This is a genomic window from Streptomyces sp. NPDC093984 (assembly GCF_044764595.1).
In the GTDB taxonomy this organism is placed as follows: domain Bacteria; phylum Actinomycetota; class Actinomycetes; order Streptomycetales; family Streptomycetaceae; genus Streptomyces; species Streptomyces cynarae.
In genome coordinates this window covers 1-57,142 of sequence record NZ_JBIWIM010000016.1, presented here as the reverse complement: position 1 = coordinate 57,142, position 57,142 = coordinate 1, and the positions used below count along the sequence as shown (strand labels likewise).

The window sequence follows — 57,142 nt, the reverse complement described above, 5'->3', positions numbered from 1 at the left end:
CAAAGGAGCCTTCAGCCGTGCGCATCTCCCGCAGAATCCTCGCCACCGCTGCCACCGCCGCGGTCCTCCTGCCCCTGAGCGCCTGTGGCTCCGGGAGCGGCGACAGTTCGTCGAGCGACTCCTCGGGGAAGGTCCAGGGCGACATCTCCTTCCAGACCTGGAACCTGCGCGCCAACTTCAAGTCCTACTTCGAGGGCCTGATCGCCGACTTCGAGAAGAAGTACCCGGGCACCCACGTGAAGTGGATCGATCAGCCCGCCGAGGGCTACGCCGACAAGATCAGCGCGGATGCGGCCGCCGGGACCCTGCCCGACGTCGTCAACGTGTCCCCGGACCTGGCGGCCCCGCTCGCCAAGGCAGGCCTCGCACTCGACCTCGACAAGGACAAGGCGGCCGCGAAGTACCAGAACGAGTACCTCCCCGGCGCCTGGGCCAGCAGTCGGATGCCGGGTCTGGAGGGGACGTACGCGTTCCCCTGGTACCTCAACACCGGGCCGCTCTTCTACAACAAGGCCCTGTTCAAGGAGGCCGGTCTGAACCCGGACCAGCCGCCGAGGACGTACACCGAGCTGTTCCAGGACGGCCTGCGGATCGCGCAGAAGACGCACGGCAAGGTCGCCACGCTCGCCAACGTGCCCACCATCGAGGACTTCGGCCGCTACGGCGTCGAGCTGATGAACAAGCAGGGCACCGCCTTCGCCTTCAACGACGCCAAGGGTGTCGAACTGCTCACCAAGTACAAGCAGTTGTTCGACGCCAAGGCGCTCGACCCGCAGGCCCTGACCGCCACTCCGGAGTCGTCCGGCCAGAAGTTCCTCACCGGCGCCGTCGCCATGAACCCCGGCAGCGCCCTGGACCTGCACAACTTCAAGACGCAGGCACCGACCCTGTACAAGAACATCGGTATCACCGACCAGATCACCAACACCGGTCACGTCAACATGTACGTGATGGGTCTGCTGGTGAACTCCAGGTCCAAGGAGAAGCCCGCCGCGGTCGCCTTCGCGCACTTCATCACCGACGCACAGAACCAGATGTCGTTCGCGAAGAAGGTGGCCATCTTCCCGAGCACCGCCGGTTCCCTGGAAGACCCGTACTTCACCAAGGAGGACGGCACCGACGAGACCCGCGTCCGGGTCGCCGCGGCCAAGTCGCTCAAGACGGCCGTCAACTACACGCCCGTGCTGTTCAGCGACCAGATGAAGACCGCGCTGCGCAACGAGGTCGCCAAGGCGCTGCAGGGCAAGCAGAGCCCGAAGGCGGCGCTCGACAACGCTGTCAAGGCGTGCGACCAGCTGCTGCAGCAGGGCTGAGTCACCATGGCCGGTTCCACTGCTCCCTCCGGCTCCCGGGTGCGGCGTCAGCTGCCCACCAGTCCGTGGCTGTTCGCAGCGCCCGGGTTTCTCGTCGCCGGCGCGTTCGTCCTCTATCCGTTCCTCTCCACGGTGGTCGACGCCTTCACCGACCGGCGCACCCTGATACCCGGCCGGTTCGTGGGCCTCGCCAACTTCCGCGAGCTGCTCCACGACGACGTGTTCTGGGTCGGCCTGCGCAACAGCACGCTCTACGTCCTCGGGGTCGTCCCCGCGCTCGTGGTCCTGCCGCTGCTACTGGCCCTGCTGGTACAGAAGAACATCCCCGGCATCGCGTTCTTCCGGTCCGCCTTCTACACCCCGGTCGTCGCCTCGATCGTCGTGGTGGGTCTGATCTGGGTGTGGCTGCTGGACGAACGCGGCCTGGTGAACTCGCTGCTGGAGACGCTCGGTGCCGGTCCGGTCGGCTTCCTCAGCGACCAGTGGCTGCTCCTGGTGAGCGCCATGGCCGTCACCGTGTGGAAGGGTCTCGGCTACTACATGATCATCTATCTGGCCGCACTGGCCAACGTGCCGCGCGAACTGCACGAGGCGGCCGCGGTCGACGGCGCGGGCGCGGTCCGCCGCTTCCTCACCGTGACCGTGCCCGCAGTCCGCTCCACCATGGTCCTGGTCGCGGCCCTGTCCTCGGTCGCCGCGTTCAAGGTGTTCTCCGAGGTGTACCTGATGGCCGGCCCCAGCGGCGGTCCGGCCGGCGAGGACACGACCCTGGTCATGCTCGTCCAGCGCACCGGCACCGGTCTGACCGGCCGCGTCGGCTACGCCTCCGCGATCTCCCTGGTCGTCTTCGTCGTCACCGTGGTGCTGATGCTGCTGGTGCTGCGCGCCGACCGGAAGGACGAGGCATGAGCGTGATCGAGAAGGCGCGGCCCGCCCGTCGCCCGGCCCCGGCGCGTGAGTCCAGGTCCCCACTCACCGACGAGCACGGCCGCCGCGTTCGGGCGTGGGAACTCGTCGTGCGCTACGTCCTGCTGCTCATCGTGCTGGCGCTGACCATCGGCCCGTTCCTGTGGCAGCTGTCGACGTCGCTGAAAGGCCCGACGGAGGACATCTACAGCTCGCCGCCGTCGTTCCTGCCCGCCCATCCCACCCTGCACAACTACGCGCGGGTCGCCGACACCATCCCCGTGTGGGACTACGCCCTGAACTCGCTGAAGGTGGCCGCCGCCAACGTCGTCACCAACTGCGTCGGCTCCGCCCTGGCGGGCTACGCCCTGGCCCGGCTGCGCTACCGGGGGCGCCGCGTGGCCACCCTCGTCTTCGTCCTGGCCATGCTGGTGCCCGCGGAGAGCATCATCATCGCCCAGTTCACCACCATGCGGGACCTGGGCCTGAACAACACGCTCATCGGCGTGGTGCTGCCCGGGTGCGTCGCCGCGATGAACGTGCTGCTGATGCGCAACGCCTTCCTCAACCTCCCGTTCGAGATCGAGGAGGCGGCGTACGTCGACGGCGCCAACGTCTGGCAGCGGTTCGTGCGCATCGCGCTGCCCTCGGTCAGGGGCACCCTCGCCGTCGTCGCGATCTTCGCCTTCATGGGTGCCTGGGACGACTTCCTGTGGCCGCTCATCGTGCTCAGCGACCCGTCCAAGTTCACCCTCACCATCGGCCTCAACTACCTGCACGGCACCTTCGCCAACGACCAGCGCCTGGTCGCCGCGGGCACGGTCATCGCCGTCGCTCCGCTCATCGTCCTCTTCGCCTGCCTCCAGCGGTACTTCTTCCGGGGGGTCGGCGAGGGTGCGGTGAAGGGCTGAAGACCTGGGTACAGCACCCGAGCCGAAACCCCCCACCACCACACTAGGAACTCCGCATGCCTTCTGCCGTGCGCTTCGGCGTCAACTACACACCGAGCGAAGGGTGGTTCCACCACTGGCTCGACTTCGACCTGGACTCCGTACGCGCCGACCTCGACTCGATCGCCGCGCTGGGCCTGGACCACATCCGGGTCTTCCCGCTGTGGCCGTACTTCCAGCCCAACCGCACCCTGATCCGGCCGCGCGCCGTCGAACAACTCGTGGCGCTCGCCGACGCGGCGGCCGAACGCGGCCTCGATGTGAATGTGGACGGCCTGCAGGGCCACCTGTCCAGCTTCGACTTCCTGCCGGCCTGGACGCGGACCTGGCACCGGCGAAACCTCTTCACAGACCCTGAGGTGATCGACGGCCAGGCCGCCTACCTGCGCACCCTCGCCGCCGCCCTCGCCGACCGGCCCAACTTCATCGGCATGACCCTCGGCAACGAGATCAACCAGTTCTCCGCCGGTCCCCATCCCGACCCCGACCGGGCCACCCCCGAACAGATCGACGCCTGGCTGCGGCGCATGCTCGCCGCCTGCGAGGAGGGCGCGCCGGGCCGGCTGCACCTGCACGCCGAGTACGACGCCACCTGGTACCAGCACGACATGCCGTTCACCCCGGCCCAGGCCGCCCGGCACGGCGTCGTCACGGCGGTCCATTCATGGGTGTTCAACGGCACCGCCCAGCGACACGGCCGCGCCTCCGTGCCGAGCGAACACCACGCCGCCTACCTCGTCGAGCTCAGCAAGGCCTGGGCCGACGACCCGCGCCGACCGGTCTGGCTCCAGGAGGTCGGCGCGCCCGCCCCGCTGGTCCCCGCCGAGCACGCCGCCGCCTTCGCCGAGGCGACCCTCACCCACGTCCTGGACTGCCCCGGCCTGTGGGGCGTCACCTGGTGGTGCTCCCACGACGTCTCCCGCGGCCTCGCCGACTTCCCGGAGCTCGAGTACACCCTCGGACTGCTCAGCAACGACCGGCAGCCGAAGGACATCGCGCACGTCCTGGCCCGCGCCGCCCGCGACACCGCCCACGCCCCGGCGCCGCGGACCACCGCCCTCGTCGTGCCCGCCGATCCGGCGCTGCGCCCGGCGCTCGCCCCCGGCGGCCACGTCTTCGACGCCTTCTTCCGGCTGACCGCCGACGGCGCCCGCCCCACCACCGTGCTCGACACCCGTGCCGACGACACGGACCATCTCGGCGCGCGCGGCATCACCGAGGTCGTCAGCGCCGATCAGGTGCTCCCCGCACCGCAGGCGAGCCGTCTCACGTGACACTCCTCCCCTGCCCGACCCGCCACAGACACTTGGCAAGACCACCCGCGATCCCTTATGGAGCAGGAGCACCCCATGCATGACGACCGCAGCTTGGTCGAAGCCCGGCTCAAGCGCGTCCTCGACGAGCGGATCCGCCCCGCCGTGTACCCCGAGTCCGTACCGCTCGAGGTGGCGGTGTGGCACGCGCCCGGCGAGCCCGTGCCGGTCGCGGAGGGACTCGCGGCCGAACCCGAGCCGATCGAGGTGGGCGCCCGGTGGGGTGCCCCGTGGGGCACCAGCTGGTTCCGGGTCACCGGGACCGTGCCCGAGGCGTGGGCCGGGAGGACCGTCGAGGCACTGCTGGACCTCGGCTTCGACGAGAACATGCCCGGCTTCCAGTGCGAGGGCCTGGTCTACCGGCCCGACGGCACCCCGGTGAAGGGCCTCAACCCGCGCAACCAGTGGGTGCGCATCGGCGCGCCCGTCGCGGGCGGCGAGGAGGTGCGGCTGCACATCGAGGCCGCCTCCAACCCGGTCATCCTCGACTACCACCCCTTCCTGCCCACCCGGCTCGGCGACAAGGACACAGCCGGAAGCGAGCCGCAGTACACGCTGACCCGCATGGACCTCGCCGTATTCGACGAGACGGTGTGGCAGCTGGTGATCGACCTGGAGGTGCTCGGCGAGCTGATGGCCGAGCTGCCGGTGGACTCCGCGCGCCGCTGGGAGATCCTGCGCGCGGTGGAGAGGGCGCTCGACGCCGTCGACCTGCAGGACGTGAACGGCACGGCGGAGCGGGCGTGTGCCTGCCTGACGGATGTCCTGGCCTCCCCCGCCGTGCCGTCCGCGCACCGCATCAGTGCCGTCGGGCACGCGCACATCGACTCGGCCTGGCTGTGGCCGCTGCGCGAGACGGTGCGCAAGGTGGCCCGTACGACGTCCAACATGACCGCGCTGATCGAGGACCAGCCGGAGTTCGTCTTCGCCATGTCGCAGGCGCAGCAGTGGGCGTGGGTGAAGGAGCACCGGCCCGAGGTGTGGGCGCGGGTGAAGAAGGCCGTGGCGGACGGGAGGTTCGTGCCGGCCGGCGGGATGTGGGTGGAGTCGGACACCAACATGCCCGGCTCGGAGGCGATGGCACGGCAGTTCGTGCACGGCAAGCGGTTCTTCCTCGACGAGTTCGGCATCGAGAACGACGAGGCGTGGCTGCCGGACACCTTCGGCTTCGCCGCCGGTCTGCCGCAGATCATCAAGGCGGCGGGCTCCAAGTGGCTGCTGACGCAGAAGATCTCCTGGTCGCAGACGAACAAGTTCCCGCACCACACCTTCCGCTGGGAGGGCATCGACGGCACACGGATCTTCACGCACTTCCCGCCCGTCGACACCTACAACTGCTCCATGAAGGGCAGCGAGATCGCCCACGCGGCCCGCAACTTCAAGGACAAGGGGGTCGCCCGGCACTCCCTCGCCCCGACCGGCTGGGGCGACGGAGGCGGCGGCACGACGCGTGAGATGGTCGCCAAGGCGGCGCGGCTGCGTGACCTCGAGGGTTCGGCCACGGTGGTGTGGGAGACGCCGGAGGAGTTCTTCGAGAAGGCCGAGGCGGAGTACCCCGAACCGCCCGTCTGGGTCGGCGAGCTGTATCTGGAGCTGCACCGCGCCACGCTGACGAGTCAGGCCAAGACCAAGCAGGGCAACCGGCGCAGCGAGCACCTCCTGCGGGAGGCGGAACTGTGGGCGGCCACCGCCGCCGTGCGGGTCGGATTCCCCTACCCGTACGAGGACCTGGACCGCATCTGGAAGACGGTGCTGCTCCACCAGTTCCACGACATCCTCCCCGGCTCGTCCATCGCCTGGGTGCATCGTGAGGCGCGGGCGACGTACGAGCGGATCGGCGCGGAGCTGAACGGGATCATCGAGGCGGCGCAGCGCGCCCTGGCCGGTGCGGGAACGACCGAGCTGCTCTTCAACTCCGCGCCGCACGAGCGCGCGGGCGTGCCGGCAGGGGGTGCCGGGACACCGGCCGTCGCGGGCGGCACGGCGCTCACCCCGCGGGACGGCGGCGGGTTCGTGCTGGACAACGGCGTGCTGCGGATCGAGGTCGACGCCCGGGGCCTCGTCGTGTCCGCGTACGACATCGAGGCCGACCGGGAGACGATCGCCCCCGGCAGCGCCGCGAACCTGCTCCAGCTCCACCCCGACTTCCCGAACATGTGGGACGCCTGGGACGTCGACGAGTTCTACCGCAACACGGTCACCGACCTGACCGAGGCCGACGAGGTGGCGCCCGGCGAGGACGGCGTCTCGGTGCGGATCGTCCGGTCCTTCGGTGACTCCCGCGTCACCCAGGTGCTGACGCTGCCGCCGGGCGAGCGGAGGCTGGTCCTCGACACCGAGGTCGACTGGCACGAGACGGAGAAGTTCCTCAAGCTGGCCTTCCCGCTCGACGTGCACGCCGAACGGTACGCGTCCGAGACGCAGTTCGGGCACTTCTTCCGGCCCACCCACACCAACACCTCGTGGGAGGCCGCCAAGTTCGAGGCGTGCAACCACCGCTTCGTGTACCTGGAGGAGCCCGGCTGGGGTGCCGCGGTCGTCAACGACTCCACCTACGGCCATGACGTGACCCGCACCGTCCGCACCGACGGCGACCGCGGGACGACCACCACGGTCCGCGTCTCGCTCCTGCGCGCCCCGCGCTTCCCGGACCCGGAGACCGACCAGGGCGTCCACCGCTTCCGGCATGCGCTGGTGCCGGGCGCCACGATCGGGGACGCGGTGCGCGAAGGCTGGCGTCTGAACCTGCCGGAGCGGCACGTCACCGGCTCCGGCCAGGTCGCCCCGCTGGTGACGGTCGGTCAGGAGGCCGTCGTGGTCACCGCGGTCAAGCTGGCCGACGACGGCAGCGGCGACGTGGTGGTCCGCTTCCACGAGGCCCACGGCGGCCGGTCCCGCGCGACGCTGACGGCAGGCTTCGAGGTCGCGGGCGTCACGGTCACCGACCTGCTGGAGCGTCCGTTGGACGACGACACGGCGCCGGCGGTCGAGGGTGAGCGGATCACCATGCGGCTGCGTCCGTTCCAGCTGGTCACCCTGCGGCTGAGGAGGGCCTGATCACGCCGGGGGGCTCCCCCGACCCGGCCGACTGCGGCCGGTGCACCGGTGCCGTGCGGCACCGGTGCACCGGAGTGTCGGGCCCTGTCACAGCACCTGGCGGAGCCCAGGACTGCGCACTTGAAAAGGAAAGGTGAGCGCCGGCCGATGCGACACTGGTCACCGTGCGCACCCTCGGGATCACGCACCGGTGCTGCCCGCCTCGCCACAAACAGAAGCGGTCATAAAAACTGCGAAAACGGGCGTAATCGGGCGGTAAACGGTATAAAGTGGGCATCGCCTAGCGAAGACGCGCACCCAGCACACCCCACCGCCGACAGCCTCGATGCCAGGAGAGCCGCATGACCCACGGAGCGAAAGCTCCCGACCCCAACCCCCGCGCCGACGCCGCTTCCGCCCTCGGCTGCGAAGTGTGCAACGGCTGGGGCAGCGTGATCACCCACTGGGGCCGCCACGAACTGTGCTCCACCTGCCAGCCACACGCCGACCGAGAGGACGACGACACCAGCACCGCATCCCAGGCCACATAAGACGCCGATCACCCCGCGGCGGGAGCACCGTCAACGCCTTGACCACGACCAGCAGCCGGCCGGACCCGCCGCCGTCACCGACCCGTTGCGTGGCGTCGCATGCGACGTGGGCGAGTCGATTCGGAAGTTGCCCGAGTTACCGGTGTGAAGATGCGTTGCGGCTCCAGATCGCCGTTTGACGTCAGTCGCATCTGCAACTGTCCGGCGGAGTCGAGAACGCACACAGCCCGTCGGCCGCGGGGTTCCCCCGTTCGCTATGGCCACGGTCCCCAGGAAACTGCCAGCAGACGGCGGAAGCGGTCAAACACGGATCCACGTACCAGGGGTTGACATCGGGCGCCGCGCAACCCAGCCTTTGGCAACGTTGTCATTCCTGCTGCGGCGGGCGCGGAGTCGCTCCGGCCTGCACCGCTTTTTGATGGGACGTCACGCTCATGACAGATCAGTCGGATCCGTCGCGCCATCCGTCGCGACGGGCCATCGTCACCACGGGTACCACCCTGCTGGCCGGATTCGGCCTCAGCTCCGTGCTTCCAGTGGCGACTGCCGTCGCCGCACCCGACAGCGCGCCGGTCGACTCCGCCGCCACCCCCGGTGAGCTGGCGCTCCACCGGCCGGTCTCGGTCTCTTCGACTGCCTACGCCGCCACCCCCGGCTCCTTCGTGGTCGACCGCCTCTCCGCCCCCGGTGTCCGGGGCAGCGGCTGGCGTGCCGAGGGCGGTGATCCACAGTGGATAGCCGTCGACCTGCAGGCGAACTGCGAGGTCACGCAGGTTCGCCTGACCTTCGAGGCGGACGCGTCCGACCCGGTGTACACGCCGCCCACCACCGGCAATGTGCACAGCGGCACCACTGGCAAGGAGATCCAGTCGAGCTTCTCCCTGGTCTTCGTGGTCGAGACGTCCGTGGACCACAAGTCCTGGACCACGGTGTACAGCACCACGGCGGGAACCGGTGGCGTCGTGGACATCCAGCTTCCGCGCCCGGTGTCGGCGCGATGGGTGCGCATGACCTCTCAGAAGCGCTCCAGTCCGCTGCCCCTCGGCCTCAACGGCTTCGAGGTGTACGGCACCGCCGAAGGCCACCGGCCCTCGGTCACCGGTTGGACGGACTGGGGCATCCGGCACGGCGAGGCACCGGGGCTCGCGATCACCGACGACGGGACCGTGCCCGTGGAGTCGGGCTGGCGGCTCACCATGGACGACTGGGCCGGCGCGGACGGTGCCGGTCTGTCGAAGACGTCCGTCGACACCAGCACCTGGCTGCCCGCGACCGTTCCCGGCACGGTGCTGGGCTCACTCGTGGAGCAGGGCAAGCTGCCCGACCCGGTGGCGGGACTGAACAACCTGCGCGTCCCGGAGGCGTTGTCGCGCCACTCATGGTGGTACAAACGGGACTTCGAGCTGCCGCGCGGCCTGCGCACCGGCGCCGGCCGGCACATCTGGCTGGAGTTCGACGGCGTCAACCACAAGGCCGATGTGTGGCTCAACGGCAAGCAGGTGGGCGACCTGACGTACCCGTTCGCCCGTGCCGCCTTCGACGTCACCCGGCAGCTCACCGAAAGCGGCGAGAACGCGCTCGCGGTGAAGATCACGCCGATGCCGGTCCCCGGCAGCCCCGGTGACAAGGGTCCGCTGGGCGAGTCCTGGGTAGACGCCGGTGCGCAGCAGATGAACCTCAACTCCCCGACGTACCTTGCGTCCTCGGGCTGGGACTGGATGCCGGCTGTGCGCGACCGCGCGGCGGGCATCTGGAACCACGTCCGGCTGAGATCGACCGGGCACGTCGTCATCGGCGACCCACGCGTGGACACCGTGCTGCCCGCGCTGCCGGATATATCGGTGGCCGAGCTGACCATCGTCGTTCCTGTACGCAACGCGGACACCGCCGACCACCAGGCGACGGTCACGGCTGCCTTCGACGGGGTGCGGGTGTCGAGGACCGTCACCGTGAAGGCAGGCGAAAGCTTGGACGTCGTCTTCACCCCGGACGCCTTCCGGCAGTTGAGGCTGCGCGACCCCCAACTCTGGTGGCCGAACGGTCTGGGCGAGGCCAACCTGCACGACCTCACGCTCACCGCCTCGACGGGCGGTCAGGAGAGCGACCGGCGCACCACCCGCTTCGGCATCCGCCAGTTCGGCTACGAGTACGAGGTGCCGCTCGCGTTCACCGCGTCCGGCGACGCCTACACGCAGACCGTGGCCTTCGACCGGCAGCAGGCCCAGCACGTCCGCATCAGGTGCCTGACCCGGGCCACGTCCTGGGGCTGCTCCCTGTGGACCCTGTCCGTCAAGGACAGCACCCGGCCGGGCACCGACCTCGCGCTGCACGCCCACGCCGACGCATCGAGCACCGATCAGGACAGCAACGGCGCGGCCAATGCCACCGACGGTGACGCCGGGACCCGGTGGTCCTCGGCCTACGAGGACGACCAGTGGATCAGCGTCGACCTCGGCTCCGTCCAGTCCTTCGACCGGGTCGACCTCACCTGGGAGCAGGCGTACGCGAAGACCTTCACCATCCAGGTCTCCTCGAACGGCTCGGACTGGACCGACGTGAAGTCCGTGGACAACGGGGCGGTGCCGCTGCCGTTCAACAACGGCAACGCCAGCCTGCAGGTCGAGGACTTCGACCAGCAGACCGCACGCTACGTGCGCCTCAGCTGCGGGCTCCGCAATACCAGTTGGGGCAACTCGCTGTGGTCGTTCGGTGTCGTCGACCGCAGTGCCCCGGGCACCGACCTCGCCCTGCACCGGACGGCCACCGCCTCCACGGAGGAGTCCGACCACCCGGCGTCGCACGCCACCGACGGAGACCCGAACACCCGCTGGTCATCCGCCTACGAGGACCACCAGTGGATCCAGGTGGACCTCGGCTCCTCGCGGACGTTCGACCGCGTCGCCGTCGTCTGGGAGACCGCGTACCCGAAGTCGTACACGATCCAGGTGTCCGACGACGGCGAGCAGTGGACCGACGTCAAGTCCGTGTCGAACACGCCCGACCCGCTGAAGATCAGCGTCAACGGCGTGCGCGTGCTGGCTCGCGGCGGCAACTGGGGCTGGGACGAACTGCTGCGCCGGATGCCGGCAGAGCGCATGGACGCGGCGGTGCGCATGCACCGCGACATGAACTTCACCATGATCCGCAACTGGGTCGGCAGCAGCGACCGGGAGGAGTTCTTCGCCGCCTGCGACCGGCACGGCATTCTGGTGTGGAACGACTTCCCCAACGCGTGGGGCATGGACCCGCCGGACCACGAGGCGTTCAACTCGCTCGCCCGTGACACCGTGCTGCGCTACCGCATCCACCCCTGCGTGGTGGTCTGGTGCGGAGCGAACGAGGGCAACCCACCGGCCGCCATCGACAAGGGGATGCGCGAGGCGGTGGAGCAGCAGGTGCCCGGCCTGCTCTACCAGAACAACTCGGCGGGCGGCATCGTCACGGGCGGCGGCCCCTACGGCTGGGTGGAGCCGGAGAAGTACTTCGACCCGATGACGTACGGCAGCCGTGACTTCGGCTTCCACACCGAGATCGGCATGCCCGTCGTCTCCACCGCGGCGAGCACCCGCAACATGACGGGCGACGAGCCGGAGTGGCCCATACGGGGCGCGTGGTACTACCACGACTGGAGCGAGCACGGGAACCAGGCGCCGCAGAACTACAAGGCGGCCATCGAGACCCGCCTGGGCGAGTCCGGCGACCTGGACGACTTCGCCCGCAAGGCGCAGTTCGTCAACTACGAGAACACCCGCGCCATGTTCGAGGCGTGGAACGCGAACCTGTGGGACAACGCCTCCGGTCTGATGCTGTGGATGTCCCACCCGGCCTGGCACAGCACGGTCTGGCAGACGTACGACTACGACTTCGACGTCAACGGCACCTACTTCGGCGCCCGTTCGGCCTGCGAGCCGCTGCATGTGCAGGCCGATCCGGTGAAGTGGCAGGTCATCGCGGTGAACCACACCTCGGCCGACCTGCGCGGCGCCACCGTCACCGCCCGGCTCCACGACCTGTCCGGCCGGGAGCTCGGCAAGAGCAGGACGGCCCGGGTGGACGTGGAACGGGCCGCCACCGCTGAGGTGTTCACCGCCGGGTGGACGGACGACCTTCCGGACCTGCACCTGCTGCGGCTGACGCTGGCGGACTCCCGGGGCAGGGAGCTGTCACGGAACACCTACTGGCGCTACCGCGAGGCCGCCGCCCTGCGGGCTCTGAACAAGGTGAGGCAGGTGAGGCTGACAGGCGCGATCACCGGGGTGTCGGCCGGGAAGCCCTCCAGTGACCGCCAGGAGCTGACGGCGGTGATCCGCAACCAGGGCTCGGCGGTGGCCGCCATGGTCCGGCTCTCGCTGCTGGAGGACCCGCACGGCCGCCGGGTGCTGCCGACGCTGTACAGCGACAACTACCTGTGGCTGCTGCCCGGCGAGTCCCGGACGGTCCGCCTGTCCTGGCCGACGGGAGCCTGCTCGACACGGCGCCCGGTGCTGACGGCGGAGGCGTACAACAGCCCGGTCGTGACGCTGCGCGGCTGAGACACTCCGTGCCCCCGGCCGCCGCCCGGGTCCGGGGGCACGGAGTCACCCGCCGGGCGGCGGCTGCCCCGTCGTCCGACTGGGGTGGCGCGTTGGTGGTCGACCAGCCCCAGTGGGCGCCGGAGCGACTGCTTGCGCTGTGCGGGTCAGCGGTCCGGATCGGGTCGTCCCAGTTCGTAGGGGGCCAGGACATCAGCGATCGTGTGGTTGCGCGGTGTGGGGATCCCGAACTCGCGGCCCAGGGTGACGACACTGCCACTGAGCCAGGGCAGTTCCAGACGGTTCCCCTGCATCAGATCGTTGTGCATCGAGGACGTCATCGCGGCCGGCAGTGTGTCACAGAACGCCAGCCGCTCGTCGGCGAACGTGGGATCGATCCTCACCCCGGCGGCACGGCCCACCTGCACCGCCTCCGCCATCACATCGCGCAGCAGTTCCCGGCAGTGAGCGTCGGAGCGGATCACCCCTATGGGCTGACGTACGGCGGTGGTCGTCGCCGAGAGCCCCACCAGGAAGACGAATTTTTCCCAGACGACCCGTTCGATGTCCGAGCTGAGTTCTGCCTCGATGCCGGAGGAGACGCACGCGTCGAGGAAGTCGCGGGCGCGAGGGGTGTCCATGTCGTCGTAGGGGCCGAACACCACCTTTTGCATGGCGCCGCGGTGGGAGACGATGCCCGGCTCCTCGATGACGGCGGAGATGTAGCAGGCGCCGCCCCACACTGCCTGCGTCGGCAGGTGCCGGCGCAGGACTGCGTCTTTGCGGACTCCGTTCTGCAGGGAGATGACGCGGGTCCCTTCGTCCACGACATCGCCCAGCTGGGCCGCGACATCCTCGGTGTCCCACAGTTTCACGGCGACGAGCACCACATCGGCGGGTTCCAGTTCCGCGATGGTGCCAACCACCGACGTCCCCGGAACCTTGAGGTCGCCCAGCGGGCTGCGTACCAGCAGTCCCCGTTCCCGTATGGCCTCCAGATGACGGCCCCGGGCGACGAAGGTGACCTCGTGGCCCGCTGCGGCAAGCCGGGCGCCGAAGTAGCCCCCGACACCGCCTGCCCCCACTACGGCTATGCGCATGACGTGTTCCTTTCCGCTACGGGACATGACGTGGAACGGACTGGGCTCCCGTCCCCGGCAGGACTGCTCACTGCTCGCCGACCGGCGCGGCCGCGCCTCTTGTCGTCGGCCTTTCGCGGGTTTCCGGAGCGTGTGCCCGGGCTGTGACCGGATCAGCGCGGCGACCGCACCGGCTGCACAGAGGAAGAGGACAGCGTGCGGCAGCCTGCCCCGCACGGCGGTCACAAGGGATCGGACCCACCGATCCCGGGTGCCGCGGGCAGTCGGAGCCTGCTGCAGCGCGAAGGCCATGGTCACCATGGACTCCGAGACCGCTCCCTCGCGCGGTGGACCGGAAAAAGCGGGGAGCGGGGCGACGCGTATCCACGGTTCCCCCTTAGTAACCTTTTGCAGGGTTACTATAGCCGCATGGTCGAAGGAGCACAGGACGGCCGACGCACCCGGGTCACGGCACAACTCCGCGAACTGCGCTTCGACGCCGGATCCCTGTCGTTGAACCTCATCGCCACCGTCGGGCGCCGCCCGATCACGCCGGTCGAACGGATGGGCGACATCGACCGGCTCAGGGCCTGGTGCGAGGGGGTGCGGCTCGCCGTTCACCCGGACGAAGACTTGGCGGGGCTGCTCAAGGCCCTCCACGAACTGCGGGCCTGCGCGTACGACGTCACGGTCGGATACCTCCACCGCCGAGCCCCCCGGGAGGAGTCGGTGCGGCTCCTGAACCGACTGGCCCGGGTACACCCGCCGGCCCCCCGGCTCGAGGTGGACGCCGATGGCCTTTCCGCCGCAGCGAGCAGTCCCGGGCTGTCGGCTCCCGAACTGCTCTCGCTGATCGCCCGAGACCTGATCACGCTGCTCTCGGATCCGATGCGACGACAGAGGCTGCGCGAGTGCGACTCCCAGATATGCAGGATGATCTATCTCGACGCCGCGCAGGGAAGACCCCGGAAATGGTGTTCGATGCAGCGCTGCGGCAACAGCACCAAGGCGGCCAGGCACCGCCGCCACCGCGAGGAGGCCGGTGACCTCCCCGTGCCCTGATCAGCCGTCACGATGGCACGGCGGAGTTCGACGAGCACGTCGAGACGATCGGTCTGTCCGGACAGGCGAGAACTGCGATGCCGGGTACTCCCGGAACATCGCCACGTCCATCGGCTCGACCGTCAGGTCCCACGGGTCCTGAGCCGCCCAGTGCGTCATCCGGACGTGGACAATGCCGTCGGCGTACGCACATGCCCGTCGAGCCCGACCGGACCGCGGTTCCACGGGGACCCTTCGACCGCAGTGCCCCCTACGGGCAGGCCGACGACACCCTCCGAGCCTTGGAGCGCTGAGCGATGACCAGCAGCCCCCACGATTCCCCCTCCGCCTCCGGTCCCGCCCCGGACTCCCTCCGGAATGCCGCTCCGGACAACGGTCCTGCCCTCACCAGGGAGGAGTTCGACACCCTCTTCGACACCGTGCGCGCCTGGGGCCGTTGGTCCCCGGAGGACGCCGACCGCGGCGCGTGGAACCGGGTCACCCCGGAGCACGCCCGGCGGGCCACGGGCCTCGTGCGCACCGGTACCACCGTCGCGATGGCGCTGCCGTGGAACACGGTGCCGGGCCCGGACAACGGCAGGCCGGCCCTGCACTACATGTCCGACCTGGGGGACGTCGAGGCCCCCGAGCCGTCCTGCCACAAGGACTTCATCGCCACCGACTACCACGGCAAGGGCGTCAGCCACCTCGACGCGCTCTCCCACATCGCCTACCGCGGGCAGCTCTACGACGGGCACACCGCCCGGGAGGTCGTCGGCGCCGCCGGCGCCCGCTTCGGGTCGGTCTCGGCCCTCGGCCCCTTGGTCACCAAGGGAGTCCTGCTGGACCTGCCCGCCGTACTCGGCATCGACTGGCTGGAGCCGGGCACGGCTGTCCACGCCGCGGACGTACGCGCCGCCGAGAAGGCCCTCGGGGTGACCATCGGCGACGGGGACGCGGTCCTGCTGCGCTCCGGTCACTTCCGCCGCCGCGCCGAACTCGGCGCCTGGAACCCCGACGCCGCCAGCGCCGGACTCCACGTCGACGCGATGCCCCTGCTGGCCCAACGCGGGATCGCCCTGCTCGGCGGCGACGGCGACAGCGACGTGCGGCCCTCGCCCGTCGAGGGGCTGCACTCCCCCGTTCACGCCCTGGCCATCACCGCCATGGGCGTCCCCCTGCTGGACAACCTCGATCTCGAGGCGCTCTCCGCCGCCTGCGCGCAGGCCGGCCGCTACGAGTTCCTTTTGGTCGTGGCCCCCCTGAACATCCCCGGCGGCACCGGTTCACCCGTCACCCCGGTGGCGGTGCTGTGATGGCCGCGGACCGCTTCACCGGCGGAGTCGGCCGCGACTTCCTCGACGCGGAAGGCCGCAACGTCCGGGGGGACATCCGGCTCGGCGAGCCGGCCGCGGCACCCGGCGTCGCGTGGCGCTGTCTGCCGCACACCACCGACGAACTCCTCGCCGCCGACGTCGACGGTCTCGACGCCGTCCTGCTCGCCGGGCGCCGCCCCGTCGCCATAGCGGCACTCACCCCGTTGCCGGCCGTTTCATCTGGCTAGTTTTTCTGCAAGGTGCGGGTGACACCCGCGATGACGGCGGTCGTCAGCACCCAGCCGAAGGCGATCAGCAGGTAGGCCAGCCACTGGAGACCGGCGTTCGACCAGTACCAGGCCGTGCGCTGGCCCAGGCCGCCGATGGGGATCAAGAGGTCGAGCGTGTAGACGAGGGGCTGGAAGGGGGCGCCCTGTCCTCGTTGGACCGGGTTGGGGGTGTGAGCGCCGAAGGACAGGGTGCCCAGCAAGGTCAGCGCGAGGAGCCAGACGCCGGCCAGCCAGGGGCGGTAGCCGTAGCCGACGGTCACGTCGAGCAGGTGCCCCCACACGCGAGTGGCCGGGGGCAGAGTTTCACGCCGGTGGCGCTGTTTGGCCAGGAGTACGCGGCGGGCGTCGTCGTCGTGGCCGGCCTTCCGGTACCAGCTCGCCAACTGCTCATAGGGCTGGGGGTTGTAGCCCGGGCTGCGTCGTATCCATGCCACACGGTGGGCGACAGAGTTCCGCCGCCCCACTGCCTCGCGCCGCTCGCCTGCCTCGTCGACCTTGACGGAGCCGTAGACGAAGCCGTCCAACTCCACCACGTCCGGCCAGCTGTGGTCGCTGTCGTGGAGGTGGGACACCTGCGCACCCCGCAGGTCCACGGTGCCGGACGGTTGCCGGGCGAGGGTGAAGTCGAAGTCGACGGCCTGCATCAGCATGGCGACCAATGACGGGCCGTGGCCGTCGGGCGGCCCGTTGAGGACGGCTCCTTCGAAGGTCAGGTTGCCCGAGATCCGGGCACCCCGCAGCCGCACGGTCCCGTTCGCGGTGAACCCGTCGGAGAAGTCGAGCGTCGAGGCCACGGCGTTGTCCAGGGCGAGCACCACCCCGCGCCGGCCGGGGTGTTCCAGTAGTGCGCCTCGCATGTGGAGTCCACCGGGCAGATGTGCGCCCATGAGGCGGACTTCACCGTGCGCGACGAATCCGTCCTGGCAGTAGACGCCGCCCTCCGCGACCAGTCCACCAGCGGACACCGACCATTCCTCGGGTGCGGTGATCTCGGCGCCGTTGAGGTTCACGACACCGCGCACGGCGGCGTTGATGAGCGACAAGGCGGTGACCCTGCGGTGGAAGGGCGAGGCGGAACCTCGTTCCAGGCGAGAGCGCCGCAGGTCGAGGCGCCCCTCGATACGGATCAAGCCAGCTTCCACGCCCGGCACTCGGCTGCCGACGATCGCAATCGACTGGGTCGACGCTCCGGAGAGGTCCACGCCCTCCTCGAACCAGCAGTCCTCGAGCCAGAGCGCGTGAGCGATCTGCGCGCCGGCCAGGTCGAGGTGCCCGGATATCCGCGCCCCGGCGAGCCTCAGACACGCGACGGCGCCCGGTGGCGCGGTGTTCGCACCCAGCAGCAGCGCCGTGATCACGGCAGCCCGCACCGTCCGCCCGGGGCCCCACTGCCCGCCCTCGGCGACACGGTCTTCCTCGGGCACGCCCGTGCGCAGGTCCACGCGGCGTCCCTCGGGGAACGCGTCCCACAGCTCACGCTCTGGCGAAGTCAACTCGTCGTATGAGAGCACTCGTGCAGAGTAGTGATCTTCCTTCCCGCCCGCCTTGCCTCCACCGCACGCGGATCCGAGGGTGGCCCCATGGCCGGGAGCAGCCGGCTGATCGGTGCTGCGGTCGCGCCCGGGCGACCGCAGCACCGATCAGGAACGGCCGTGCGGAACGCGCCCTGCGGCCGACCACGGCCGCCTAGGTGTCTGCCAGGAACCGCGGCACGCCCGGTCCTCATACGCTCATGACACGACAGGCGGACACCACCGGGAGGACTCCGTCCGCCCGGTCCCGTCTCCCGCGTCCACTTCCACGAGCTTCTCGAAGAAGAACTCGTGCTTGAGAAACGACACGTCGTACTCGTGTCCCGGATAGGGCGGGATCAACTGGGCGGCCTGGAACAACCGCCAGCCGTCCTCCAGGGCATGCACCCCGGACTTGTACGGCGGTTCGTCGCCGTCCCCGGTCGTCGGCGAGGTCCGTGCCGTGCCGTCGTACCGCGACCAGCCCACGGTCTCGGAGTCCAGAGCGGAGGTGGCCAGGTAGAGCACCAGGACCTGCTGACGCGTGCTCACGCGGCCTCCCTCTGAGGGCGGTTGGAGACCCGGGTCACCCAGTGCGCCAGGTCGAAGGAATCGTCCCCGGTGAGTGCGCGCCACAGCAGGACGCGGTTGTAGAACTCCAGGCGTGCGGTGGCGTGCTCGTACCAGGGGAAGTGGGCGCTGAGGTTCTCGGCGACACGCGGGTCGTCGAGGTCGGAGGTGTCCCACAGGCGCCGCTGCCGCACCGTCGGATTGAAACGGATCTTGAACATGTAGCGCTCCACGTCGCTGTCGTTGCGCCGCCCACCGTGCCAGAGTCCGTGGTGCAAAAACACCACAGTGCCGGCCGAACAGACGAGCCTGGACTGACCGCGCAGGTTCTGGTAGCGGCCGGTGTCCGACTCGTTCGTCCGCCGCAGATGACTGCCGGGCACGCTGAGGGTGCCGCCCATGTCGGGCGTCACGTCCTGCGGGTAGTACATCAGCTGGACGTCGAAGGCGTCCGTGCGTACATCGATGATCGCGTCTCCGTGGAGCGGCTGAGCCCGCCCCTCGTGGGGCTCGCGCACGTGCACGGCGTGGTGGTCGACGCTCGGCCCCGGACCGACGAGGGAGTGCAACGCGCCTGCCACAGCGGGGAGTTCGATCAGGCGCCGGACGAACGATCCGTCCGGATAGGCGTCCTGAACGCTGCTGCCGTAGGGCACATCGGGGATGCCGTCGCGCAGGACCTCGAGCCCCTCCTCGTTCATGTCCGGGGGTACGACGGCGTCGAGGCGCAACGAGCCGTGCGCGACGAAGCGGGCCATCTCGACCGAGCTCAGCAATGGGATGTCTGCCATGCGGCCACCGTAGGGAGCAAGCGCCGCTCGGCGCGTGGGCGCGGTTCACCACTACTGGTAGTTTTTCACCATGCTCGAGACGGAGCTCCAGCTCGGTGAACCGCCCGTCGTGGCGAACGCCGGCGTCGGCGTCCACGGTGTCGTGAGCCGTACCGACGTCTTCCGGCTCCCTGAGCTGTGGCAGCTGCACCTGTACCAGTACGACGCCGAACTCGACGTCGACGGCACCCCGTACGTCATCCGACCCGGTCGCGTGAGTCTCGTACCGCCCGGGGTCACGGTTCGCTACCGCTATCAGGGCCGCTCCGAGCATCTTTACGCACACCTGCGCATCGTGGCCGCCGGACCGTCCCGCACCGTGCCCGTCGTCCAGGACGCCGGCCCCGAACTACCCGTCCTCGACTCCCTGTTGCGGAAGGCGGTCACCGCCCTGCCCCGCGATCCGCAGCGCACCAGAGCCGAGATCTGGACCGCGCTGTGGCGCATCGCCCACCTGGCTCCGACCGCCGAGCGGCCCGGCCCGCACCCCGCGGTCAGCACGGCCATCGCCTACATCGAGTCGCACCTGGCCACGCCGCTCACCGTGCCGGATGTCGCACGGGCCGCGGGGGTCTCGCACAACCACCTGACACGGCTGTTCCGCGCCGCGATCGGCGACACGGTCGTCGGCTACATCCGCAACCGGAGACTCGACCGCGCCCATCACCTGCTGCGCGCCTCGACGCTCTCCATCTCCGCGGTCGCCGCCTCCGTCGGCATCCCCGACCTCCAAGCGTTCAACAAGGCGTGCCGACGCGAGCTCGGCGCCTCTCCGCGTGCCCTACGAGGGTTCGACGCCTGACGTTCGCCCCGGCACCGGCGGGCGGCCCGCGCGGGCGGCGCGGTGGCAGCGGGAGGGAACCTGGCGGATCTCTGTCGCGCCGCTTCGAACCAGCTCAGGGAATGGCTGCAGCGTCTGATGACCGGGTGATGCGGTGGTGCTGGATCAAGGAGAGGGCCACGCTGAGTGCCGCGACGCACCCGGCGAGCAGCACCGCCCACGAGCCCGCGAAGGTGCAGGCGAGGATCGCGACCGCGGTCAGCGGCAGGACAGCCTGCTGCCGCAGTGTCGGCTTGTAGTGGCGTGCGTGCAGGAGCCAGGTGAAGAAGACGAATCCGGCCGTCGGGACGGTGACCGAGGCGGCGGCGCTGGTGGCGCCGACGTGGGCCTGGCCGGTCACCTGCTCGATCACCACTTCGAGTCCGGCGCCGATGGCGGCGGCCGTGGAGAAGACCAGGTAGTGCCCGTATCCCCACAGGAATGCACGTCTGCCCGTCCGCAGGTGCTCGTGGATGGGCACGACGAAGTAGATCCAGTAGGCGGCGAACACGATCAGCAGGCCCCCCGCGGCGATCGGAAGCAGCTGCGTCGAACCGCCCCTGTCCAGAGCCCCCTGCACGGCCACCGTCGCGGCGGCGACCGTCTCGCCCAGGACGATCAGGGTGAACAGTCCGTAGCGCTCGGCGATGTGGTGCGGGTGCCAGGGAGTGGGCCTGTGACGCTCGGCCACCACGGGCACGGCGAGCTCAGCGGCCGCGAGGAGAACGAACACCCACACCTTCACGTCCGTGTGCGGCAGGAACCCGAACGCCACCCAGCCGATCTGCACGAGGACGACGCCGGCGGCGTACCGCAGGGCGGTGATTCGGGCGTCGCCCCGCTCACTGCGGGCCGCTCTGACCCACTGAGTCGTCATGGCCAGCCGCATCACCACGTAGCCGATCACGACGATGGAGTAGTCCGTGCGGTCGAAGGCGCGCGGCACCCCGGCAGCCAGGATGAGGACGCCCGCGATCTGCACCAACGTGGTGAGCCGGTAGGGCACGTCGTCCGTGTCGTACGCGGAGGCGAACCAGGTGAAGTTCATCCAGGCCCACCAGACGGCAAAGAAGATCATTGCGTAGCCGGCCACACCCTGCCCGGCATGACCCGCCGCCACGGCGTGCACCAGCCTGCCACCGGCCTGCGCGACGGCCACCACGAAACAGAGGTCGAACAGGAGCTCCAGCGGTGTCGCGACGCGGTGCGCTTCCGTCGGGTCCCGCCGGACCATCGTCCGCAGCAAAGGCCCGGCCGAAACCCTGCCGCCCGGCGGGCCGCCGGCGCGCTCACTCACCGCCCGTGCTCCTTCCCGTTCTCGTGCAGCAGTCAGCCGGCAACTTCGGATCCTCCCCCACCGCCGGGCGTCGACAGCCGTGCGTGCGGCCGGTCGGACACGCCGTTGCCGGGTGGCATGGGCCGCCGGTCCGCTCAGGAGGGCCCTACCGGTGCTCGGGGTTTTCGTAGTCGCGGCGGCAGCCCGCGTCCCAGGCCGTGCGCTGGTTGCCATAGGCGGGGATGCCGCCGAGGTCCTTCAGCGCCCGCGCCAGGTGCAGCAGGTTCCAGGTCATGAAGGTCGTGTTGCGGTTGGTGAAGTCGTTCTGCGGGCCGCCCGAGCCGGGATCGAGGTAGGAGGGACCGGGGCCCGCCTCGCCGATCCAGCCGGCGTCAGCCTGGGGAGGGATGGTGTAGCCCAGGTGCTGCAGGCTGTAGAGGACGTTCATGGCGCAGTGCTTGACGCCGTCCTCGTTGCCGGTGATCAGGCAGCCGCCGACTCGCCCGTAGTAGGCGTACTGGCCGGCTTCGTTGAGCAAGCTGGAGCATGCGTAAAGGCGTTCGATCACCTGCTTCATCACGGAGCTGTTGTCACCCAGCCAGATGGGACCGGCCAGGATGAGAATGTCGGCTGCGAGGACCTGCTGGTAAAGGCCGGGCCAGACGTCCGTCTCCCAGCCGTGCTCTGTCATGTCGGGCCACACGCCGGTGGCGATGTCGTGATCGATGGCCCGTACGACATCGGTCCGCACTCCCTGGGCTTCCATGATGGCGGTGCTGCGGTCGATGAGGCCCTGGGTGTTGCTGGGCTCCGGCGACCGCTTGAGGGTGCAGTTGATCACCAGGGCCCGCAGATCGTCGTAGCGGGCGGGCGGTGTGTCGGTGGCGGGCGAAGAAGCGGTCACAGGGCCTCCCGGAGTCCTGCCGCCACGCTGTGCATGACGGTGCGTCCACGTCCAGCGTGCGGACCGGCGGAGTACGGCGCCACCATCAGGCGTCCGAATGGTCCGTGGGACGAGTGGCCGACGGAGGGCCGCAACACCTGCGTTCGCGTCTCGGGCACCGAAGCGCGCCGAGGGCATGAGGGACTCTGCACGCGGGGCGCGGCTGCGCCTGAGTACGCGTACTCAGCTGATTGCGCCACTTGGCCCCTGACGCGGCCGGTCTGTGTTCCCCACGATGGAGTGCCCCCGCGAGAGAGGTGCCTATGGGCCGTGACCTGCAGCTGCGTGTTGCTACTCCGGAGGATCTCGAGTGGATCCACGAATTGCGTCACCGAGTGTATGCACAGGAGTTGGGCCAGCATGAGCCGGATCCGGCCGGGCGGCTCCGCGACGGGCTGGACGGTGACAACGTCTACCTGGTCGCGGCGCGAGGGGCGGACCGTATCGGCTTTGTCAGCCTGACTCCGCCCTGGTTGGGGCGGTACGCGCTGGACAAGTACCTGACCCGTGACGAGCTGCCGCTGCTGACCGAGAGCGATCTGTTCGAGGTGCGCATCCTCACCGTTGAGCCGCGCTGGCGGGCCACGGCAGCGACGCCGTTGCTGATGTACGCGGCACTGCGCTGGATCGCCGCCCGGGGTGGTCGCCGGGTGGTGGCGATGGGGCGCACCGGCCTGCTCACCATGTACCTGGCCACCGGCCTGCGCCCGGTCGGCCGTACCGTGCACAGCGGTGCGGTGACGTTCGAGGTGCTGACCGGCAGCGTGGCCGAGCTGACGAAGGTCACGACGGATCGTCACCGCGTCCTGCTGGAGCGTCTGCGGTCCGCAGTGGACTGGCGGCTGGACATGCCGTTCGCACCTCGGCCGGACGGCTGCGAACACGGCGGCGCCTCGTTCACCGCCATCGGCACGGACTTCCGCACGCTGCACCGGCGCCGCCAGGTGGTCGCGGCCGACGTACTGGACGCGTGGTTCCCGCCGGCACCGGGGGTGCGGGCGGTGCTCGCGGAGGATCCGGCCTGGGCCGCCCGGACCTCGCCGCCGACCGGTGCCGAGGGCCTGGTGGCGGAAATCGCCACGGCTCGGGCGCTGCCGGCTCAGACGCTCGTGGTCGGGGCCGGTTCCTCCGACTTGATCTACAGGGCGTTCGGCCGGTGGCTGACCCCGGGAAGCAGGGTGCTTCTCACGGACCCGAGCTACGGCGAGTACGCCCATGTCACGGAGAGGGTGACCGGATGCCGGGTGGACCGGTTCCGGTTGCGTCGCGAAGACGGCTGGCGAATCGATCCGGCCCGGTTGTCCGCTGCCGTCGAGGCCGGCCGATACGACCTCGTGGTGGTGGTCAACCCGAACAACCCGACGGGACGCCACGCGCCGGCCGCGGAGCTGCGCTCGCTGATCGCCGCCGCACCGGTCCGAACCCGCTGGTGGATCGACGAGGCGTACCTGGGCTACGTCGGCCTGACCGAGTCACTCGCCGGCCTCGCCGCGACGGACCCGCGCGTGGTGGTCTGCAGCTCGTTGTCGAAGATGTATGCGCTGTCCGGTATGCGGGCCGCGTACCTGGTTGCCGAGCCGGTCACCGCGGCGCAGCTACGCCGATGGACGCCACCCTGGCCGGTCAGCCTCCCGGCACAGCTGGCCGCGGTGGCAGCCTTGCGCGACCCGGCGTACTACGGCGACTGCTGGCTTCACACCCACACGCTGCGCCGGCGACTGGCCGCCGCCCTGGCGGGACTGGACGAGACCGTGGTGGTCGAGGAGGCCATGGCGAACTTCCTCACCGTGACTCTGCCGCGCGGCGGGCCGAGCGCCGCTCAACTCGTCAACGAGTGCCGCCGCCACGACGTATACCTGCGCGACCTGTCGCCGTTGTCGCCGGAGTACCAGGGGCGCACCGTGCGCATCGCGGTCAGGGACACCGCCGGGAACGCGCGCATCGTGGCCGCATGCCAGGCCGCCCTGCAGGTTCTGCGGCCGGGTTCGGCCTCGCTCGCTGCGATGCCTGCGGGCGCTCCCGTCACCGGATCCGCTCGGTGATCACCGCGGCATCCCTGGCGCCCTACCTCGGTGGGGCGCTGGTGATGGGCGGCATCGCGGTGGCGGCGTCCCGGCGGCGTGAGCTGATGGTCCGGTGGTGCGCTTGGGCGGCCGGAGTTCCCCTGGTCACCTGTGCGTTCTGGCTGGGCCGCCCGGGCGCCGCGGCCGTCGCCATCGCGGTCGGGGTGATTGCGGTGATGGAGTTCGGCGGGCTGATGCGGCTGGGCTGGGCGGACCGGGTGGTACTGGCCGCGGCGGTGACAGGCGTAGTGACGGCCGCTTGGCTGGCGCCGGGACAGGTGCTCCGGGTGGTCGCGATCGGGGCCTTGGCAGTGGCCGCGGTGCCGCTCCTGGCCGGCGACGCCGACCACGGCCTGCGACGGCTGTGCGCCGGCCTGCTCGGGCTGGCCTGGCTGAGTGTGCTGGCCGCGCTGGTGCCGCTCGGGGCGAGCGCGCTTGCGTTGTTCGTCGCGGTCTCGATCGCCGACATCGTGGCGTACTTCGCCGGTCGAGGGCTGGGCGGGCCACGGCTGTCACCACTGTCGCCGGCCAAAAGGTGGAGCGGGACCCTGAGCGGGTCCGCGGCCGGCCTCGGCGTGCTCGCCGTGCTGTCCGCGCTGAGCTGGCCGATGGCAGTCGCTGTGACGGTCGGTGGCCCGGTGGGCGACCTTCTCGAATCCATGATCAAAAGAGGTGCACGGGCAAAGGACGCCGGCCGTTGGCTATCCGGCTCCGGCGGTCTGCTGGACCGCGTCGACTCGCTGCTCATCGCGCTGGCCGTCCTGCTAGTCCTGCGCTGACCCGCACCGTCCATGGCCGGACAGCGACACCGTGCCGAAGGACTGACGCCGATGGGCGAACTTAGCAAGGAAGGGGACCACGGGCGGCCTTCGCACGCTCGCCGCGGGCAGCGGTGAACTCGCCCGGCGGCAGGCCGTACTGCACCGCTTCCGTGGCGGCCGACGTCACGTGCAGCCGCGCCGACGGGGGTGCTCACCGCCGCGCCCGGGCTGGTGACTTCGGACGGCCGGACGGGCGGACAGTGCGCAGGCCACGACGGCCACGGCCAAGACGGCGCCTATGCCCGCCAGCGCAGCGCCTACGCCCGCCAGTGCGATATGTCACACTTTGGTTAACGGTGTCCGTCAGGTTCGACCAAGGAAGCGACGCTATGGCTCGGCGCCGGGTGCGTTTGCCGACTCGGCGGTGGTTGAACGGTCTGCTCGCCAGCGTCGCGATGGTGGCTGCGACAACCGGCATCATCGCACTCCTCGGGCGACACATGTCACCGCTGCACCTCCTGGTGCTCTACCTGCTCGCAGTCCTCCCCGTCGCCGTCATATGGGGTACAGGGCTGGCACTGGTCACGTCGGTACTGAGCGTGCTGACCTACGCTTACCTGTTCGTCCCTCCGTTCCACTCGTTCGAGCTTGCGGATTCCGACAGCGGAGTCGCGTTGGGTGTCTTCTTCCTCACCGCGGCGGTAGTGGGAGAGCTGGCGGCCCGGCTACGGCGGGCGGCACTGGCGTCGGCGCGCCTGACGGAGGAGCAGTCCGCGTTGCGCCGAGTCGCCACACTGGTCGCCCGGTCGGCTCCGGCTTCGGCGGTCTTCGAGGCCGTCACCCAGGAGGTCGGCCTCCTCTGCGGCGCCGATCTCGCCCGTATGGAGCGCTACGAGACGGACGGCACGGTTACCGGCGTCGCCGCCTGGAGCCGGAGCAGCATGCCGGACCCCCTGACCGTCGGCACGCGCTTCGACCTGAACGGGCTGAGCATCGCCCGTGAGGTCCGGCACAACGGCGGTGCGGCCCGGATCAAGAACTACGCGGACGCAATAGGCGCGATCGCGCAGGAGGCGCGTGCGCTGGGTATCCGCTCGTCGGTCGGCTGCCCGATCGTGGTTGCCGGGCGCCTGTGGGGCGTGATCGCCGCGTCGAGGAAGAGCGAGGAGTCCTTCCCGGCGAACACGGAGTCGCAGATCACCAGCTTCACCGAACTCGTCGCCACCGCCGTCGAGAACGCCGAAGCCCGTGCCGAGCTGACCGCCTCACGCGCCCGCATCGTCAACGCGGCCGACGAGACCCGTCGGCGCATCGAGCGCGACCTCCACGACGGCGTCCAGCAACGGCTGGTCTCGGTCGTGCTGCTCCTGGGCGCGGCGCAGGCGAAAGTGCCGCCCGAGTCGGACGAACTCCGGACAAGACTGGACCACGTCACCACCGAGCTGACGGATGCGCTGGACGAGCTCCGTGAGATGGCGCGCGGCATCCACCCCTCGGTCCTTGCCAGAGGAGGCCTCACTCCCGCGCTCAGGGCGCTCGCTCGGCGCTCCCCCCTGCCGGTCGATCTCGTGGTGCACACCGAGACCAGGATTCCCATGCGGATCCAGGTCAGCGCGTACTACGTCGTCTGCGAAGCACTGACCAACGCCGTCAAACATGCGCAGGCCTCGGCCGTCAGGGTCATGGTCGAGGCCACCGACGGGGTACTGGGCTTGTGCGTCCACGACGACGGCGTCGGCGGTGCCGACTTCGTCCGCGGCACCGGTCTCGTCGGCCTCAAGGACCGTGTGGAGGCGCTCGGTGGCAGGATCTCTGTCGAGAGTCCGCACGGAGCGGGAACCACCCTGCGTGCGGAGTTCCCGCTCACCAAGGCCGACCGCGATTCCGTGAAGCCGGCCGAAGTCGGGGACTGAACTTCCGAGGTGCACCGTCCGCCAAGCTGCAGGGCGGTGATCCACGCCGCCGGTTCGGCTGTCCCGGCTTCGAAGGTCCCGCCGCACGCGCGTTGGCGCCTCGAAGAACTGTGCACGGCCGCATGGGCGGGAAGCCCACCACGGGACTCGCCGCAGACCGGCAGAACACCCATGCACGACAGGCAGGTGGGCAACCGGCCAGAACACCCCATGCATGACAGGCAGGCGGCTACCGGCCATGAATACAGGTAGCAGGAATGCCGGCCGGGTGCCCGCGCTGAGATCCTGGACACATGTTGCGGTGCATGATCGTAGATGACAGCCCCTACTTCCTCAAAGCTGCTCGTTGCTTGCTGGAGGGCGAGGGGATAATGGTCGTGAGCGTGGCATCGGACAGTGCACAGGCGTTGCAGCAGGCAACGCAGCTCAGGCCGGACATCGCACTGGTGGACATCGACCTCGGTAGCGAGAGCGGCCTGGAACTGGCCGATCGGCTGCGCCACGAGGCAGGCCCTTCGCCGCCCCCGGTGATCTTGATCTCCAGTCATGCGGAGGACGAGTACGCCGACCTCATTGTGGCGAGTCCCGTGCTGGGATTCCTCGCCAAGACCGCGCTGTCGAGCGAGGCCATCCACGACCTGCTCGCCGGGAGGAATGACGGTCACCGGGACGCCCCGGTCAACGGGCCTCCAGGAAGGTGATCACGGCGCGGACGCGGCGATGGTCGTCGTCGGTTTCCGGCAGGCCCAGCTTTGACAGAATGCTGCGCACGTGCTTTTCCACCGTGCCTTCGGTGACCCACAAACGGCGCGCGATGCCGGCATTGGACCGGCCCTCAGCCATCAGGGCCAGAACCTCGCGCTCACGCTCACTGAGCACCGCCAGCGGGTCCGCCCGGCGGCGTGCGGACACCAGCTCCTGGACCAGCGCGGGGTCCACCACCGAGCCGCCCTTGGCGATCCGCTCCAGCGCCTCGAGGAACTCCTGTACATCACCGACCCGGCTCTTCAGCAGGTAACCGATCCTGCGGCCGTCGGCGAGCAGCTCCATCGCGTGCTCCACCTCGACATGCGCCGACAGGACGAGAATGCCCATGTCGGGAAAGTCCCGGCGGATGGTGCGCGCCGCCTCGAGCCCTTCGGTGGCCTGATCCGGCGGCATCCGGATGTCCACCACCACCAGCTCCGGCTCTTCCTGCCGGACGACCTCCAGCAGCTGCACGGCGTCGCCGGCCTGCCCGACCACGGCCAGGCCCGAGCGCTGCAGCAGGCTGGCCAGCCCTTCGCGCAGCAGCACGTCATCGTCGGCGAGGACCACCCGCAGATCCTTCATGACCGATCCGTCAGCACTGCGCCCGGACCCGGGTTCGTGGGTCCGGAGCCCTTCCCGTCATGCCTTCCATTGTCGGTGAGCCTCAGCCGGTGGGCACCCCGCGGCGACCTCGGCAGACCAACTCACCGAGGAAGCGCTGGGCACTGGCTCGCCTCCGCCACCGGCGGACCGCACAACGGAGGCGTGGTGCAGCGGTGCTGCCAGGGCCCGTCAGGCGTCGAAGCGACGGCGCGCGTCCTCGATGTGACCGAGGTACTCGTGGGTCCAGCCGCACATGGCGTCGACCGTGGTGCGCAGAGCCCGGCCGGGCCCGGTCAGGGTGTACTCCACCCGCGGCGGCACGGTGGGTGCACCTTCCGGTCGACCAAGCCGTTGCGCCAGCATGCGCAGGTTCTGGGCGAGCATCTTGTGGCTGACGCCCTCGACCTCGTTCCGCAGGAGTTCCTCCACGCGGACGACTTCGCCGCCCAGCTCAAGCAGACGTACGCCAACGTGGACAAGGTTCTGCTGCACTACGGCGTAGCCGGAACCAGGTCGTCTCGCAGACCCTGTACGTGGTGAACCTGGGGCAGAACGCGGCGGCGACGGCAGAGGGCCCTCTGGCGTACTTCGGCGACCACCGCCCGGCCAGCACGGTCTTCGGCGTCACCGGCCTGACGTTCCCCGGCCAGGTCATCGAGATCAGCTTGGTCGTCGACACGAAGCTGCCCGCCTGACCTCGTCCGCAGCGGGCCCTGCCTCCCCGTCACCCGCCGACGAGCGGCCGGCGGGCGGCCGGCGGGCGGCGGGCAGGCGGGCGGCGGCACAGTGCATACCGTCGACAGCCGCAGGGCAGACGACCGGATTCCGAAGAGACGCCGTCCGGCCGCCCCTGTGCCGGTCCGGAGGATCCATCGCGCAGCGCCGTCTCAGCCATGTGGCCGGCTCCCGTGCACCCAGCCCTTCCGCACTCTCCCACGGCGAAGGTCCCACAGAGCGGTAACTGCCCGTTGGGTGCTGACTGCGGACCGCGTATTCCCGCTGGCCGGTAGAGCGGTTGGGCGCTGGCCACGACGACACACGACACGGATGCAGGGGAAGGTGGTGACGTCCAGCCAAACAGCGCCTCGAGCCCGACGGCACCACGTGCTCGAAGAAGGTGATGGCCTCGATGTACGTCTGTCCTCCAGATCTCCTGCCCCAGCAGACGGGAACCCGGCACACGTCGACGCCCGGCCGCACCTGGGCCCTGGCGCACCGCCCAGAGGCCGTCCGGCAGGCCCGCAGGATCTCCCGGCACCTGCTCACCCAGTGGAAGGTCACCGACGAGGTGGCCGACTCGGTGCTGCTGGCCGTCTCCGAGCTGGTCACCAACGCCGTACGGCACGCCCAGCCGCCCCTGAGCCTCGGACTGTGCTGCGACCCCGCGGCCGGGCAGGTGCATATAGAGGTGTCCGACGGAGGCCCCACCCTCCCGCACGGCGGCCAGGCAACGGAGTGCACCGACGACGAGCACGGCCGCGGACTTATGATCATCGAGCTGCTCGCCGAGGCACACGGTGACCGCCAAGAGGCCGGGCACGCCATCCACTGGGCCGACATCACCACCAGGGGCTGACCCACTCGCGGAAGCACCTCACCGCGGCCCACCCGACGGCCGGCGAGTGGCCGGCTGCGCGCACCGGTCGGTTCATGGTCTGGCGGTGCCCGTGCGGGGCTCGCGGCTTTTGGGCGGGCGCGCCGCCCGGAGGCGGCACGGCGGCCGCCTCCGGGTTCCGGATGCCGGAATGCTCATGAGGTCGCGAGGATCGTCTTCTTCTGGCGCTCGATGGACGACAGGATGCTGTCCACGCCCTTGGGGTTGCGGACGAAGTTCTGCAGCGCGGGCTGCATCACCGTGGAGGTGAAGTCCGGGCGGCTGTCGCGGTCCATGAACTGCGTCAGGTTCTTCGCGCCGCTGATCATGTCGTACGCCTTCTTCTACAGTGCCGTGTAGGAGGAGGTCGGTGCGTTGCCGGAGGCGGCGACGACGCTCGGGTCGGACGCGAGATAGAAGGACTCGGCCTCCGGAGTGCCCAGGAACCCGAGCAGCCGTCAACGGGGCAGTGGCCTGCTCGCCGGAGTCGCCCAGTCCTCCACCGCCAACGGCGCATCCGTCATCCAGTGGAGCGACGTCAGCGTCGACGACCAGCTCTGGAAGATCGTGCGCATCAACTGACCGCCAGGGAGACAGATCACAGACCAGCAGCACACCGACTGCCGGGCGCGCCGACCAAGGATCGGCGGGCCCGGCCGCCATCCGCCCGAAGCACTGTTCGTCACTCCTCGCCGGAGTCCGTGCACACCCCGAACGCAGCAGGCCCCACGGTGAGGATCCCGTCGGACAGCGGCAGGCAGCGAACGCCTCCGCCGCCGCGCAGTGCCCGCTGCGCGCCCGGCCCGATGGTGCTGTCCATCCACGCGCACGGCCTGGCCGCGCTGCGGACCGCCAGCACGACGGGTCCACTGCCGCAGTCCAGGAAGACCGTCTCGCCGATGTACGCGTCGATGTCCACGCCGCGCAGCAGGACGTTGCGCCGGGTCAGGCACAGGTCGGCCTCGCCGGAGACCGCCTGCGGCAGGCGCTCGGCCGCCATGAGGGTGACCGACGCACTGCGATGGGCCGGCCGGTTGAAGTACCGGTCGCCCACGATGCCCAGCCCTTTGCGCACCTGCGCCGTGGCCACCAGTTCCTCCCGCGGCAGTTCCGGGACACCGTCGCTCGGACGGCCCTGGAGACGATGCACGGGAGACACCAGCAACTGAACGATCTCCACCTGCTCCACGTCACCGAGCCTAGCCCCGCGGCCCTGGAGGCGGAGCGTGGACGCTTGCACACGGTAGGGATCGACACCGCGCAGGGCATCGGTCCGGGCGATCACGCGCCAGAACTCGACCGGACCGCTGAAGATCCCTTCGCGCCACGCTGCCAGAGGCCGGCCGGGTCATCGCGCCCACGGCGTGGCGCCGGCCGGCCCTCGACGAACGCCTACGCCCAGGAGATCCAGGACCCGCTGTCGTAGGCGTCCGTCGGCCGCACGTCTAGCCGCAGGTCAGCGTCGGCACGGCCCAGTCGCCGTGGTCGTTGCCGTTGCCGTCGCCGGCGTCACCGACCTTGAGGTCGATCACCTGCGCGCCGCTGACGTCGACGTCGATCGGCACCGCGGCCTGTTTGCCCCGGATCGTCGGCGTGGTGACCAACGTCTTGCCGTCGGCGATCACGGAGAACGTCACCGTTCCCGCGCCGCCTGTCTCGTCGTCGACACCGACGTACGCCGTCAGCCGCGAGCACTTGCCGGCGAGGTAGAGCTCGACGTCGCTGATCGAGTTGGTGCCCAGGCCCTTCGGGTGGCTGACACCGGCGATGGTGATCGGATGGCCGTCCCCGGCCGCCTGCTCGCCGACGCTGCTGTCACGCTCCACCGGGCCCCACCCGTTGGTGGACGACAAGAACGGTAGGTCGCTCACGGCGTTCTTCCCGGCCGGCGGAGCCGGCGGGATCCCGCCGACGATGCGCTCGTCACCGCCGGCAGCCTGTCGTCCGTTCTGCAGGTAGTGCACCGTGGCGGTGAGGGCCGAGGCGGAGGGCAGCTCCCCGGCCGGCGGCTGGACCTTCCAGGTGAAGGTGGCCGATCCGCCCGGGTGCAGGCGCCTCACGGACATGGGGCTCGTGGCACTCACGCTCCAGCCGTCGGGCGCGGAGAGCGAGGCCGTCAGGCGGGAAGCGGACGGTTTGTCCTTCGGCACCTGCACCGTCGCCTCGGCCGTGAAGGCCTGTCCCGACTGAGCGGTGTCCGGCACGTCCAGGGTGACATCCGCTCCCGGACGCTTCGGCATCGCGTACGTGCGGGGGTCGTAGCGGGGGCTGTCGTTCTGCGCGACGCGCAGGGACGAGGTGTAGCTGCCGTAGTTGGTGAGCGAGACCTTGCCTAGCCCGCCCGTGCTGCCGTCCAGGTTCCACACGGCGATGGCGATGCTGTTCCGGCCGTTCGGATTCAGGATCCCGTCGGGCACCGGGAAGGTACTCTGCGGGCCGAGGTAGTTGACATAGTTGCCGACCTGCCAGCCGTTCACGAAGATCGTGGCACGGTACTTGCGTGACGGGTCGTCGGTGAACGTCAGCCCGAGCGAGGTGTCCTGGCCGTGCGGCAGGTCCAGGTTGACGTCGGTGCGGTACCACGAGACGCCGGGACGGGTGTCGGTCGTGGGCAGGGTCACCCGGTTCCAGTCGCCGTCCGGGTAGCCCGGCAGGGACCAGCCGGCCCGCTCGCCGTACAGGCCGCCCGTCGAGAGCGGGCCACGGACCGTGTCCTGCAGGTCCTCGCCGCCCCGTACGCCCTGCAGCCGCCAGGTGACGGAGGTCAGCGGCGCCCCGACGAGGGAGGCGCTGGTCAGACCGCGCGCGGTCTTGTTGCCGTTGGTCGAGTTGTAGTCCTCCTCGTGCCCCATGTTCACGGTCAGGACGGAGATGACGTTGTCGCCCTGCGACTTCACCGAACCGGCCGGGAAGGCGAAGTCGGCGCTGCCCGTGGTGGAGCTGCCCAGGAAGGTGCCGCCCAGCCACGCGGAGAACGCCTGGGCCTTTCCGCCGGAGTCCGAGACCAGGTGGATGCCCGTCTCCTTGCCGGTGGCGCGGAAGCGGCCGCGGTACCAGGTGTTGCCGGTGTGGAACCCGTAGTCGTCCGCGTAGAGCACCGGAAGCGAGTTGACGCCGGAGACGCTGTTGGTCGTTGTCTTGTCGGCCACCTGCCAGCTGGAGTCGTCGAAACCGGGGGCCGCTTCGGGGGACTCCTCGGCATGCTTCCAGTTCGTCAGCGCCGGCAGGTGTATCGGCGCAGCCACCGGTATCTTCCCGGTGAGGCTCCCTGTGTCGGTGGCCCGGGTTTCCAACGCGCTGCCGTTCCAGCTGACCTGGCCGGCGGAGGTGAACACCTCGATGTTCTTGTCATCGGCGTTGTCGCCGGTGAGCGCCAGGGAGTGGCCGCCGTCCAGGCTGGTCGCCGTGCGCAGCAGATGGGTGCCTCGCACGAGCACCGGGCCGGTCGCCGTGTCCTGACGCCAGAAGGTCTTGGCGGTGTCCTTGTCGCCGATGAGCAGGAGCAGCGGGCGCTTTCCGCCGCCGTTGATGCTGACGCGGATCAGGCCCTTGTGCGTGTAGTTCAGCCGCAGGTCACCGGTGGCCGCGTCCCAGGTGGTCGTGGCCGTGCCGTCGCTGGTGACCACGGTGGGCTCGGAGGAGTAGCGAAGGACGGTCTCGCCGTCGCTCCCCGCGTTGCCGTAGAGCACGGCGACATCCCGGTTCCCAACCGTCGCGTCGGTCATGATCTCCGACGTCGAGTACTGCAACTGCGAGTCCCCGAGCCGGTAGTTCGCCACGATCACGTGCGAGTCGCGTCCGTCGAGCGTGATCGCGGTGCCCGGCTGCTGCGGCACGACCGGGTAGGTCGGCGTCGAGGCGGCGGCCGTCGGCACGTCGATGGCGTCGATGGACACGTAGTTGTCCGACGACCCCGAGCTGTGGTTCCCGTCGACGACGATCTTCAGGGTGTGCGCGCCGGGAGTCAGGCCGGTCTTCTGGAAGACCACCGCCTGGTTCTCGCTGCCGGAGTCGTCGACCGTCGCCACCTTGGTGCCGTCGAGGTAGACGTCGGCGTAGCCGTGGTTGTTGGTCTTCGAGCCGATCCAGCGGATCGCGGTGCCGTCGAAGGGGACGGTGACCGAGTCACCGGCCTTGTTGGAGAACGACTCGGTGTGCTTGTAGTCGCCGCCGGTGTAGCTCTGGTCGGCCACGTGCGACCACGAGCCGGTGTACTGCAGCGCGGAGTCGGGGTCGTCCCAGGTGTAGGTGGTGTCCGCGGACGGCTGGGCGTTGAAGTCCAGCGAGATGTGGGTTTTGTCGACCGCCGTGGACGTGGAGTTCCCGTGCCGCAGGACGTGGAACTGCGTCTTGGTGTCGGGGTTCATGCGGGCGGTGTCGACGACCGCCGAGTCGTCCGGCGGCGTGGCCTTGATCGCGTCGGTCTTGGTCAGCGGGGCGACCGACTGCGTGAAGTACCCGATCAGCTTGTCCTCGTAGTACTTCGGGTCCAGTTGGCGGTTTTCGCGGATCGCGGCGCCGTAGTCGTAGGACGTGTAGTTCTCCGGCATGCCCAGCCAGCCCCAGTTGGTGCCGCCGTAGGTCATGTAGAAGCTCTGCGCGGTGGCGCCGACGGCTATGTTCTGCTTGTAGAACACGTTGGCGAACTGGTCGTTGATCAGTTGGGCGCACTTGTCGTAGCCCGGCCCGCCCCAGGGGTCGAAGGCGCCGCCCTGGAACTCCGGCGAGTACAGGGGCTTGCCGGCCGGGTGGTCGTAGCTGATGTCGGGGACGCCGTTCCACTTGGCCGGGTTCGAGCAGTTGAAGCCCTGCGGGTAGGAGTCCGGGCCGTCGACGTCGAGGGCGGCCGCACCGGAGTTGAAGGTGCCGTTGTTGTTGCCGGTCAGCGGTACCGTGATGCCGTCGGCACGGGCCTTGTCCTCCAGGTGCTGCATGTAGGAGCGGCCGGCGGACGAGCCGTTGTAGTACTCGTTCTCGACCTGGTAGGCGATGACCGATCCGGTGCCGTTGGTCATCTGGTGGCGGGCGATGATCCGGTCGACCCGGGTCAGCCACTCGTCCGCGTACTTGAGGAACTGCGGGTCGTCACTGCGGTTGTGCCCGGCCTTGGTGGTCATCCAGCCGGGCAGGCCGCCGCTGTCGACCTCCGCGTTGATGTAGGGCGCCGGGCGAGCGATCACGTAGAGCCCGGCCTCCTGGGCCATGACGAGCAGCTTGTCGACGTCGCGCACCCCGCTGAAGTCGTACACGCCCGGCTTCGGCGAGTGGTATCCCCAGTCGAAGTACAGCGAGGTGGCGTTGAATCCGGCGGCCTTCATCTTCTGGAAGATGTCGCGCCACAGGTCCGGGCTCGGGAGCCGGAAGTAGTGGAACTCGCCGGACCACAGGTAGGTGCGCTTGCCGTCGACGAGGAACGAGTAGCCGTCGAGACTCACCGTGTGCGCCCGCGGGCCCGCGGCGGCCGTGGCGGCGGGTGCCTGCCCGACGGCGTCCTGCGCCGCGGCGGGCGCGACCATGCCCGCGGCCAGGGCGATGGTCGCGGCCGTCGCGAGGGCCTCCCTCCACCATCGACGGCGGCCGGGTCTCGCAGTCTCTGAACCGATCCGATTACTCCGCACTGCGGCCTCCAATACCGCCTGAGCAATCAACATCAAACAGACTCAGGCAAAGTCGAACATTATGGCGGCGCGAGGCACGGCACAATGGGGCGGGGGCAACGTGGTCGAGGTGGGCCCGGGGGCGGCTTGCAAGCCCCATGTCACGGCGCTGTCCTGGCCACTGACGACTCATCACGGGTTACGGAGGCACCGCCGAGGACCGGGCTTGCCGAATCGGCAAACGAACTCGCCTTCCGGGCAGCGTCCTGCGCATGATCGGTGGCGTACGGCAGACCAACGGTCCTGGAGAAGACGCATGTCGCAGCACGTCGCTGAGGTCACACACCGGCTGGTCTCCTCGCCGGGAGGCCGGATCCACCTCGTGGAGCAGGGAACCGGGCCGCTGGTGCTGCTCGTGCACGGCTTCCCTGAATCCTGGTATTCCTGGCGCCACCAGCTGCCGGTGCTCGCGGCGGCGGGATACCGCGCGGTCGCCATCGATGTCCGCGGCTACGGCCGGTCCTCCAAGCCTGCCGCCACGGATGCGTACCGGATGGTCGAACTGGTGGAGGACAACGTCTCGGTGGTGCACGCCCTGGGCGAGGAGTCGGCGGTGGTCGTCGGCCACGACTGGGGCGTGCCCATCGCCGCGAACTCCGCCCTGCTCAGGCCGGAGGTCTTCCGCGCAGTGGGGCTGCTGAGCGTTCCCTACACCCCGCGCGGCGGGCCCCGCCCCAGCGACGTCTTCTCTCGGATGGGCGGGGACGAGGAGTTCTACGTCTCCTACTTTCAGGAGCCGGGCCGCGCCGAGGCCGAGATCGAACCCGACGTTCGCGGCTGGCTCGCGGGGCTCTACGCGGCCCTGTCCGCCGACACCATGCCCGCACCCGGTGCTCCCGATCCCCACTTCGTCGGCAGGGACGGGACGCTGCGTGAGCGGTTCCCCGTCAGCCGACTGCCCGCGTGGCTCAGCGAGCGGGACCTCGATGTCTTCGCAGGGGAGTTCGAACGGACCGGGCTGACCGGAGCGCTCAACCGCTACCGGAACATGGACCGCGACTGGGAGGACCTCGCCGCCTTCGACGGTGCCCCCGTCACCCAGCCGTCCCTGTTCATCGGCGGCGGCTTGGACGCTTCCACGACATGGCTGGCGGACGCGGTCGCCGCGTACCCGGTCACGCTGCCGGGCCTGGTCTCCTCCCACCTCCTCGACGGCTGCGGACACTGGATCCAGCAAGAGCGCCCCGAGGAGGTCAACCGACTCCTGACCGACTGGCTCACCGCTCTGCCCGCGTGACGCACTCGCGCGCCGCCCACCGCTGTCGAAACACGCGACGGATGCGCAGGCGTCATACGTGGGCTGCCGTGATGCGGGTACTCGTCCGCTTCCATGGCCATCAGTGGGCACGACAGTCGGGGAGAAACCAGCCATGCACCGTTCTTGTCGCTGCGGCCGTCGGCCGGTCCGATCGTCCTTGGAGGGCCGGGATGAGTGACGTCGGCCAGGGCAGAGGCATCGGGACGCAGAACGCCGACAGAGGGGCCCTGATCGACCTGCTCGGCATCTACCTCAACGACCACCTGGCAGGGTCGACCATCGGGAGCCGGCGCATCCACTACATGGTCCGGGCACTGCGCGACTCCCCGCTGGCCGAAGCGTTGCGGCCGATCGCCGGCGAGATCGCCCAGGACCGGGCGAGCCTGCTGGACATCATGGGCCGACTGGGCGTTCCGGCACGTCGATACAAGGTCTTGGCAGCGGAGGCGGCCGAGAGGGCGGGACGCCTTAAGCCGAATGGCCGCCTTCTCCGCCGCTCTCCGCTGACCTCGGTGGTCGAACTCGAGTTCCTCCAGCTCGGAGTCGAGGGAAAGGCCGCCGGGTGGCGGATGCTGCGTCGACTGGCGGAGAGTGACGGGCGTCTTGACCGGCAGCAGCTCGACGAACTGATCGAACGAGCCCAGCGGCAGCTGCGGACGCTGGAGGAACTACGTCTTCAGCATGCCGAGAAAGCGTTGCAGACAAGGTAAGGACATGGGTCTTCAGGGAGACGAGGTCCGACCCGTGATCGAAGAGAGTCATATCCGGGAGCTTCTTGGCGCGCAGGACGATGATGCGGCGCTGATCCTGGTACAGGGCCGTGCCGAGGTCGTCAACGCCACCGAGCATGCCGAGTGCCGTGACGCGGGAGCCGCGGTGCTCATGACGAAGGGCGAGCTCCTGGACCGTCTGGGCACCTCGGCACCGACCGAGCGCGATCTGCTCCTGGTCGCACCAGCGCTCAGGGATATGGTCGGGAAACTCGGCGCCTGACCCCCAGCACAGCAGTCGGCAGGGCGCGCCCTGGGTGGTCAGGCGCTGTCAGCCGGGCCCTCTCGTGAAGCTCCCGGGCGGGCCGTCCGCGGGGAGGCCTGCTGCAAGCGCTCGATCATGCGCGAAGCCTCCGCCTTCGTGAGGTTCTGTGGGACCTCCTCACCCGTCTCCCGGGCCAGGGTCTGCAGATAGCTCAGCTGGGGGCCCGTGGCCGGTTCGTCCCCGGTCACCCAGTCGTTCACGTCCTTCTTCGGGTTCTCTTCGCTCATAAGGTGCGACTACCCCTCTGACCGGTGAGATGAAAGTCCCGCGTGCGTCGGCACAAGGAGGGCGCGCTGGTCCGCCTCCGTCCCTTCCCGAGCACGCTGCGTCCGGGCCTGCGCGTCCGTGGATCTGTCACCGCGGCGACGCCCGGCCCGCGGCGCGCTGTCGGGCAACGTGGCGCTCGTCCGGGGGGTGCGCCTGCCGTTCGGCTGCCGAGAGGGCGGCTTCCTCGCAGCGGACGCGTACGGCCAGGAGCCCGGCGTTGCACACCGTGAACGCCGTCGCAGTGAGCCAGGCACCGTGCACCAGCGGCAGCGCGGCTCCCTCGACGACCACGGCGAGGTAGTTGGGATGGCGCAGCAGACGGTAGGGGCCCTTCGTCACCCTGGGCAGGTCGGGCACGACGATCACCCGGGTGTTCCACTGCCGTCCCAACGTGCCGATGCACCACCAGCGCAGTCCCTGGGCGGCCACGACCAGGGCCAGCATCGGCCAGCCTACGCCCGGAAGGAATGGCCGTGCGGCGACCCGTGCTTCCACCAGGCAGCCCACGAGCAGACCGGTGTGCAGCACGACGAGTGCCGGGTAGTGCCCTCGGCCCGTCTCGACGCCTCCGTGGGCCATGCTCCAGCGGGTGTTGCGGCGGGCGACGGTCAGCTCGGCCAGCCGCTCGGCGGCGATGGCCGCGACCAACAGCGTGTACCAGATCACCCGGTCGTTCCTCCCTCCGCCTCACCAGCGCAGCAGGACCAGTTCGGCGCAGAAGCCCGGGCCGAGGGCGAGCAGCAGGCCCCAGGTGCCGGGCGGGGGCCGCCTGCGTCGCTGGGTGTCCTGGAGTACATGCAGGACGGAGGCGGACGACAGGTTTCCGACCTCCGCGAGGGAGTGCCAGGTCACGTCCAGTGCTCCGGACGACAGGTTCAGCGTGTCCGCGATGGCGTCCAGCACCTTGGGGCCGCCGGGATGGCACACCCAGGTTCCGATGTCGTGACGGGCAAGGCCGTGGCCGGAGAGGAAGGAGTCGACGTCGTCCGCGAGGTGTGCGCGGACGATGCCCGGGATTCCGGGGTCCAGCACGATACGGAAGCCGCTGTCGGTGACGTCCCAGCCCATGGCGCGCTCGGTGGCCGGATAGAAGCGGCTGCGGCTCGCCACCACCTCGGGGCCGAGCGGGGGCCCTGGTCCGTCCGGAGCTCTGCTCCCCCGGGCCACCACAGCGGCGGCACCGTCGCTGAACAGGGCGCTGCCCACCAGATTGGCCGGCGAGGGATCGGACCGCTGGAATGTCAGCGAGCACAGCTCGACGGACAGCAGGACGGCGGTGTGCGTGGGCCAGCCCCGCAGGTAGTCGTGTACACGGGCGAGCCCGGCCGCGCCCGCGGCGCACCCGAGTCCGAACAGCGGAAGCCGTTTGACGTCCGGTCGCAGCCCCAGGGGACCCATCAGCCGGGCGTCCACCGAGGGAGCGGCCAGGCCGGTGGTGGAGACGACGGCGATCAGATCCACCACGCCCGATGCCAGCCCCGCGGAGGCGAGGGCACCCCTGACCGCTTCGGCCCCCATCCGCTCCGCGGCACCGATGAAGGCGTCGTTGGCCGCACCGAAACCGTCCAGATCGGCGTAGGCGTCCAAGGGCAGCACGGTATGACGGAACCGGACTCCCGCCGCGCCGTGCACTCGGTCGAGCAGGGACCGATCCGCCCCCGGCAGGCTCGAGCGCACCTGATCGGTGATGTCCCGCTGACGGTACCGGTGGGGTGCCAGGACCTTCTGAACGGCGACGATGCGGCTCATACGAGGTTCCGATCGACGTGTGACGGCAATCCGGCTGCCGGGTTGGCCGGCCTTGAGACGTGGTTGTCGCGGGCGGACTGGTGACCTCAGCCCCAGGTATCCGAGTACCCAGCCCAGCGTCCGGATCGCCGCGGTTCGGCGGCTGCGGCGCGCAGCCTCAATGCCGATGCGGTGCGGTAGCCGGAGGCGAGCTGACCATCAGCCGGTCCGCACGGGAGCGCGTGAGGGTGACAGCGTGGGGGGTACCCGCCACTTCCGACATCGGGAGTGAGGAGGGATCATGGGCATGCTCAGAAAGGCAGCCGGGACGAGCGCGGCGACGAAGCCGCTGCTCACCGCGAAGGCCACGGCGAAGGCCGCGAGGACCGTTCCCGCCCGGTCCCTGCAGATGGTACGTACCCTGGGCGGCGAAAACGTCGTCGACGTGCTCACACGTCAGCATCGGCAGATCAGACTCGGCTTCCTGCAGGCCGCGCTGCCCGGGCCGTGGCGCCGCCGGAACTTCGACCGGCTGATGCGCCTGCTCGCCGTGCACGAAGCCGCCGAAGAGGCGCACGTCCACCCGGTCGCGCGCCGGGCCCTGCGGCACGGCAGCGAGCTGGCCCAGCGCCGCCTCACCGAGGAGAAGGAAGCGAAGCAGCTGCTGGTCGCGCTGTGGCGTACCGGTCCGAACGGGGCCGGGTATCTGCGGCGGCTGAACCAGGTCCGGCGCGCGGTCGCCCGGCACGCGGCGCGTGAGGAACGGGAGGAATTCGCCGCGCTGCGAAAGGCGGTGAGCCCGGCCCGGCTGCGCATGCTCGGTGCCGAGGTCAAGCTCACCCAGGCGTACGCGCCGACCCGGCCGCACCGCTGGGTCAACAACGAGGCTGCGAACAAGCTGGTCGCGCCAGTCCTCGGCCCCCTCGACCGAACCCTGGACGCCGTCCGCCACCGCATGGCCTCCTGACGATCAGCAGGAGCGGTCGCGCACCGGCACCGGTGCGCGACACGTTCCTCAGTGACGCAACCGTGGCGGGATCGCCCTGCCCGGCGCGTACGACGCCGGGAGGACACCCCCGCCACCCGCACCCTGCGGCGCGGGTCACGTCACCGTGGCCGACGCCTTCTGTTTCATAGAAAACCGCCCCAGAATGGCATCAATGAAACCATTCGGGCGCTTGGCAAGGACGTGGGCCCGATGACAACTGGGACACTTCTGGCGATCATCATCCCGGTCGTGGTGGTCATCGCCCTGATCGCAATCGGCTCTTCTCTTCTCGTGCGCCGTCGCCGCCTTCGCGAGCGTTTCGGCCCGGAGTACCAGCGGACGGTCGAGGAGACCGGCAGCCGGAGGGCCGCCGAGCGTGACCTGATCGAGCGTGAGCAGCGGCACGACGCACTGGATGTCAAACCGCTGCCCACCAGCATCCGCGACCGCTACACCCGGGAGTGGGCCACCGTGCAGGAAGAGTTCGTGGACCGTCCCGAGGACGCCGTGCATGACGCGGACCGCCTGGTGACCTCGCTCATGCACGAGCGTGGCTACCCGACGGAGAAGTTCGAGGACCAGCTGAGGGACCTCTCGGTCGAGCACGGCCGCACGCTGGAGCACTACCGCGCCGCCCACGCGATCGACGAGCTCAGCACCCGCCACAAGGCCGACACCGAGCAGTTGCGCAACGCCATGGTCCACTACCGCGCACTGCTGGAGGACCTGCTCACCGACGGCGGGCAGCCGCGCCCCGCCGGGAGCTGAGCGAGACAGGCGTGGCGCCGTGCGGGGAGCCTGCGCCTGACGCCGGCGCTCGAGAGGCCATCGAGCCGATTTGCCGAGCCTCCAATACGAGCATATACTCATATCTGCCCGCCGTGACGTGCGTCCTCCCCGCCCAGTCTCCCACGCACCTCACGTCCTGCCTTCAGAAAGCCTCGTCATGGAAACCCCCATCGGATCCGCACCCGAGCGTGAGCAGACGCGCGCCACAGCTGCGGAACGCTCCCCCAGGCCCCACCGAGCCGCCCGCCGCCGGCCGCCGGTGAGGGCCTGGCTGCAGCCGGCCGTCATCGCCCTGATCGTCGTGGCCGCCTTCGTGACCTGCTACATCGGCCTGCAGCGCGACCCTCAGCCGCATCACGTTCCCATCGCCGTCACCGCCCCGCACCTCCCGGGTGAGATCCACCAGGCCCTCGGCGACAGCGTCGACGTCCACCCCGCCGCCGACGCCGACGCCGCACGCCGGGCACTGGAGAACCACGATGTCGTCGCCGCGCTCAGCACCGACGGCCCGGGGAGGCTCCGCCTGGAGATCGCCGGAGCCAACGGCACCTCCACCACCTCGGCGGTGAAGACCCTCGTCGGCGCCTACGCACACGGTGCGGGCCTGCACATCACCACCGAGGATGCCGTCCCCCTGACCCGCTTCGACGCCCGGGGACTGGCCGGCTTCTACATGGCCTTCGGCGTGACCCTGGCCGGTTTCGTGCTCGGCTCGAACGCCGTCGGTCTGGCCGGTCTCCTGCACCTGCGCCATCGGTTCTGGCTGCTGGGCGGTGCCTCCCTGGCCATCGGCACGGTCGCCGCGATCATCGCCGGCCCCGTTCTGGGAGCGGTTCCGGCCCCGGTCATTCCGCTGATCCTCACCCTGACCCTGCTGGCAGCTGCGGCCGCCTTCACCACCAAGCTGCTCGGTACCTACCTCGGCCCCATCGGGCTTCCGGTCGCCACCCTCCTGCTCCTCACCGTCGGAAACGCCACCAGTGGCGCCACCATCGGCGCCGACCTGCTGCCCACCGCGGCCCGAGCCGTCTCCGCACTGCTGCCGCCCGGCGCGGCCGTCCGCGCGATCACCGACCTGAGCTACTTCGACGGCTCGCACGTGGCAGCACCCGTCGTCACACTCGCTCTATGGGCCGTCGTGGCCGCGCTGCTGCTCGGCCTGCGCGCCCGTCTGACACGGCGGCGCACGGCGACCGCCGCCTGATGCACGCCGAGCCCCACCAGTTGCCCATGCACTGCTCAGGCACTCACTACCCAGCCACTTCACTGCTCAGCCACTCAGCCACTCAGCTCACATGAGGAGATCGACCATGCTTGCCAGCGACCTTGTCCTCATCGCCAACGCCGGTGGTGTCGGCCGAACGGTCCTCGAGGAGCTGTGCGCGCTGGACGTGCCGGTACGTGTCATGCTTCGCCGCGACGACGATCGTGCCGTCGAGCTGCGTGCGCTCGGCGCGGAAGTGGTCATCGGCGATCTGACCCGGCCTGAGACAGTCGCGCCCGCCCTGGCCGGAGTCCGGCGCATGTACTTCGCCATGCCCGTGTCGCCGGACCATCTGCTGGCGACGACCGTCGTGGCCAGCGTGGCGCGCGAGCACGGAGAGCTGGAGGCCTTGGTGGACATGTCACAGATGACGGTGTCGCAGATGACCGCCACCAGCACCGCCGAGTCCCGCCAGCAGCGACTGCACTGGCTGGCGGAGCAGGTCCTGAACTGGTCAGGCCTGCCGGTGGTGCACATCCGGCCGACGTCGTTCCTGGACAATCCGCTGTTCACCTCGCTGGCGGCGCAGTCGATCCGGAAGAACGGAACGATCGAGCTGCCGTTCGGGGCCGGGCGCACATCACCGGTCGCCGTACGGGACGTCGCCCGAGTGGTCTCCACGGTGCTCCGCGAGCCGGCCCCGCACATAGGGCAGGTCTACGAGCTGACGGGGCCACGCACGGTCGACATGAACGAGATGGCCGAGGAGTACTCACGGGCGCTGGGGCGTCCGGTGTCCTATGTGGACGTGCCACTGGAGCAGTGGCGTGCGGAAGTGCTCGCCAAGGTGGGCCTGCCGTCGCACACCGAACAGCACATCGCCACCATGGCCCGACTGCACCGCGAGAACCGCTACGACCGCGCGTCCGACGACGTAGAACGCCTGACGGGCACACCCGCGCAGACAATCGAGGCGTTCGTGGCCGCACGCAAGGACTTCTACCTGGGCTGAACCCCACCGGCCGTCGCCTACCGGCTGCGTCCCTGTACGGGCGTCCGGGTGGGAGTCCGCAGGGCGAGGAGGGCGACGTCGTCGTCGTTCTCGGCGGGGCGGACCCGGCGCAGGAGCTGGTCGGTGAAGGAGGCGAGGGGGCGGTGGGCGAGGGCGGCTGCGTGTTGGCGCAGTCGGTTCAGGCCCTCGTCAAGGGAGTGGCCGGGTGCTTCGATGAGGCCGTCGGTGTACAGCAGAAGGGTGGATCCGGGTGCCAGCACCGCGGTGGCGTCGGGGCGGGGTTTGCCGGCTCCGGTGCCCAGGAGAATGCCGTGGCCGTCGGTCAGGTAGTGGGCCAGTCCGTCTTGGCTGATCAGCAGGGGCGGGGGGTGGCCGGCGTTGGTCCAGGAGAGTTCCCAGTCGCCGTCTTCCCCCTCTTCGAGCCGGGCGAAGATCATGGTGGCCATGGTCACGTCGGCGATGTGCATGACCGCGTCGTCGAGCCGCTCGACGATCCGGCTGGGAGGTTCTTGCTGGGACCATGCGTAGGCACGCAGCATGTTGCGAACCTGTGCCATGCCGGCCGCTGCCTCCAGGTCATGGCCGACGACGTCCCCGACGGCCAGGGCGGTGGAGCGGTCGGACATGCGGAAGGCGTCGTACCAGTCACCGCCGACCTGTGAGGCGTCGGGTGCGGGCATATAGCGGGCGACCATCTGCAGACCGGGCACGCGCGGCAGCTGGGGCAGCAGGTGGTTCTGCATGGTCTCGGCGACCTTGCGCTGACGCTGGTAGAGGCGGGCGTTCTCCAGGGCGAGCGCGGCGCGGCGCGCGATGTCCTCGATCAGCGGGAGGTCCGCGGTGGTGAAGTCCCCCGCCTGCTGGGCGCGGCCGAGGGTCAGGGCACCCAGGACTTCGCGGGTGCTGCGGATAGGGGCGATGGCCGCGGAGCGGATGCCGGTGGCCTCGAACAGGCGGCGCTGTTCGAGCGCTATCCCGGAGTCTGGTGGCCGTTGGTAGGTCTGGGGGCCGGCCAGGGTGGAGGCGACCCCGCGCAGGGCTCGGGACAGTGGCATGGGGGACTCCTCCGGCACCGGCGGCATCGGTCCCTCGAGGTCCTCACGGTGCACCAGGGTGTCGCCTTCAGCGTGCACCACGGCGGTGCGCCACACCTCGTCGCGCTCCGTGATCAAATCGATGACCACCCAGTCCGCCAGCCGTGGCACGACCAGCGCCACGAGCCGGCGCAGCGCCTCGTCGACATCGAGGGTGGAGGTCAGCCGCGTGGTGGTCTCCGCCAGCAGGGCCAGCCGTTCCAGCTCAGGCAGCGGCGCGGCGGCCTGCTCCGGCCACGAACCGGTTTCTGCCAGGTGGTGGGGGGTGTGAAAGAGAACGAGCGTGCCGACCTCGTCGTCGCCGAGGTCGTACGGCGTGACCAGCCACGAGACGGGCAGCAGGGAGCCGTCTCCTCTCGCGAACCAGTCCCCTTCGGCCTGGGCGGTGCGCCGGGCGTGGAAGGGCTGCCGCATACGGCATTGGGTGCTCGGCAGCGGCTGGCCATGGGCGTCCCTGTGCAGCAGATCGTGCGCGTCACGGCCGACAAGGTCCTCGGCGGGCCGGTTCAGCAACTGCTCGGCTCGGGCGTTGACCGCGATGATGCAGCCCTTGTCGTCCACCACATACGCCCCGGTGCCGATGGCGGCCAGCGCCCCGGCCGACGCCGGGTGGGCACCCCGCAGGCACCGCTCATCGATGCTCTCGGTCACCTCTGGCCGTGCCACTTGTGCCTCCTTGGTCATGGGCAGGCGTGCCACTCGCCCACGGCGGTCCGCACGCGGTGTGCTGCCCCGTCCTGCGTTCTTCTCCCCAATACCCCCTCTCCAGGGGAACCAGCCGCATCACCACAGCCTTCAAGTGCCACGGCACCCGACGGAAAGCGGCCGGTCATTGTCGGCGTCGAGGACGAGACGCGCTGGTCTCACGGCCGGGGGTTCGTGCGCCGCCAACCTTGCCCGGCGTCGACGTCACGCCGTCCCGCTACGGAGGCACAGCGGGGACAGACCCGGCGGACGGCGTCCGCGGCGCCGCCTGTCTCCGGGAGGATGTCGAGCCAGTCGACGCCGTGGAAGGCGGCTAGTCGCGACCGGTGGAGGGAGTGGCCGCATACCGTCTGGTTGGCTCCCGGCTCCCAAGCGTGCACCTCGCCTCCGGGCAGCCAGCGGCCGTCGTCCTCGTCCCACCAGCGGTCGGAAGCCGCCACCCGGTAACGCCGCGCCCTTGCCACCCGCGACGAGTGCCCCGCGCAATGAGCGCCATACCCGCGAAACGGCAGAAACGATCGATGATCGTACAGAACGGCATAAAATGCACCTGAAGGCCCCTTTGCAACGCCTCATCAACAGCGCGTGCCGGGGGCGTTCGCGACTCACACAGGCGCACGCCTCCTTCTTACTGGGGCCTGAGGCGCTCATCTGAGCACTCCATGGCACGAGAGGGCAGTCAGGAGGCTTGCGGGAGCGACAACGGGGCACTTGGACAGTGTCTGGAGGCCACACGACCCACAGGGATGGGAACAGGGCGATCGGACAAGCCTCAGGGCAAGGGAAGAGCCGTGGCATTGCGCATCGGGGCAGAGGAAGAATTCCACGTGGTCAACGTGGAAAGCGGCCGACTGGTGCCGCGCGCCCGGGACATACTCGAGCGACTCGGCCGACCGGGGTTCACCACCGAGCTCCATCGATCGATGCTGGAGAGCAACAGCCGGGTGCACCACACGCTGGACGACCTGTACAAGGACCTGACCGGAGCCCGGCGTCGCCTGGACGCGGCGGCCTCCTCACTGGGCCTCGCGGTGGTGGCGGCCGGTACGGTGCCCCTGGCCCGGATCACCTCGGGAGACGTCACCCCCGACCCCCGTTACCGGCGCATGGCGGAGGAGTACCGCAGAGTCGCCGACGAGCAGCTCATCTGCAGCGCGCAGGTGCACGTCGACGTACCGGACCGGGACACCGCCGTGCGCGCCATGTGCCTGGTCTCGCCGTGGCTGCCACCGCTGCTCGCCCTCTCGGCCAGCTCACCGTTCTGGCTCGGCACGGACACCGGTTACGCGAGCTGGCGGACCATGCTGTGGCAGCGCTGGCCCACCGCAGGCCCGGTCGGCTGCTATCCGGACGCCGCCTCATACGACGCCGCCATCGCGGACCTGATCCGCTCGGGCGTCATCAGTGACGCCGGAATGGTCTACTACGACGTTCGCCCCTCCGCACACCAGCAGACCCTGGAGCTGCGGATCTGCGACGCCTGTCCCCGCGCGGACACGGTCGTGCTGATCAGCGGGATCTTCAGGGCGCTGGTTCAGGATGCCTGCGACCGGCGGGCCCGCGAGGGCGGCCGGGCCTGCGAAGGCCACCACGAGTGGCTGCGCGCCGCGACCTGGCGGGCCGCCCGCTCCGGCCTCGAGGGAACGCTGGTCGACCCGGTCACCCGCCGCGCCATCCCGGCCCGCACGGCCCTGCAGCGCATGCTGGTCCGGCTGCGCCCGGCGCTGGAGGCGTCCGGTGACTGGGCAGTCGTGCAGGAGCTCCTGGCGGAGATCCTGGCCACCGGCAGCGCCGCGCACCGGCTGCGGCGGGTGGCCGAGGCCGAGGACCTGCTCGCCAGCATCGACCTCATGGTCGCGGAGACCCGCGGTGCGGTCGGTCCACGGCGTCCGCACCGGCCCCGGCCCACGGCACCGGCCGCCCCAGTCCGGTCCCCGGAGGCATGGGCGGCTGACCGATGAACCGAAAGCGCCAGCCCCGAGCCGGCGGGCATACGGCCGTCCCCACCAACGCGACACGCGGCCTCGACACGCTCCTTGAACCGGGTGCGAGACTGAATGGTGAGGACCGACGGCACTGAGCACCGCGCCGTCGACGTCGGTACGTACTTCCTCGGTACTCACCTCCTGATCGGGAGGCACGATGTCTTTGTGGTCGCGGGTCCGCGAACACCTGGGGGGCACCTCGACCGGGCCCTCCGCGCCTGCCGGTACCGCAGAGGTCCATTCAGGCAGGTCGGAGGACACGGGCGGCAGGCCGCAGGACGAGGCAGCGGACCAACACAGCACGACAGGAACGACACCGAACGAAATCTTCGTGGGGCGGATCGCCGGCGACGACCCCGGCTACCTGGAGACGGGCGCCGAGCGGCGCGCTGAGGCAGACACCGAACAGGGCGGCAAGTCTGACGAATCCCCATAGGGAAGAGCCAGCGGCGGTGGGGCAAGGCATCCAGCCGCGTTCCCACAGTGGTGCTGTGACCGGAGGCCTGCCGGACCACCGGCTCCTCGCACAGCCAAGGCGGCTACGGGCCGGGGGATTCCTTTCGCGGCAGGGGCCCCACATCGGCGTGCCGGCCGGGGCGCACAGCGGCATGGCGTTCGCCGGGGCCCGGGCCGGTGCGGGCGGCCAGGGAGTCGGCGACGGCTCCGGTCACGAAGGCGTAGACGGTCTTGTGCAGCACATCCACCAACAGCTCCTTGCGGGGCCAGGTCTGCGGTGGGGCACCCACTCCGGTGGCGTTCTCCAGGATCTGGTCGCTGGTGAGCCGTACGACGGCGAACTTCGCCGAGGACAGCGGACCTCGCAGGCCGGCGTGTGCCATCACGGAGCGCAGGATGCCCAGCACCGCCGCCTGCCCGTAGTGCATGGTCCAGTTCACCGCGGGCGGCTGCCGACCCGGCCGTTCGGCCCGGCCGGTCAGGCGTTCCAGGACCCGCGCCGGGACATGGGAGTCAGGACGGCCCGTGACGCGTTGCTCGATCTTCTCCCCCAACGTCATCGCCAGGCCACCGGCCGTTCCGGCAAGGAGACCCGGCCACAGCGCGCGCTTCATCACGTCGCCACAGGTACCCGTCGGTGTCCGGCCCTGCACCCCACAGCACTCACATCCCCCCAGATGGTCGGGGCACCGACGCTCGCCGAGGACCACGGTCGGTGCCGAGCGTGCGGAGCCGTGGTCGCGGGGCGGGCCGCCAGGTGGCGACCAGGGCGGCGGCCAGCAGCAGCTCGGCGATGTCACCGCCGTAGTACATGATTTCCGCGCCGCCCCGGACCTGGTCGACGGGTGCGTGGATGTCGACCCAGAAGCCGCCGTACATCAGCTGGGCGATCACCGTGTGCACGGCGATCGCCGCACCCAGGTAGACCAGACGGGCCCGCACCCCCGGGCGTGTGGGCGCGGGATCGGGCCCGGCGATGACATGGGCGAACAAGCAGCCGGACAGCAGGAAGTGGGCGTACAGCACCCAGTGGCCCGCAGGGGTGCCCGTGGTCGCGCTGTACAGCGGGGTGAAGTAGAGGACTGCCAGAGTGCCGGTGGACAGCAGCAGTGCCACGGCCGGGTGAGCGAGTACCCGGGCGGGCCGGCTGTGGAGTACGGCCGTCAGCTGCCTGCCCCGCGCGGTGGGCAGGGTGCGCAGCAGCAGGGTGACGGGGGCGCCGAGGACGAGGCCGAGCGGCGCGTACATGCCGATGAGCATGTGCTGGGCCATGTGGCCGCGGAAGTCGTCGTGGGCGAACGGAGCGAGCGGCGGCACCGACGCCGCCCCGAGCAGAACGATGCCGGCCAGGAAGACGGCCGTCCGCCACCGCCCCCAGCCCTGGACCGGGTTGCGTCGGCGGGCTTGGTGGGCCAGGTGCAGATAGAGACCGGCGGCGAGCAGCAGCACGAGGGCGGGCGCCGCTGTCTCCAGCGGGCCGGCACCGGTGGCGTGGCCGTCCATGGGCATGGCGGGGTCCATCACGCGCTCCGCGGTCCATGGGCGCCGGTGGCGCGGGAATCGGGGTCGAAGGGCCGACCGCTGCGTTGCAGGACGTAGCCGCCGATGAACAGGAGGACACCCAGAAGGAGGAATCCCATGTCCCACCAGATCCGGTAGGGGCCGCCGTGGACGTGGTGGATGCCGAGGATCTGGTGGTCGAGGAGTCCTTCGACGATGTTGAACAGGCCCCAGCCGGCCAGCATCCAGCCCCACAGGACACGGGAGGTCCACATTCGGCGCCGGTTGTGAGTGATGCGGGAGTAGAGGATGGCCAGGCCCAGCAGGACTGCCAGCCAGCAGACGGTGTGGAAAATGCCGTCCCACACGGTGTTCATCTCCAGGCCGGAGACGGTGCGGGGGTTGTAGTACTTCACGCCGATGCGGTCGTCGTTGGTGCTGCTGAGCATGTGGTGCCACTGCAGGAGCTGGTGCAGCAGGATGCCGTCGACGAAGCCGCCCATCCCCACGCCGAGCACGACGCCCGGCAGCTGAAGGCTCGTGGGGGGCCTGCCCGACCGGGTCTCGCCAGTGGTGGTGGCCACAGTATTCCTCCGTCACCGGAGCACTTTCGGGTCCTGGACCCCGGAACTACACGCTTTCCCCACTGAGCGCCCGACAGGACACCACTTGCCGGTTCGGCCTGAAACCGCTGTGCCCAGCCGCACGCAACGGACGGAATTCCCCTCTCGCCGCGTCAGAGGGTCGAGCGGCGTTCCTGCACGAGGACATCGCCGCTCGGGCCCGTTGTTCGGCGGCAGGGCAGGTCCTCACACCGGACCCTCCTACCACTGAACATCGGGTCCCCGATCCGGGGACCCGAACCGACGACACCGGCGTACCGAAGTTCACCGAACTGCGTCCTGCGTACCTCTGCTCCTGCCGCACCGCCCGTGCGAGGCCGGGACCCGGCGTCTCAGTCCCTGCCCATGGCTTTGCGCACGGCGTCCTTGGTGCGGTCCATGAGAGCCGCGACCGGTCCGAAGGCCACGTTGGCCGCGGCGGACTCGACTCCTGGATGCGGCCGGGTGGGAGCCACGGCCTCGGCGGCCTTGATGACGTTGGCCATGGCAGCGAGCCTGGTGGGGTCGGCGGTACGGCGGATGTGGGTGAACTCGTAGCGTTCCTCGGCGCGGGCGTGCTGCTGCACGTCCGCGCGCAGTGCCCTCAGCCGTGGCAGGAACTCCGGGTCGTCGGTGTCCATGGTGTCGAGGTCCGCGAGGGTCTCCTTGGCGGCTCGCTCCTCGGCGAGGCGGTCGTCCACGACCTGGTCGCCGCCGGACAGAGCCCGCCGGGCGAAGGGATGGATGACCTCCTCCTCGGCGGTCTCGTGCACGGCGAGCAGCCGCACCAGGCGCCGGAAGGCGTCGCGGCGTTCCTCGCCCGCGCTCTGCTCGACCTCGTCGAAGAGGTTGCGGATGTCGCCGTGCTGGCGCATGAGCAGGGCGATGACGTCGGCGTCCTTGGCCTGGTCGTCGCCGGCCTGCGGGGGGTGGAGGTCGGACATGCGGGGCGTCCTCACTTCTCACGCATGGCGGGGTCGGGGTGCTCGCCCTCGGACTGCACGCGGTACTCGCGGCCGAACATCTCGTCGTGCTCCGCCATGACCCGCTCGCTCGGGGGCTCCTCGCCGCCGTGGATCTGTTCCTGCATCCGTTCGAATCGCTCGTGGGCCTCGCGCACGTAGCCCGCGCCCAGCGTGGTCAGGTCCATCTGCGTGTCCAGCAGCTCGCGCAGGTACTGCTTGTTCGGCTCGAAGGTGAGCACGTTCGGCAGTTCGGGCGCCAGGACCTCCTGTGGCTCGCGGCCGTCGTGACGACGCATCAGGTCACAGGCGGCGTGCAGGTGCTCCAGCTCCATGTTGAGGTGCAGCTCCCAGATTGCCTTGACCTTGGGATCGCTCTCCTGCTCCATGAAGGAGTAGTATAGGTAGCACTCGTTGTACTCGTGGTTGACCAACTGCTCCCACCAGGTCTCACCCGGGTCGACGAGGGACTCGTAGTGGGTGACGTGTTCCTCCTCGATCAGCCCGATCTCCTGGTAGAGCTGGCGGGCGATCGGCTCCATGTAGGTGGGGCCGGTGTTCATGTAGAAATTCATCGTCTGCTGCTCCGCCGACATGATCGTCAGAGCGTGCAGTTTCGACAGCGGGCCGGTGGCGTTCTTGTCATAGGGATCGCGCACGTTGTCGACCGGGTCTCGGTGGTGGAACTTCGTGGGGCGGCCCGGCATGACCTCGGTCAGATTGTCGACGATCGACTCCGCCTTGCGGTGCTCGATCATCTCGTACAGGTTCGCGTACCGGTACAGATGGTCGAAGTCCTCCAGCACACCGAACTGGTACGCCTGCTTCAGGTACGGGTCCGGTTCCATCCGCGCCACCCACGCCGTCAGGTCCACCGCCACCTGCTCATAGGCGATCGTCGTCTCCAGCACCGACGACACACCGGGCAGCAGCCAGTTCACGGCCTTCTGCTGCTGGGCCTCGATATAGCGGGTGCGCGCGAGCTGCCGCTTGACCTCGGGGTCGATCGTGTTGCGGGCGAGCTGGTGGCTGAAGAGGACGGCCTCGACCTCGATGCCGTTCATCGTGATGATCCGGCACCGGGTGTACGGGTCGCAGTGGTCGGGGTCGATCGGCTGCACATTCAGCTCACGCCAGTTGCGCAGCTGACGGTCCAGCGGGATACCCCGCTGCTCGAGCGGATTGAAGGTCATGGGGGCGCCTCAGGGGAGGGGAGGAATGCGTGCACGGGTGGGTGTCCCGCGACGGGAGGTCAGAACACCGAGTTTGTCCAGAGCCGATTCGTCGCAGCCAGGGCTCGCGTCAGGGAGCCGCATGGTTCGCTCTGTTGGCTCAGCCGGCGCAGAGGGGACGACCGGGTCGGCGTGCGTGACGGTCGGCCGAGTCCCGGCTCGGGGTAGCCCACGGGCTGATCACGCGAGGTCGCCGGTGGGGGCGGCGGACGGCGCGGCCCAGCTTCCGGCTTCTTCGCAGTTGACCTCCGTGGAAGATCGTCAGGCCCCTGCCCATTCCCCTCGCGGGTGTGGAGAGGCGTGCTTGATGTCATCGGTGAACTTCCTGGCTTTGCTCGCGCGGGCCAGGCGGCGTGGCCGGTCCCGGAACGGCCACGTCGAGCAGGCGGCACACACGCCTCGACGCTCTCAACCTGGCGAGCAGTCGCGCCCGGCAGAGGGCGCCGGGTCGATCCGTATCGTCGCGGCGTGTGCCGCGGGGCTCGTGACGAGGGCGCCGGCCGCCTGTCCGTACTTGCTCCGGTAGGCGGCGTCGATCTCATGGGCGGGCCTGGTGTCCCGGGTTTCCAGGAGGACGTCGCGGGTGACGGCCCCCACCCGGATCTGTCCGTGGCTGTGCTTCTGCGCCGCCTGGTACCAGCGGGACCGGACTCCCCGGTAGGCACGGACATACAGTTCGCCGCGGACCAGGACCATACCGGTCTCCACGCCGGGGTGACCGTCGACCCCGGCGGTCAGGACGAGGGATTCGGCCCCGGCGAGAAGGGCGAGATCTTCGGGTGTCCAGGTGGTCACTGCGTCAGGTCCTCCGTCCGGTCGGTGCTCGGTTGCCGGGTGGTCCATGACGTCAGGATGCGCAGGGCGTCGTGGGAAGGGCTGCCGGGCTCGGCGGTCAGGATCATCAGGCGCTGTCCGGAGCCGTCGGGGCTGGTCCAGGTGTCGCAGTCGAGGGTGAGCTCGCCCACCAAGTGGTGGCGGTAGTGCTTGGTGCCGAAACTGGCGCTGTTGACGCGGTGTTCGGCCCACCAGGTGCGGAAGTCGGGTTCCTGCAGGGACAGTTCGCCGACGAGCTGGGCAAGGTCGGGATCGTCGGGGTCGGCCGCGGCCTCCATGCGCAGCGCGGCGACGGCTTCCCGGGCGTCGTGGGCCCAGTCCTGGTGCAGCTGCCGGACCACCGGGTTCGTGAACAGCAGTCGCATGTAGTTGCGCCGGTGGGCCGGTATGGCGGCGAAGTCGGTGTAGAGGGCTACGGCGGCGGGGTTCCAGGCCAAGATGTCCAGGCGTTTGCCGAGGACGAGCGCGGGGGTCTCGGTGAGCTGGTCGAGCAGACGCCGCATGGCGGGACGCAAGCGTTGGGCGGGCCGGCGGCGGCGTGGGCGGGCGTCGCTTCGGCCGGCGAGTTCGTAGAGGTAGCTCTGCTGGTCGTCGTCGAGGCGCAGGGCGCGGGCCAGGGTGGTGAGCACCGGTACGGATGCCCGGACGCGGCCCTGCTCCAGCCGTGTGTAGTAGTCCACGCTGATGGCGGCGAGCCGGGCGACCTCCTCGCGGCGCAGTCCGGCGACTTTGCGGGCGGAGTCCGTCTCGGGAAGGCCGCACTCCCCCAGTGTCAGCTGGGCCCGGCGGGCCTTGAGGAAGGCTCCCAGCGCCCGGGACTCGGAGTCTGAAGTCATGCTCTCAAGTGTCCGTGCTCCGCGACGACCACGGCACATGTGTGAGGGGGCAAGTTCTTTCCCAGGCAGAAACCTGGCTCTCCCGCTCGTGTGGCGACTGACGGAACGTGGATGTGTGCCCGGCAGGGTGCGGGCCCCGGGTCCGCGGCTCGGGTGCGTCACGACACGTCATCACCGTCTCAAGAGGAGAGTCCCTCATGGCCAGGACCACCGTCAGCTTCGACAGCGCCGGCATCCCGCTCGCCGGGCACCTCTACACCCCCAACACGCCGGCGTCGGGTCCGCGGCCGGTGCTCGTGGTCGGTCACCCCGGCACCGGCGTGAAGGAACAGACTTCCGGCACGTACGCGCAGCTGATGGCCGAGCGGGGTTTCGTCGCCCTCGCCTTCGACGCCGCCTACCAGGGCGAGTCCGGCGGTCTGCCGCGGGGCCTGGAGGACCCCGCCCAGCGGGTGGAGGACTTCAAGGCCGCCGTCTCCTACCTCACCACCCTCGACGAGGTCGACGCCGACCGGATCGGCCTGCTGGGCATCTGCGCCTCCGGCGGCTACTCGCTGGCCGCCACCGGCGGTGACCACCGCGTCAAGGCCGTCGCCACCGTGTCCACCGCCGAGCCCGCCCGCCAGTTCCGTCTCGGCGCCGACGGCACCCAGGACCCGGCCGTCTTCCAGGCTCTGCTGGACGCCGCCGCGGCGGCCCGCAGCGCCGCCGCACGCGGCGAGGACCCCGGCGTGATGACCATGTTCCCGGAGACCGCGGAGCAGGCCCGCGCGCTCGGCGGCCAGCACGGCGTCGAAGGCTTCGAGTACTACTGCACCCCGCGCGGCGAGCATGAGCGCTCCGCAAAGACCCTCGCCTGGGAGAGCATCGACAGGATGGCCCTCCACGACGCCTTCTTCGCCGTGCCGCTGATCGGCCCCCGCCCGATCCTGCAGATCATCGGCGAACGCGCCGTCACCGCCTGGATGGCCGTCGAGGCCCACCAGCGCGCCACCGGCCCCAAGGAGATCCACTGGATCGAGGGCGCCAGCCACGTCGACCTCTATGACAAGAAGCAGTACATCGACCCCGCCGTCGACAAGCTCACCGACTTCTTCACCACCCACCTCACCACCGGCTGATGAGCACTCCGCGACGGGTGAAGGTCTCCGCGCTGGACCAGGGTCTTCGCGGTCGCTCTGCTCTTCAGCGGGCGTGACCGGTTGCCCGCTGCGGGCTTGGGGGTGGGCTTCCCTGGCTGCCGGCCCGCCTCCCCGGCCATGTGCCCATTCCCGGCACGTCCAGGGTCGCCCACCTGGAGGACGATCGCGGGCGTGCTCGGCTTCAGGAGTCGGCGGCGGCCGGGCCGGTGGTCAGCGGTGGGCGGCGTTCGCGGACCGGGCTCGCGGACTCCAGGAGCGATGCCAGCCGGAGCAGCACGTCCTCGGCGTACCAGGTTGCGACGAGTTGGACGCCTGTCGGCAAGCCGTCTGCCGTTGTGCCGAACGGGAGCGACAGCGCCGGCAGACCGGTGAGATTGAACGGCACGGTGGCCCGCATGACATCCCGCGCCGGGACCTCGATCCCGTCGACGAGGTAGCTGGACCGGGCCGGCAGCGGGGCCGGGATCGTCACCACAGGGCACAGCAGCGCGTCGTACCGGCTGAAGCAGGCCGCGAACTCGTCCCGCATGCGTTCGACGACCTGCTGGGCGTTGACGACTGCGTCCGGCGACGGCTCCCTGGCTCGCAGGGTGGCGCGCGTGACCCGGTGCAGGCTGTCCTCGTGTGCTTCGGTCAACGTCCGTAGGAACGGGAGGACTTCGGCCGAGTAGAGGGTGGCGCTGAGGCGGGTGGCGTTGTGCTCCTCCAAAACCGGTATCCGGATGGTCTCGACGGTGACGCCCCGTTCGGTGAGGGCCTCGGCTGCAGATCGGACGGTGGCTGCGACGTCGACGTCGACCGGACCGAACCCGGGCGACAGCAGCATGCCAACGCGCCGCGGCCCGGTGTCGGCCGGCCTCTGAGGGATGTCCCGCGGTGCGGTTGCGTATCCGTCGACGCCGTCGGGGCCGGCGAGGATCCGTTAGGCGGTCGCGATGTCCCGGACGGAGCGGGCCATGGGGCCGACGTGCCAGTAGCGACGGAGTACGGGCGGCCAGTGCCCCGTGTAAGGGATGCGGCCGTGTGTGGCCTTCAGGGCGACGATGCCCGTGAAATGCGCGGGGCCACGGACCGAGATGGCCACGTCACTGCCCAGGCCGAGCGGTGACATGCCGGCCGCGATCGCCGCGGCCTCACCCCCGCTGGATCCCCCCGGAGTCCGCCGTAGGTCCCAGGGGTTGTGCGTGGGACCCACCAGGAGGTTGTCCGTCTCCGTCCAGTAGGAGAACTCCGGCAGGCTCGTCTTGGCGAGGGGGATGGCGCCCGCGCCGCGCATCCGCGCCACGGCAGTCGCGTCTGCCGCCGGAACGTGGCCGGCGAAGAGCCGCGATCCCCGCGTGGTCACCATGCCCGCGGTGTCGAGCGAATCCTTGATCGTGAAGGGGACACCGTGCAGTTCGCCGAGATCGTCGCCGCGCGCCACTGCGGAATCCGCCTGATCCGCCGCGGTCAGAGCCTGTTCGCCGAGAAGGGTGATCACGGCATGAACGTCCGGATCCACGGCCGCGATGCGATCGAGATGGGCTTGCACCACCTCACGAGAGGACACCTCGCGTGTGCGTATGCGCCGTGCGAGTTCCGTCGCGTCCAGAGCGTTCAGCACAGACACCCACACCTCCACGCCAGTTCACCGCTGTACCGCGCGCCACCCTACAGACCTGCCACCCGGTGCCGAGGGACGCCCGTTCGGTATCAATCCCGTCCTCTGAACGGGCCTTTCGGGACGCGCCTCACGCAGTCGGCGTCCTGGGCCTTCGGGATTCGCCGATGGGGCGGCGGCATGGTTGGTGGTGTGTCCACGCGGGTTACTCCAGCACCGCGTAGTAGGGCTTGGTCAGGTTCGTATGGGTGTGGGTATGTCGCGGTGGCAGGTGGGGCAGGCGCCGGTCCAGGTGGCGAGGAGTGTCTGCAGTTCG

General features: G+C 70.0%; 48 protein-coding genes and 3 pseudogenes. 27 read left to right on the top strand and 24 right to left on the bottom strand.

Going from position 1 to position 57,142, the window contains the following annotated elements:
* The first annotated feature begins 17 nt into the window (after positions 1-17).
* The 7 genes from ACIRC0_RS34775 (at position 18) to ACIRC0_RS34745 (ending at position 12,601) form a co-directional block, all read left to right on the top strand.
* Positions 18-1,313, top strand: a complete 1,296-nt coding sequence (locus tag ACIRC0_RS34775; RefSeq protein WP_403624548.1) for an ABC transporter substrate-binding protein — start codon at positions 18-20, stop codon at positions 1,311-1,313.
* A gap of 6 nt (positions 1,314-1,319) precedes the next feature.
* Positions 1,320-2,222, top strand: a complete 903-nt coding sequence (locus ACIRC0_RS34770; RefSeq protein ID WP_403624545.1) for a carbohydrate ABC transporter permease — start codon at positions 1,320-1,322, stop codon at positions 2,220-2,222.
* Positions 2,219-3,130: a carbohydrate ABC transporter permease gene (locus ACIRC0_RS34765; protein WP_403624542.1), complete on the top strand. Its 912-nt coding sequence runs from the start codon at positions 2,219-2,221 to the stop codon at positions 3,128-3,130. The genes ACIRC0_RS34770 and ACIRC0_RS34765 overlap by 4 nt, the downstream gene beginning before the upstream one ends.
* Before the next feature lie 56 nt (positions 3,131-3,186).
* Complete coding sequence (locus ACIRC0_RS34760; RefSeq protein WP_403624539.1) at positions 3,187-4,443, top strand: glycosyl hydrolase; 1,257 nt, start codon at positions 3,187-3,189, stop codon at positions 4,441-4,443.
* 75 nt (positions 4,444-4,518) lie between these two features.
* A complete protein-coding gene (locus ACIRC0_RS34755; RefSeq protein ID WP_403624536.1) occupies positions 4,519-7,539 on the top strand; it encodes an alpha-mannosidase in 3,021 nt (1,006 codons plus the stop codon).
* Between the two features lie 341 nt (positions 7,540-7,880).
* Entirely contained in the window at positions 7,881-8,069 is a 189-nt protein-coding gene (locus ACIRC0_RS34750) for a hypothetical protein (protein ID WP_403624533.1), read from the top strand.
* Between the two features lie 434 nt (positions 8,070-8,503).
* The gene (locus ACIRC0_RS34745; protein WP_403624530.1) at positions 8,504-12,601 is read left to right on the top strand and encodes a discoidin domain-containing protein; all 4,098 of its coding nucleotides are present in this window, start codon (positions 8,504-8,506) and stop codon (positions 12,599-12,601) included.
* Positions 12,602-12,747: 146 nt separating this feature from the next.
* Here ACIRC0_RS34745 and ACIRC0_RS34740 read toward each other — a convergent pair whose 3' ends face one another.
* A complete protein-coding gene (locus ACIRC0_RS34740; RefSeq protein WP_403624527.1) occupies positions 12,748-13,680 on the bottom strand; it encodes a 2-dehydropantoate 2-reductase in 933 nt (310 codons plus the stop codon).
* Positions 13,681-14,088: 408 nt separating this feature from the next.
* On the opposite strand from ACIRC0_RS34740, the gene ACIRC0_RS34735 reads away from it, so the two are divergent.
* From ACIRC0_RS34735 to ACIRC0_RS34725, 3 genes are all read left to right on the top strand, one after another.
* Positions 14,089-14,721 (top strand): CGNR zinc finger domain-containing protein, encoded by a 633-nt coding sequence (locus tag ACIRC0_RS34735; protein ID WP_403624524.1) that lies wholly within the window; start codon positions 14,089-14,091, stop codon positions 14,719-14,721.
* A 296-nt stretch (positions 14,722-15,017) separates the two neighbouring features.
* Positions 15,018-16,016 (top strand): cyclase family protein, encoded by a 999-nt coding sequence (locus tag ACIRC0_RS34730; protein WP_403624521.1) that lies wholly within the window; start codon positions 15,018-15,020, stop codon positions 16,014-16,016.
* Positions 16,016-16,264 (top strand): hypothetical protein, encoded by a 249-nt coding sequence (locus ACIRC0_RS34725; protein ID WP_403624518.1) that lies wholly within the window; start codon positions 16,016-16,018, stop codon positions 16,262-16,264. Before ACIRC0_RS34730 ends, ACIRC0_RS34725 begins: the two co-directional genes overlap by 1 nt.
* Here the strand turns inward: ACIRC0_RS34725 and ACIRC0_RS34720 are convergent.
* The 3 genes from ACIRC0_RS34720 to ACIRC0_RS34710 all read right to left on the bottom strand — a co-directional run bounded on the left by ACIRC0_RS34720 (position 16,261) and on the right by ACIRC0_RS34710 (position 19,178).
* Positions 16,261-17,817 (bottom strand): oxidoreductase, encoded by a 1,557-nt coding sequence (locus ACIRC0_RS34720; RefSeq protein ID WP_403624516.1) that lies wholly within the window; start codon positions 17,815-17,817, stop codon positions 16,261-16,263. The two genes, ACIRC0_RS34725 and ACIRC0_RS34720, sit on opposite strands and share 4 nt — an antisense overlap.
* Before the next feature lie 219 nt (positions 17,818-18,036).
* Positions 18,037-18,369 (bottom strand): hypothetical protein, encoded by a 333-nt coding sequence (locus ACIRC0_RS34715; RefSeq protein WP_403624512.1) that lies wholly within the window; start codon positions 18,367-18,369, stop codon positions 18,037-18,039.
* Entirely contained in the window at positions 18,366-19,178 is an 813-nt protein-coding gene (locus ACIRC0_RS34710) for a phytanoyl-CoA dioxygenase family protein (protein WP_403624509.1), read from the bottom strand. The genes ACIRC0_RS34715 and ACIRC0_RS34710 overlap by 4 nt, the downstream gene beginning before the upstream one ends.
* 70 nt (positions 19,179-19,248) lie before the next feature.
* Here ACIRC0_RS34710 and ACIRC0_RS34705 point away from each other — a divergent pair, with 70 nt between their 5' ends.
* Entirely contained in the window at positions 19,249-20,019 is a 771-nt protein-coding gene (locus ACIRC0_RS34705) for a helix-turn-helix domain-containing protein (RefSeq protein ID WP_403624506.1), read from the top strand.
* 94 nt (positions 20,020-20,113) lie between these two features.
* On the opposite strand, the gene ACIRC0_RS34700 is transcribed toward ACIRC0_RS34705, so the two are convergent.
* Both ACIRC0_RS34700 and ACIRC0_RS34695 read right to left on the bottom strand, forming a co-directional pair.
* Positions 20,114-21,271 (bottom strand): low temperature requirement protein A, encoded by a 1,158-nt coding sequence (locus tag ACIRC0_RS34700; protein WP_403624645.1) that lies wholly within the window; start codon positions 21,269-21,271, stop codon positions 20,114-20,116.
* Between the two features lie 208 nt (positions 21,272-21,479).
* Positions 21,480-22,217 (bottom strand): flavodoxin family protein, encoded by a 738-nt coding sequence (locus ACIRC0_RS34695; protein ID WP_403624503.1) that lies wholly within the window; start codon positions 22,215-22,217, stop codon positions 21,480-21,482.
* 302 nt (positions 22,218-22,519) lie between these two features.
* Here ACIRC0_RS34695 and ACIRC0_RS34690 point away from each other — a divergent pair, with 302 nt between their 5' ends.
* From ACIRC0_RS34690 to ACIRC0_RS34675, 4 genes are all read left to right on the top strand, one after another.
* Entirely contained in the window at positions 22,520-24,298 is a 1,779-nt protein-coding gene (locus tag ACIRC0_RS34690; RefSeq protein ID WP_403624500.1) for an aminotransferase class I/II-fold pyridoxal phosphate-dependent enzyme, read from the top strand.
* The gene (locus tag ACIRC0_RS34685; RefSeq protein WP_403624498.1) at positions 24,295-25,098 is read left to right on the top strand and encodes a phosphatidate cytidylyltransferase; all 804 of its coding nucleotides are present in this window, start codon (positions 24,295-24,297) and stop codon (positions 25,096-25,098) included. Before ACIRC0_RS34690 ends, ACIRC0_RS34685 begins: the two co-directional genes overlap by 4 nt.
* A 371-nt stretch (positions 25,099-25,469) precedes the next feature.
* Complete coding sequence (locus tag ACIRC0_RS34680) at positions 25,470-26,993, top strand: DUF4118 domain-containing protein (protein WP_403624495.1); 1,524 nt, start codon at positions 25,470-25,472, stop codon at positions 26,991-26,993.
* A gap of 305 nt (positions 26,994-27,298) precedes the next feature.
* Entirely contained in the window at positions 27,299-27,694 is a 396-nt protein-coding gene (locus ACIRC0_RS34675) for a response regulator transcription factor (RefSeq protein ID WP_403624492.1), read from the top strand.
* Here the strand turns inward: ACIRC0_RS34675 and ACIRC0_RS34670 are convergent.
* Both ACIRC0_RS34670 and ACIRC0_RS34665 read right to left on the bottom strand, forming a co-directional pair.
* Positions 27,672-28,325 carry a response regulator gene (locus tag ACIRC0_RS34670; RefSeq protein ID WP_403624489.1) on the bottom strand — a complete coding sequence of 218 codons (654 nt, stop codon included), beginning with the start codon at positions 28,323-28,325 and terminating at the stop codon, positions 27,672-27,674. The two genes, ACIRC0_RS34675 and ACIRC0_RS34670, sit on opposite strands and share 23 nt — an antisense overlap.
* Before the next feature lie 210 nt (positions 28,326-28,535).
* A complete protein-coding gene (locus tag ACIRC0_RS34665; RefSeq protein WP_403624486.1) occupies positions 28,536-28,838 on the bottom strand; it encodes a winged helix-turn-helix transcriptional regulator in 303 nt (100 codons plus the stop codon).
* Between ACIRC0_RS34665 and ACIRC0_RS34660 the strand changes: the two are divergent.
* A pseudogene (locus tag ACIRC0_RS34660) lies at positions 28,764-29,041 on the top strand (RidA family protein); the annotation flags it as partial. The gene ACIRC0_RS34665 and the pseudogene ACIRC0_RS34660 overlap by 75 nt on opposite strands.
* Positions 29,042-29,466: 425 nt before the next feature.
* Positions 29,467-29,922 (top strand): ATP-binding protein, encoded by a 456-nt coding sequence (locus ACIRC0_RS34655; RefSeq protein ID WP_403624483.1) that lies wholly within the window; start codon positions 29,467-29,469, stop codon positions 29,920-29,922.
* A gap of 173 nt (positions 29,923-30,095) precedes the next feature.
* On the opposite strand, the pseudogene ACIRC0_RS34650 reads toward ACIRC0_RS34655, so the two are convergent.
* Positions 30,096-30,398, bottom strand: a pseudogene (locus ACIRC0_RS34650) (carbohydrate ABC transporter substrate-binding protein); the annotation flags it as partial.
* Between ACIRC0_RS34650 and ACIRC0_RS34645 the strand changes: the two are divergent.
* On the top strand, positions 30,376-30,522 hold the full coding sequence (locus tag ACIRC0_RS34645) for an RICIN domain-containing protein (protein ID WP_403624480.1): 147 nt from the start codon (positions 30,376-30,378) through the stop codon (positions 30,520-30,522). The pseudogene ACIRC0_RS34650 and the gene ACIRC0_RS34645 overlap by 23 nt on opposite strands.
* A 100-nt stretch (positions 30,523-30,622) precedes the next feature.
* Here ACIRC0_RS34645 and ACIRC0_RS34640 read toward each other — a convergent pair whose 3' ends face one another.
* The gene (locus ACIRC0_RS34640) at positions 30,623-31,129 is read right to left on the bottom strand and encodes a molybdenum cofactor biosysynthesis protein (RefSeq protein WP_403624477.1); all 507 of its coding nucleotides are present in this window, start codon (positions 31,127-31,129) and stop codon (positions 30,623-30,625) included.
* Positions 31,130-31,385: 256 nt separating this feature from the next.
* Positions 31,386-35,558 carry a beta-galactosidase gene (locus ACIRC0_RS34635; RefSeq protein WP_403624474.1) on the bottom strand — a complete coding sequence of 1,391 codons (4,173 nt, stop codon included), beginning with the start codon at positions 35,556-35,558 and terminating at the stop codon, positions 31,386-31,388.
* Positions 35,559-35,853: 295 nt separating this feature from the next.
* Between ACIRC0_RS34635 and ACIRC0_RS34630 the strand changes: the two genes are divergently transcribed.
* The 3 genes from ACIRC0_RS34630 (at position 35,854) to ACIRC0_RS34620 (ending at position 37,848) form a co-directional block, all read left to right on the top strand.
* On the top strand, positions 35,854-36,834 hold the full coding sequence (locus ACIRC0_RS34630) for an alpha/beta fold hydrolase (RefSeq protein ID WP_403624471.1): 981 nt from the start codon (positions 35,854-35,856) through the stop codon (positions 36,832-36,834).
* A 191-nt stretch (positions 36,835-37,025) separates the two neighbouring features.
* Entirely contained in the window at positions 37,026-37,565 is a 540-nt protein-coding gene (locus ACIRC0_RS34625) for a hypothetical protein (RefSeq protein WP_403624468.1), read from the top strand.
* Positions 37,566-37,599: 34 nt separating this feature from the next.
* The gene (locus tag ACIRC0_RS34620; protein ID WP_403624465.1) at positions 37,600-37,848 is read left to right on the top strand and encodes a hypothetical protein; all 249 of its coding nucleotides are present in this window, start codon (positions 37,600-37,602) and stop codon (positions 37,846-37,848) included.
* Between the two features lie 38 nt (positions 37,849-37,886).
* Here the strand turns inward: ACIRC0_RS34620 and ACIRC0_RS34615 are convergent, their stop codons facing one another.
* From ACIRC0_RS34615 to ACIRC0_RS34605, 3 genes are all read right to left on the bottom strand, one after another.
* Entirely contained in the window at positions 37,887-38,117 is a 231-nt protein-coding gene (locus ACIRC0_RS34615) for a DUF3072 domain-containing protein (RefSeq protein WP_403624462.1), read from the bottom strand.
* Positions 38,118-38,244: 127 nt separating this feature from the next.
* Complete coding sequence (locus ACIRC0_RS34610; protein ID WP_403624461.1) at positions 38,245-38,823, bottom strand: isoprenylcysteine carboxyl methyltransferase family protein; 579 nt, start codon at positions 38,821-38,823, stop codon at positions 38,245-38,247.
* 21 nt (positions 38,824-38,844) lie between these two features.
* A complete protein-coding gene (locus ACIRC0_RS34605; RefSeq protein ID WP_403624458.1) occupies positions 38,845-39,906 on the bottom strand; it encodes a type III polyketide synthase in 1,062 nt (353 codons plus the stop codon).
* A 280-nt stretch (positions 39,907-40,186) separates the two neighbouring features.
* Between ACIRC0_RS34605 and ACIRC0_RS34600 the strand changes: the two genes are divergently transcribed.
* The 4 genes from ACIRC0_RS34600 (at position 40,187) to ACIRC0_RS34585 (ending at position 43,878) form a co-directional block, all read left to right on the top strand.
* The gene (locus ACIRC0_RS34600; RefSeq protein ID WP_403624455.1) at positions 40,187-40,852 is read left to right on the top strand and encodes a hemerythrin domain-containing protein; all 666 of its coding nucleotides are present in this window, start codon (positions 40,187-40,189) and stop codon (positions 40,850-40,852) included.
* 231 nt (positions 40,853-41,083) lie between these two features.
* The gene (locus tag ACIRC0_RS34595) at positions 41,084-41,641 is read left to right on the top strand and encodes a hypothetical protein (RefSeq protein WP_403624453.1); all 558 of its coding nucleotides are present in this window, start codon (positions 41,084-41,086) and stop codon (positions 41,639-41,641) included.
* A 178-nt stretch (positions 41,642-41,819) separates the two neighbouring features.
* Positions 41,820-42,866 (top strand): hypothetical protein, encoded by a 1,047-nt coding sequence (locus ACIRC0_RS34590; protein ID WP_403624450.1) that lies wholly within the window; start codon positions 41,820-41,822, stop codon positions 42,864-42,866.
* Positions 42,867-42,972: 106 nt separating this feature from the next.
* Entirely contained in the window at positions 42,973-43,878 is a 906-nt protein-coding gene (locus ACIRC0_RS34585) for an NAD(P)H-binding protein (RefSeq protein WP_403624447.1), read from the top strand.
* A gap of 17 nt (positions 43,879-43,895) precedes the next feature.
* Here ACIRC0_RS34585 and ACIRC0_RS34580 read toward each other — a convergent pair whose 3' ends face one another.
* Together ACIRC0_RS34580 and ACIRC0_RS34575 are read right to left on the bottom strand one after the other, a co-directional pair.
* Positions 43,896-45,638, bottom strand: a complete 1,743-nt coding sequence (locus ACIRC0_RS34580; protein WP_403624444.1) for a SpoIIE family protein phosphatase — start codon at positions 45,636-45,638, stop codon at positions 43,896-43,898.
* 197 nt (positions 45,639-45,835) lie between these two features.
* On the bottom strand, positions 45,836-46,141 hold the full coding sequence (locus ACIRC0_RS34575) for a hypothetical protein (RefSeq protein WP_403624441.1): 306 nt from the start codon (positions 46,139-46,141) through the stop codon (positions 45,836-45,838).
* 333 nt (positions 46,142-46,474) lie between these two features.
* Between ACIRC0_RS34575 and ACIRC0_RS34570 the strand changes: the two genes are divergently transcribed.
* Positions 46,475-47,638: a glutamate--cysteine ligase gene (locus tag ACIRC0_RS34570; protein ID WP_403624642.1), complete on the top strand. Its 1,164-nt coding sequence runs from the start codon at positions 46,475-46,477 to the stop codon at positions 47,636-47,638.
* 563 nt (positions 47,639-48,201) lie between these two features.
* Here the strand turns inward: ACIRC0_RS34570 and ACIRC0_RS34565 are convergent.
* From ACIRC0_RS34565 to ACIRC0_RS34535, 7 genes are all read right to left on the bottom strand, one after another.
* A complete protein-coding gene (locus ACIRC0_RS34565; protein WP_403624640.1) occupies positions 48,202-48,732 on the bottom strand; it encodes a hypothetical protein in 531 nt (176 codons plus the stop codon).
* Between the two features lie 49 nt (positions 48,733-48,781).
* On the bottom strand, positions 48,782-49,639 hold the full coding sequence (locus tag ACIRC0_RS34560) for a cytochrome c oxidase assembly protein (protein WP_403624438.1): 858 nt from the start codon (positions 49,637-49,639) through the stop codon (positions 48,782-48,784).
* Positions 49,639-50,202, bottom strand: coding sequence for a DUF2243 domain-containing protein (locus ACIRC0_RS34555; RefSeq protein ID WP_403624435.1), 564 nt, complete (start codon positions 50,200-50,202; stop codon positions 49,639-49,641). Before ACIRC0_RS34555 ends, ACIRC0_RS34560 begins: the two co-directional genes overlap by 1 nt.
* Positions 50,203-50,573: 371 nt before the next feature.
* Positions 50,574-51,164: a hemerythrin domain-containing protein gene (locus tag ACIRC0_RS34550; RefSeq protein ID WP_403624432.1), complete on the bottom strand. Its 591-nt coding sequence runs from the start codon at positions 51,162-51,164 to the stop codon at positions 50,574-50,576.
* 11 nt (positions 51,165-51,175) lie between these two features.
* Positions 51,176-52,375 (bottom strand): hypothetical protein, encoded by a 1,200-nt coding sequence (locus tag ACIRC0_RS34545; RefSeq protein ID WP_403624429.1) that lies wholly within the window; start codon positions 52,373-52,375, stop codon positions 51,176-51,178.
* A gap of 447 nt (positions 52,376-52,822) precedes the next feature.
* Complete coding sequence (locus ACIRC0_RS34540) at positions 52,823-53,209, bottom strand: DUF2255 family protein (RefSeq protein ID WP_403624426.1); 387 nt, start codon at positions 53,207-53,209, stop codon at positions 52,823-52,825.
* The gene (locus ACIRC0_RS34535) at positions 53,206-54,084 is read right to left on the bottom strand and encodes a helix-turn-helix domain-containing protein (protein WP_403624423.1); all 879 of its coding nucleotides are present in this window, start codon (positions 54,082-54,084) and stop codon (positions 53,206-53,208) included. Before ACIRC0_RS34535 ends, ACIRC0_RS34540 begins: the two co-directional genes overlap by 4 nt.
* Positions 54,085-54,281: 197 nt before the next feature.
* Here ACIRC0_RS34535 and ACIRC0_RS34530 point away from each other — a divergent pair, with 197 nt between their 5' ends.
* The gene (locus ACIRC0_RS34530; protein WP_403624419.1) at positions 54,282-55,205 is read left to right on the top strand and encodes an alpha/beta hydrolase; all 924 of its coding nucleotides are present in this window, start codon (positions 54,282-54,284) and stop codon (positions 55,203-55,205) included.
* Positions 55,206-55,407: 202 nt separating this feature from the next.
* Here the strand turns inward: ACIRC0_RS34530 and ACIRC0_RS34525 are convergent.
* Positions 55,408-56,757, bottom strand: a pseudogene (locus ACIRC0_RS34525) (amidase).
* Between the last annotated feature and the right edge of the window lie 385 nt (positions 56,758-57,142).

Bases quoted from the DNA above. Each gene is read 5' to 3' on its own strand.
- ACIRC0_RS34615 (WP_403624462.1), bottom strand. From the start codon at position 38,117: ATGAGCGAAGAGAACCCGAAGAAGGACGTGAACGACTGGGTGACCGGG.
- ACIRC0_RS34560 (WP_403624438.1), bottom strand. From the start codon at position 49,639: ATGGACCCCGCCATGCCCATGGACGGCCACGCCACCGGTGCCGGCCCG.
- ACIRC0_RS34600 (WP_403624455.1), top strand. From the start codon at position 40,187: ATGGGCATGCTCAGAAAGGCAGCCGGGACGAGCGCGGCGACGAAGCCG.
- ACIRC0_RS34755 (WP_403624536.1), top strand. From the start codon at position 4,519: ATGCATGACGACCGCAGCTTGGTCGAAGCCCGGCTCAAGCGCGTCCTC.
- ACIRC0_RS34740 (WP_403624527.1), bottom strand. From the start codon at position 13,680: ATGCGCATAGCCGTAGTGGGGGCAGGCGGTGTCGGGGGCTACTTCGGC.
- ACIRC0_RS34760 (WP_403624539.1), top strand. From the start codon at position 3,187: ATGCCTTCTGCCGTGCGCTTCGGCGTCAACTACACACCGAGCGAAGGG.
- ACIRC0_RS34725 (WP_403624518.1), top strand. From the start codon at position 16,016: ATGGCCGCGGACCGCTTCACCGGCGGAGTCGGCCGCGACTTCCTCGAC.
- ACIRC0_RS34625 (WP_403624468.1), top strand. From the start codon at position 37,026: ATGAGTGACGTCGGCCAGGGCAGAGGCATCGGGACGCAGAACGCCGAC.
- ACIRC0_RS34765 (WP_403624542.1), top strand. From the start codon at position 2,219: ATGAGCGTGATCGAGAAGGCGCGGCCCGCCCGTCGCCCGGCCCCGGCG.
- ACIRC0_RS34700 (WP_403624645.1), bottom strand. From the start codon at position 21,271: ATGGTCCGGCGGGACCCGACGGAAGCGCACCGCGTCGCGACACCGCTG.
- ACIRC0_RS34770 (WP_403624545.1), top strand. From the start codon at position 1,320: ATGGCCGGTTCCACTGCTCCCTCCGGCTCCCGGGTGCGGCGTCAGCTG.
- ACIRC0_RS34735 (WP_403624524.1), top strand. From the start codon at position 14,089: ATGGTCGAAGGAGCACAGGACGGCCGACGCACCCGGGTCACGGCACAA.
- ACIRC0_RS34750 (WP_403624533.1), top strand. From the start codon at position 7,881: ATGACCCACGGAGCGAAAGCTCCCGACCCCAACCCCCGCGCCGACGCC.
- ACIRC0_RS34585 (WP_403624447.1), top strand. From the start codon at position 42,973: ATGCTTGCCAGCGACCTTGTCCTCATCGCCAACGCCGGTGGTGTCGGC.
- ACIRC0_RS34690 (WP_403624500.1), top strand. From the start codon at position 22,520: ATGGGCCGTGACCTGCAGCTGCGTGTTGCTACTCCGGAGGATCTCGAG.
- ACIRC0_RS34595 (WP_403624453.1), top strand. From the start codon at position 41,084: ATGACAACTGGGACACTTCTGGCGATCATCATCCCGGTCGTGGTGGTC.
- ACIRC0_RS34710 (WP_403624509.1), bottom strand. From the start codon at position 19,178: ATGGCAGACATCCCATTGCTGAGCTCGGTCGAGATGGCCCGCTTCGTC.
- ACIRC0_RS34590 (WP_403624450.1), top strand. From the start codon at position 41,820: ATGGAAACCCCCATCGGATCCGCACCCGAGCGTGAGCAGACGCGCGCC.
- ACIRC0_RS34535 (WP_403624423.1), bottom strand. From the start codon at position 54,084: ATGACTTCAGACTCCGAGTCCCGGGCGCTGGGAGCCTTCCTCAAGGCC.
- ACIRC0_RS34655 (WP_403624483.1), top strand. From the start codon at position 29,467: ATGGCCTCGATGTACGTCTGTCCTCCAGATCTCCTGCCCCAGCAGACG.
- ACIRC0_RS34630 (WP_403624471.1), top strand. From the start codon at position 35,854: ATGTCGCAGCACGTCGCTGAGGTCACACACCGGCTGGTCTCCTCGCCG.
- ACIRC0_RS34550 (WP_403624432.1), bottom strand. From the start codon at position 51,164: ATGTCCGACCTCCACCCCCCGCAGGCCGGCGACGACCAGGCCAAGGAC.
- ACIRC0_RS34705 (WP_403624506.1), top strand. From the start codon at position 19,249: ATGCTCGAGACGGAGCTCCAGCTCGGTGAACCGCCCGTCGTGGCGAAC.
- ACIRC0_RS34605 (WP_403624458.1), bottom strand. From the start codon at position 39,906: ATGAGCCGCATCGTCGCCGTTCAGAAGGTCCTGGCACCCCACCGGTAC.
- ACIRC0_RS34670 (WP_403624489.1), bottom strand. From the start codon at position 28,325: ATGAAGGATCTGCGGGTGGTCCTCGCCGACGATGACGTGCTGCTGCGC.
- ACIRC0_RS34565 (WP_403624640.1), bottom strand. From the start codon at position 48,732: ATGAAGCGCGCGCTGTGGCCGGGTCTCCTTGCCGGAACGGCCGGTGGC.
- ACIRC0_RS34545 (WP_403624429.1), bottom strand. From the start codon at position 52,375: ATGACCTTCAATCCGCTCGAGCAGCGGGGTATCCCGCTGGACCGTCAG.
- ACIRC0_RS34530 (WP_403624419.1), top strand. From the start codon at position 54,282: ATGGCCAGGACCACCGTCAGCTTCGACAGCGCCGGCATCCCGCTCGCC.
- ACIRC0_RS34675 (WP_403624492.1), top strand. From the start codon at position 27,299: ATGATCGTAGATGACAGCCCCTACTTCCTCAAAGCTGCTCGTTGCTTG.
- ACIRC0_RS34745 (WP_403624530.1), top strand. From the start codon at position 8,504: ATGACAGATCAGTCGGATCCGTCGCGCCATCCGTCGCGACGGGCCATC.
- ACIRC0_RS34730 (WP_403624521.1), top strand. From the start codon at position 15,018: ATGACCAGCAGCCCCCACGATTCCCCCTCCGCCTCCGGTCCCGCCCCG.
- ACIRC0_RS34680 (WP_403624495.1), top strand. From the start codon at position 25,470: ATGGCTCGGCGCCGGGTGCGTTTGCCGACTCGGCGGTGGTTGAACGGT.